A 50,501-nucleotide genomic window follows, 5' to 3' on the forward strand; every position below is an offset into this window, starting at 1 on the left:
ACATCAGGCCTTGTCCCATGTGCTTCATTGGTCGGACTGGCGACGAAAACACCAGTACCGGGCTTGGCAGTGCCACTGTCGTCAGCAGCAAGCCCGGATGGCAACGCATGAACGATCACAGCATTAGTTACGGCTGTAGTACTAGGCTGCAGGGATTCAACAAGACGCACGCGCCTCGCCGGGCATCAGCTCGAGGCGATCTGTCACCGCCACCAGCCGCCGGCTGAGCCAGGCTAGCAGCACGCCATAGAGGGGCAGGAAGAACGCCAGGCTGAGACCGAGCTTGATCAGGTAGTCTACCCAGGCAATCTCCGGCCAGTTGGCCGCCATGAAAGGGTCGGGGCTCTCGTAGAAGGCGATAGAGAAGAAGGCAAAGGTATCGGCGAGGTTGCCGAGCAACGTGGAGACGGCCGGTGCCACCCACCAGGCCTTCAGGGCGCGCAGGCGATCGAAAACCTGCACGTCCAGCAACTGCCCCAGCACATAGGCCAAGAAGCTTGCCAGCGCGATCCGGGCGACGAAGAGGTTCCATTCGCCCAGCCCGCCGAGTCCGGCGAAACCACCGCGCGGGAAGACCACCGAGACGACATAGGAGATCACCAGTGCTGGCAGCATCACTCGCAGCACGATGGCACGCGCCGGTTGCTTGCCGAAGAGTCGCACGGTGAGGTCGGTGGCCAGGAAGATGAAGGGGAAGCTGAAGGCACCCCAGGTGGTCTGCAGCCCGAACAGGGTGAAGGGCAGCTGGACGAGGTAATTGCTGGCAGCGATGACCAGGATATGGAAGGCGACCAGCAGTGCCAGACAGCGACGATACTGGGTCTTGGAAAGCACGAACATCACGGCATCCTTTTTGGGAGAGGGGTGAGGGAACCCTCATGGCACGAAAACCGCCCGCAGGCGAACAGGCCAGGCATTATACGGCCTGACCCATTGGCTGGCCATGGTGCGGCTTGGCGAAGGACGCCGCCGTCACAAGGTGGGCGGCGGCGTCCTGACGCGAGGTCGGCGGTATCGGTGTGGGGTCTCAGCACTGACGGGCCTCGTGGGCGGCCCCCACCGAGCGCTCCTTCATGGCCTCATGGACGTCTTTCAGGCTTGCCGGATCGTCGATGGTCGAGGGCACACCGAACTCCTTGCCATCAGCGATGTTGCGCAGCAGCTTGCGCAGGATCTTCCCGGAACGGGTCTTGGGCAGGCGGTCGACCACCAGCACCTGCTTGAAGCAGGCGATGGGACCGATCTTGTCGCGCACCAGGTCGATCAACTCCTGCTCGAGAGCCACCTCGTCGCCATCGAAGCCGTCCTTGGGAATCACCAGCCCCACCGGCAGTTGCCCCTTGAGAGCATCGTGAACGCCGATCACCGCGCATTCCGCGACGGCGGGATGGTCGCCGACAACCTCCTCCATCTCGCCGGTGGAGAAGCGATGGCCGGCAATGTTGATGACATCGTCGATGCGCCCCATGATGAACAGGTAGCCATCCTCGTCGAAGTAGCCACCGTCACCGGTTAGGTAGTAGCCGGGGAAGGCTGCCATGTAGGCGCTGTGGAAACGCTGCGGATCCCGCCACACACCGGCCAGACAGCCAGGCGGCATGGGTTGCTTGATCACCACGCTGCCCTGTTCCATGGGGCCGAGCGGTTCACCCTCGCGATCCAGCACCTGGACGTTGAAGCCGGGTACCGGCACCGTCGCGCTCCCCGCCTTGGTAGGCATCGGCTCCAACCCCTGAAGGTTGGCAGCGATCGGCCAACCGGTCTCGGTCTGCCACCAGTGATCGATCACCGGCACATCCATCAGGTCATCGAGCCAGTAGAAGGTGGGCGGATCTAATCGCTCGCCGGCCAGGAACAACGCCTTGAGGCAGGAGAGGTCATACTGAGCCATCAGCTTGGCGTCCGGGTCTTCCTTCTTTATAGCGCGGAAGGCGGTGGGCGCAGTAAAGAAACTCTTGACCCGGTACTCGCTGATCAGCCGCCAGAAGGCCCCGGCATCGGGGGTCTTCACCGGCTTGCCCTCATAAACCACGGTGGTGCAGCCGCGCAGCAGGGGGGCATAGACGATATAGGAATGACCGACCGCCCAGCCCACGTCGGCGGCCGAAAAGAAGACGTCTCCAGGGTCGACATCGTAGATGGTATCCATGGAGTAGCTCAGTGCCACGGCATAGCCGCCGGTATCCCGCACCACCCCCTTAGGCTTGCCGGTGGTGCCGGAGGTATAGAGGATATACAGCGGATCGCTGCCCTTGACCGGCACGCAGTCGGCCGGCTCGGCCTGCTCGGCCAGGGCCGCCCAGTCATGGTCGATTGCTCCCAGCTCAGCGCGGTGCTGGTCACGCTGGAACACCACGCAGGCATCGGGCTTATGGGCACTCTGCTCGATGGCCTCGTCGATGATCGGTTTGTAGGGCAGCACCCGGTCGACTTCGACACCGCAGGAGGCGGCCACCACTACCTTGGGTTCGGCGTCCTCGATGCGCACAGCCAGCTCATGGGGAGCAAAGCCACCGAACACCACCGAGTGTACGGCCCCCAGGCGCGCGCAGGCGTACATGGCGATCAGTGCCTCGGGCACCATGGGCATGTAGATCACCACCCGGTCGCCCTTTTCCACGCCCAGCTCGCGCAGCGCGCCGGCGAAACGCGCCACCTGGTCGCGCATCTCGGTGAAGGTCAGGGTCCGCTTGCTGTCAGTAACCGGGGAATCCCAAAAAATAGCTGGCTGATCGCCGCGCCCCTGCTCGATATGATGATCGAGAGCGGCATAGCAGATGTTGAGCTCGCCATCCACGAACCAGCGCGCATGATCTTTCTCGTCGTATTCGAGAATGGTGGTAGGCGGAGTGAACCAGGGAATGCGCCTGGCCTGCTCGGCCCAGAACGCCTCAGGGTGATCAATAGAACGGCGAAATTCGTCTTGGTACATGCTCATCTGCATCCTGTCAGCAATCGAAGGGAGCTTGATTGTTGACACTCTAGAGCAATCTTTCCGCTACAACCTCATACTATTGGCTAATCATCGACAAAAGTGTAAGACTTTCGCCTGCTGTTGTCGACAATAGTCGCAGATTGATGCTACTGAAGGTTGGTATTGCGAACGCCATGCCCCTGAGCAGATTCGGCGACTGACGCCAAGCTGAGCTATAGTTGAGGATACGCTGAATCAGGATGTGCATGAACAACAGATGCCATCTGCGAGCGATGGTCGCATGTCAATGCATTCAATAGCGCAGGCCAGCGGCACCCGCTTGCCGGGCCTGCTCTGCAGGAGAGATATCATGGTCAATACCCGCGATGCTTCAGCGCGTCTCCTGGCTGGCGGTGCAGCCGTCATCGACGAGGCCAGCGCCCTACTCAAGGCGATGGCCAATGACAACCGGTTGCGCATACTCTGCCTGCTCGACGGCAACGAACTCTCGGTGACCGAGCTCAACCAGCGCCTCTCGCTCAGTCAGTCGGCATTATCCCAGCACCTGGCCATCCTGCGTCGCGAGAACCTGGTAAGCACCCGGCGGGAGTCCCAGACCATCTACTACTCGCTGCATGGTGAGCGAGCGCGAACCCTCATCGAGGCTCTCGGCAGCCTGGAGCTGGAAGGCAGGCCCTGACAGCTCCGGTCAGCGCTTCTGCCAGCGTCCAGCATCGAGCATCTCGAGCCCGCGCTCGATGCCCCTCTCCACACCCCGCGACACCGTCATGCCGAGACGCTCGCCGAGCGTGTGCTTCTGCTCCAGCTTGAGGCTGATTACTCGCGCCTGCTGCATGCGCTCGACCAGATAGGCCTCGCTGGTCCCCACGGCATCCACCAGGCCCTTGTCTAGGGCATCGCTGCCATACCAGATCTCTCCGGTGGCCACCGCCTCGATGTCGAGCCCCGGCCGCCGCTCGGCCACATGGCGTTTGAAGAGCTCGTGGGTGGTCTCTAGGTCCTCACGAAACTTCTCGCGGCCCTCTTCGGTGTTCTCGCCGAAGACAGTAAGCGTTCGCTTGTAGCGCCCCGCCGTGAGCAGCTCCACGTCGATGTCATGACGCTTGAGCAGACGATGCAGGTTGGGCAGCTGGGCAACCACGCCAATGGAGCCGATCACCGCAAAGGGCGCGGCGCGCAGCTGATCGGCGGCGCAAGCCATCAGGTAACCGCCGCTGGCCGCGACCTTGTCGACACACACCGTGGTGGCGAGACCCGCCGCGCGCAAGCGATCCAGCTCGGCGGCCGCCAGGCCGTAGCCATGCACCAGGCCGCCAGCCGACTCCAGGCGTAGCATCACCTCGTCCCCCTCGCCGGCTACCGCCAGCACGGCCGAGACTTCCTCGGCGAGCTGCCCGGTGCCACTGGCCTTGATGTCGCCATGGAAATCGAGCACCCAGACTGTCGACAACGCCTCGCCTTCACCCTTGCGGCCGCAACGGCCCTGCTCCTTGTCATCGCGACGGAAGGCCTTGACCAGGCGCTTGCGAGCCCCAGGCTGGCTGGCGGCCAGCTGCATGCGTCGGCGACGATGGCGACGTATGCCGTTGAGCTCCTCGAGCCGCAGGCGGCTGCGCTCTCCCGTCTCACCTCGAAGGCGCCGTATCATCGCCACTGCCAGGACGAGAACCACCACAAAGGTCAACAACTGCGCTACGAACATGCCGAATTCCGTCAGCCACTCGTTCACTGCCTTCTCCTTGATGTCACTGGTTATCGCCAGGCTAGCCCCAGGTTGGACCTGCCGACCCCGGGTGCTTGAAGCACGCTCCTGATTCCCCTACGCTGCGACGCTGGATGTCCGGCTCACCCAAGGATTCCCATGTCAGATGCCCTCATCGACAAGCTTCGACGCCGTTTCGACCCTCTTGCCGCCAGCGGCATGTATGAAGTCTTCCAGTTCCACTTCACCGATGCCGACGACCATTACCTAGTCGTGGACGACGGCCGGCTGGAGATCCACGAGGGTGAGCACGACAAACCATCGGTCAGCCTGAATATGAGCAGCGCGACCCTTAAGGGGGTGTTGAGCGGCGAAATCAACGGCATGAATGCCTTCATGACCGGCCGGCTCAAGGCCACCGGCAATGTGATGCTGGCCACGCGGCTGACTCGCCTGTTTGCAGACTACAAAGATTCCGAACGCTGAGGCCGTGCCCTCGCGTGGGACCCCGACGGCGCACTTGCTAGCCGCGAGGATCGACCTCCCTGAGGTGGGTCTCGATCAGCGCCCGGGAGATCGAATACAGCGGCGGCAGCTGGGGCAGACGCCTGGGGCTGAACCAGGCGGCATCGGCAATCTCGACGCCGTCGATGTGAATCCGACGGCTGGCCGCCTCAGCGAAAAAGCCCAGCATCAACGAGTGAGGGAAGGGCCAGGCCTGGCTCTTATAGTAGCTGATGCGCCCCACGCTGAGCCCTACCTCTTCGAAGATCTCCCGTCGCACGGCCTCCTCGGCCGACTCGCCGGGTTCGATGAATCCGGCCAGGGTCGAATAGCGCCCGGCGGGGAAACGCGGGCTACGGGCCAGCAGCAGCGCCTCGCCATGGGTCACCAAGGTAATGATACAGGGCGAGATGCGCGGATAGTTGCGGTGGCCGCAGCGCTCGCAATGCATGGCAAACTCGCTGTCGAGTCGCTTCGCCGGTGCCCCGCAGCGCCCACAAAAGCGATGGTTGTCGAGCCAGGCCGCCACCTCCAGCGCGGTGGAGAGCAGCGGGAACCAGGATTCCGGCAGGCAAGCCAGCCAAGTCCGAGCATCGAGCCAGTCCTCTCCCGGCGTCTGCTCCACCGAGAGCGCCACCGGCTCGTCATACCACCAGCACAGCGGCTGCATCCATTCATGCCAGGGCTGGAAGGGCTGCAGCGGGCTTTCGTCAATGCCGGGGGCAATGCGTCCCTCCGCCAGGCGAATGACCCGTCCGGCCGTCTCCTCGCTGGGCAGTTCCCGTCGCAGCATCAAAAAGCCCCCTCTCCACTCGGAAGGTCGGGATGTGCATCCCAGCGACACTCACCAGCGGCATCGCGGATGCGCGCCAGTTTGGCCCGGTGGGCCGTCAGTTCGGCTTCGTCAGGGAGTACCACCCGCAACTGCCCCGGCGAGAGGCTGAGCCGTCGAATGGCTAGCCCCTGCGGCTCACCATCACGCGCTTGCGAGGTCGCCGAGGGATCCAGGGAGAGCAGGGTCTGGCCTCCGGTCATCGCCAGGTAGACGTCGGCGAGGATCTCGGCGTCGAGCAGCGCGCCGTGCAGCACGCGATGACCATTGTCGATCTCGTAGCGCTTGCATAGCGCGTCCAGGCTGTTGCGCTGACCGGGATGCTTATTGCGGGCCAGAGCCAAGGTATCGAGAATCCGGCAATGTTCGGCCACCGGACCGAGGCGAGGCTCGCCGCGCCGGGCATTGAGCATGCCAAACTCATGGTCGATGAAGCCCACATCGAAGGGGGCGTTGTGAATCACCAGTTCGGCTCCCTTGATGAAGGCCCAAAAGGCATCGGCGATCTCGGCGAAGCGCGGCTCCTCGGCGACACGCTCATTGGTGATGCCATGCATGCTCACTGCCCCGGCCTCGATCTCCCGCTCGGGGTTGATGTACTGATGATAGCGGTTGCCGGTGAGGCGGCGGTTGATCATCTCCACTGCCCCGATCTCGATCAGGCGGTGGCCATCACGCGGATCGATGCCGGTGGTCTCGGTATCCAGGATGATCTGACGCATGCGTCTCTCTCGTCGGCTCTCAGGAAGGTGGGTGGTCAGGCACGGGCGCGGTGCGCGTCGATGGCGTCGTTGGCCAGCGCATCGGCCCGCTCGTTGCCGGCATGGCCACTGTGCCCCTTGATCCAGTGCCATTCGATCTGGTGGCGCTGGGTCTCCTCGTGAAGCTCGCGCCACAGCTCGGCGTTCTTGACCGGCTGGCGGGCGGCGGTCTTCCAGCCACGCTTGATCCAGTTGTGGATCCACTCGGTGATCCCCTTGCGCAGGTACTCGGAATCGGTCCACAGCTCGACCCGACAAGGGCGTTTGAGCTCGCGCAGCGACATGATCGCCGCCATCAGCTCCATGCGGTTGTTGGTGGTCACCGCCTCGAAGCCCTTGAGCGCCTTCTCGTGGCGGCCGCTGACCAGCAGAGCGCCCCATCCGCCGGGGCCGGGATTACCACGGCAGGCCCCGTCGGTATAGATGGTCACTGTCGGGAGGGGCTCAACGCGGCGTCTGTCAGTCACCCTTGCGGTTCCTTTCCGGTTGTGGCCCGACGCGCCTCGCACTGCCCATTGCCGGCCCGGCCAGGGGGCGAGCCGGCGCGAAGCGCGAAGGCTGAGACTGGGCCAGTTGCGCCCGGCGGCGGGCGTGGATCATGTAGCTGTCACCCAGCGGCAGGTTGTGGCGCCGCCCCAGGGTCTCCAGCACACTATTGCGCGGCAGACGGCAGGGCAGATGAAAACCGCAATAGTCTACCCGCTCGATCTCGAAATCGACAAACGCTAGCCAGTCGCCGAGCCGTGCGGGCGAGCGCCAGTGGCCTCGCCAAGGCATGCGGCGTCGTCTGCCCGGCCAGAGGCGCGACAGGCCGCCGGCGCTCAGCGGGTTCCAGCCGAAGATGATCAAGCGGCCGGTGTCGGCGGTAACACGCGCCGCCTCCTGCAGCATGTGGTGAGGTTCGGCGATCACCTCCAGCAGGTGGTGGACCACCACCAGGCTCAGGCTATCATCTGGAAGAGGCAGGGCATCCGGCGGGCACACCAGGGTCGAGTCGTGATCCGCCATCTCGCGATTCGGCGACCACGCCAGGGCATGGCGAATCGAGCAGATATCGCTGAGCACCGGGGCCATGCCCAGCTCCAGGCTGTGTCGGCCGACAAGGCGCTCGCAGACCGGCCCCAGGCAGGCGCGCTCGGCCCGCCACAGCGACTGGCCAGCCGGTGACGCCCAGTAATGGCGCCCCGCGCCGACCAGCCGAGCCAGGGCATAGGGGTCCCGCGAATTTGACATGGTGCCGTTTCCTCTCCACTGTCACTAGTTTTGTAACCCATATCGCAACGAATCGCGGCAACGTCTGGCAATGTCTATGTACAAGGATGCTGAGCCCATGTTGAGCGTGACCCCAATACCCGCCTTTAGCGACAACTATATCTGGCTGCTGCGCCAGGATACGAGCCAGGCAGTCTGCGTGGTGGACCCCGGCGATGCAACGCCGGTGATCGACTGGCTAGAGCGCGAGAGACTGGAACTCGACACGGTATTGATCACACACCACCACCACGACCATACCGGTGGGCTGGCGGAGCTGATCAAGCGCTATTCGCCGCGAGTGATCGGCCCGGACAATCCCGAGATCCATGGCATCGACGAGCGGGTCGGCGATGGCGACAAGGTCAGGGTGATGGGCAGACTCTTCGAGGTACTCGCCCTACCCGGCCACACTCTGGACCATATCGGCTTCTTTACGCCAGGCATTCCTCCTTTGCTGTTCAGCGGCGATGTGCTGTTCAGTGCCGGCTGCGGCCGGCTCTTCGAAGGCACGCCGGAGCAGATGCATGAATCACTCGGACGTCTCGACGCCCTGCCGGCGGATACCCTGGTATTCGCCGCCCACGAGTACACCCTGGCCAACCTGGCGTTCGCCCGCGCCGCCGACCCGGATAATCCCGATATCGCAGAGGCCGAGGCAGAGTGCCAGCGCGCCCGCGAGCTCGACCGCCCCACCCTGCCTACCACGCTGGACCGCGAACGTCGCATCAATCCTTTCCTGCGCTGTGCCTCGGACGGCGTGCGTCAGACCGCCTCGGCGCATGGTGACACTGGCAGCGAACTGGCGACCTTCACCACGCTGCGCGCCTGGAAGGATGATTTCTGAACTCGCCATTGACCGATGACACCAGGCCTGCCCGAGACGGCAGGCTCACGCCTGAGCAGGAGATCACTTCACGATGATCTACCACATGACACGCCAACAGATCCTGGGCTTCACCAGCTGTCTCGCACTGATGGGGTCATTGATGGCCACCGGCGACAGCCACGCCTCACCGCCCCCCCAGCACGGCCTCCAGGACGATTCGGCCAGTCATGCGTCCTCACTCCCCGCGAGTCGGACCTTCTGGAATGCCCTAGCTCTCGAGCCGGCAGACGCCTGGTCGCAGCTTGCCGAGGCCTTCCAGTGGCAATCGGATGCCGATCGTCCGCGCGTCCAGGCGTGGATCGATCACTATCGCCAGAGCCCGCACAACATCGTCGAGATCACCGAGCGCGCCAGGCCCTGGCTGGCCTGGATCACCGAGCGGGTAGAGGAGCGCGGCCTGCCTGGCGAGGTCGCCCTGATCCCCTTCATCGAGAGCTCCTTTGATCCCTCCGCCCGCAGCCATCGCGGGGCAGCCGGCCTTTGGCAGTTCATGCCCGGCACCGCGTATGCTCTGGGGCTTCACCGCGGCGGTGGCTACGATGGTCGTCTGGACGTGGCACGCTCCACGCGTGCCGCCCTGGATTATATCGAGATGCAGGCCGAGCAGTGGTACGAGGGCGACATCGAACTCTCCCTGGCGGCCTACAATGCCGGTGCCGGCACCGTGAACCATGCCCGAAGCGCGGTGCTCGCTGAGGGCGGGTCTGGTCATTACTGGGATCTCACCTTGCCGGGTCAGGCCATGGACTATGTTCCCAAGCTGATCGCCATCTCGGCAATCATCGCCGAGCCACAGCGCTACGATGTCGACCTGCCGGACATCGAGGCCACGCCAGCCGTTGCCGCCATCCCGGTGATCCGCCCCATCAACCTCGACGAGGCGGCCCGCCTGGCGGGGGTCTCGCCCGCGGCCCTGGCCGACCTCAATCCTGGCCTGCTGGGCAACCGGGCCGATCCCCGCCACGTCAGACGGCTGCTGGTCCCCGCCGACAGCGCCGAACGCCTGATGGCTCGAATGACCAGCGAAGGGCCGAACCAGCCACCGGCCGGTAGCGACGAGATCTATGTGGTCCAGCGGGGAGACAACCTCTCGGCGATTGCCTCACGCCATGCCGTGGCGATGCGTGACCTGGCACGCTGGAACGACATCGAGCGACTCGATGCTTTACAACCGGGACAACAGCTGACACTTTCCGGTAGATGATGACCGCGGCCTGCGGCCCCACCGGCGGCTATCTCAGCTATCTGTTTATAAGGAACCTGATTGATGCGACACGCTGCCCTTGGCCTGCTGCTGGGAACTCTGCTCGGTGGGCCGGCGCTTGCCGCCGACGTGGCCACCGTGCATGGCCTGTCCCTCTATGGCGAGCCGGCCCTGCCGGCGGATTTCACGCACTTCCCGTATGCCAATCCCGACGCTCCGGTGGGCGGCAGCCTGGTGCGCTCGGCCATCGGCAGCTTCGACTCCACCAACCCCTTCATCGTCCGCGGGACACCGGCCACCGGCCTGACCGAGATCTACGATACCCTGCTAGCCCAGAATCCCGACGAACCCTTCTCGATGTATGGCCTGCTTGCTGAAGGCGTGCGGCTGGATCCGGATCGGCAGTGGATTGAGTTTGACCTTGATCCCGACGCCCGCTTCCACGATGGCCAGCCGGTCACCGCCGAGGACGTGGTGTTCAGCTTCGCGACCCTGACGGAGCAGGGTCAGCCCTTCTATAGTGCCTACTATGCGGACGTCGCGGGAGTTCGCGCCGTGGACGAGGATACCGTGCGCTTCGACCTCGCCGACAGCGAATCGCGAGAGTTGCCGCTGATCATCGGTCAATTGCCGATCCTGCCCGCCCACTTCTGGCAGGATCGGGACTTCGAAGCCACCACCCGCGATGCGCTGCTCGGCTCCGGCCCCTACCGCATCGCCCTGGTCGAGCCTGGACGCCGTATCGTCTACGAGCGGGTCGAGGACTACTGGGGGCAGGATCTGCCGGTCAACCGCGGCCGCCACAACATCCAGCGTCTTGTCTACGACTACTACCGCGACCAAACGGTCGCCCTCGAGGCCTTCAAGGCCGGCAATCTCGACATGCGCATCGAGACCAGTGCCCGCAACTGGGCGACCGCCTACGACTTCCCGGCACTGGAAGCAGGGTTCGTCAAGCGCCTCGAGGTCCCCGACGGCCAGCCCGCCGGCATGCAGGCCTATGTGATGAACCTGCGCCGCGACAAGTTTCAGGACGTACGGGTTCGCGAGGCCCTCAACCTGGCCTTCGACTTCGAATGGCTCAACCGCAACCTCTTCTATGGTGCCTACCAGCGCACCCGGAGCTACTTCGCCAACTCCGAGATGGCCGCCGAGGGCTTGCCGAGTGAGGCCGAACTGGCCCTCCTCGAGCCCCACCGCGAGGCCTTGCCCGAACGGGTCTTTAAGCAACCCCTGCCGATCACGCAACCCGAGGCGATGCGCCCTCGGCTTGCCAAGGCGTTGGCGCTGCTCAACGAGGCCGGATACGTGGTGCGCGATGGCGTCATGACCCATCTCGATTCCGGGGCGCCACTGAGAATCGAGGTACTGCTCTTCGACACCCAGTTCGAACGGGTCGTGCAACCGCTGCTCCAGAACCTGGCCAAGCTCGGGATCGAGGGCGATATTCGTATCGTCGACATCAACCAGTATCTCAACCGGCTGCGCAGCTTTGACTTCGACATCATCGTCGGCAGCTTCCCCCAGTCGGTCAATCCTGGCAACGAGCAGCGCGACTTCTGGACCAGCGAGTACGCCGAGGTGCCGCAGAGCCGCAACCTGATCGGGCTCAGCGACCCGGCGATCGATGATCTCGTCGATGCCCTGATCGCCGCCGACTCGCGAGAGGCGCTGGACACGGCCGCCAGAGCGCTGGATCGGGTGCTGCGCTGGGGCTTCTATGTCATTCCTCAGTGGCACCTCGGGAAGACACGCATCGCCCTGTGGGACAAGTTCGGCTGGCAGGAGCCCTTCCCCGCGTACAACCTGGATCTGAGCGCCTGGTGGGTGGACCCCGAGCGTGGCGCCGAGATCGAGGCTCGCCAACGCAATCGCTAAGGAGCATGATCGGGACCCTATCCGCCGGGTTGCCTTCATCCGTGGAGTAAGGATACGCCGTGGCCCGCTATGTACTGCGCCGCCTGCTACTGATGATTCCCACCCTGCTGGGGATCATGCTGCTCAATTTCATCATCGTCCAGGCGGCTCCCGGCGGCCCGATCGACCAGGTGCTGGCACGCTTCCAGGGCCTCTCCAGCCAGGCGAGTACCCGCATGGAGGGAGGTGGCGGAGACGTCGCCTCGGGCAGCGGCGAGTCGCGCGGCGCCCGTGGCATCCCGCCCGCCTTCATCGCCAAGCTGGAGACGCAGTTTGGCTTCGACCAGCCCGCTTATGAGCGCTTCATAGGGATGATTGCCGACTACGCCACCTTCGATTTTGGCGAAAGCTTCTTCCGCGGCGAGAAGGTCACCACACTGATGCTCGAGCGACTGCCTGTGTCGATCTCGCTGGGGCTGTGGACCACCCTGGTGGTCTATCTGGTGTCGATCCCGCTGGGCATTCGCAAGGCGCTGAGCCACGGCTCGCGCTTTGACGTCTGGAGTTCGGGCCTGGTGATCGTCGGCTATGCCATTCCCGGCTTCCTGTTCGCTATCCTACTCATCGTGCTGTTCGCCGGTGGCAGCTACTGGGATCTGTTCCCGCTGCGCGGCCTCACCTCGTCGGATTACAGTGAGCTTTCGGCCTGGGGCAAGGTCAAGGACTATCTCTGGCATATCACCCTGCCGGTGATCGCCTCGTCGATCGGCAGCTTCGCGACCCTGACCATGCTGACCAAGAACAGTTTTCTCGACGAAGTGCATAAGCAGTACGTGCTCACCGCGCGCGCCAAGGGCGCCAGCGACCGTCGGGTGCTCTACGGCCACGTTTTTCGCAACGCCATGCTGATCATCATCGCCGGCCTGCCGGCCGCGCTGGTCGGCATTTTCTTCACCGGCTCGCTGCTGATCGAGGTGATCTTCTCGCTCAACGGGCTGGGCCTGCTCGGCTTCGAGGCAGTGATGCAGCGCGACTATCCGGTGATCTTCGGCACCCTCTACCTGTATACCCTGATCGGGCTAATCCTGAAGCTGATCTCAGACCTGACCTATGTGTGGGTGGACCCGCGCATCGACTTCGAGACACGGGAGTCCTGAGCCGATGTCACTGCTCTCGCGCAAGCTCTCTCCCATCACGCGCCGCCGCCTGGCGGTGTTCCGCGACAACCGCCGGGCCCGACTCTCGCTGTGGCTGTTTGCGATCCTCTTCGTGCTCAGCCTGGGAGCCGAGCTGATCGCCAACGACCGCCCCCTGATCATGCAGTACCAGGGAGAGTGGTACGTCCCGGTGCTGGTGGACTACCCCGACACCGAATTCGGGGGCTTTCTGCCCAGCCCCGCCGACTACCATGACCCTTTCGTACGCGACGAGATCCTGGCCAACGGCTGGATGCTCTGGCCACCGATCCCCTTCTCCTACCAGACCCTGGACAAGAACCTGATGCATCCAGCCCCCTCACCACCCTCGCTGCGGCACTGGCTGGGCACCGACGACCAGGGCCGCGACGTCCTGGCGCGGGTGATCTACGGCTTCCGGCTCTCGGTGATCTTCGCGCTGGTGCTCACCACCGGGTCCCTGGTACTGGGGGTGCTGGCCGGCGGCATCCAGGGTTATTTCGGAGGCAAGGTCGATCTGATCGGCCAGCGCTTCACCGAGATCTGGTCGGGGCTGCCGATGCTGTTCCTGCTGATCATCCTGGCCAGCCTGGTGGAACCCAACCTCTGGTGGCTGATGGGCATCATGCTGCTTTTCTCCTGGCTGGGGCTGGTTGATGTGGTGCGTGCCGAGTTCCTGCGCGCCCGCAACCTCGAGTACGTGCGCGCCGCCCGGGCCATGGGGCTGCCCTCGCACCTCATCATGTGGCGCCACGTGCTGCCCAATGCCATGGTGGCGACCCTGACCTTCATCCCCTTCCTGTTCACCGGGGCCATCACCACCCTGACCGCCCTGGACTTCCTGGGCTTCGGCCTGCCCCCGGGCTCGCCCTCGCTGGGCGAGCTGGTCGCCCAGGGCAAGAACAACCTGCAGGCGCCCTGGCTTGGCATCACCGCCTTCGTCACCCTGTCGCTGATGCTCTCGCTGCTGGTGTTCATCGGCGAGGGTCTGCGCGATGCCTTCGACCCCCGCCATATCCAGCATGCCACCGCCGCTGCTCCCCTGGCAGCCGACCCATCGCCGAGGAGCGGCCCCGATGCCTGAGCCAATAACCGCCCCTCTGTTGCAGCTGAGCGAGCTGACCATCGCCTTCGACGATGTCACCGTGGTCCAGCGTCTATCACTCACCGTCCAGCGTGGCGAGACCCTGGCCCTGGTCGGCGAATCGGGTTCCGGCAAGTCGGTCTCGGCACTGGGTACTATGAACCTGCTGCCCCCCAATGCCCGGCTCGAAGGCGGACGCCGGCTGGGCGAGACCGACCTCGCCCGCCTTTCCGAGCGCGGCTGGCGGGGGCTGCGCGGCAGCCGGGTGGGTTTCGTCTTTCAGGAGCCCATGACCTCACTGAACCCGCTGCACCCTATCGGCAAGCAGATCGGCGAGACCCTGCGCCTGCACCAGGGGTTGACCGGGAAAGCCGCCCGGGCGCGCACCCGAGAGCTGCTGGAACAGGTCAGGCTGCCCCGTGCGGACGAACTGCTGGATGCCTGGCCGCACCAGATCTCCGGTGGCCAGCGTCAGCGGGTGATGATCGCCATGGCCATTGCCAACGGCCCCGAGCTGCTGATCGCCGACGAACCCACCACCGCGCTGGATGTCACCGTGCAGCAGGAAATCCTCGCCCTGCTCGCCGAACTGCGCGATGCCCAGGGCATGGGCATGCTGTTCATTACCCACGACCTCAACCTGGTGCGCCGCCACGCCGATCGCATCTGCGTGATGCACGGTGGATGTGAGCAGGAGAGCGGCCCGGTGGCCGAGGTATTCAGCCACCCCCGCAGCGACTACACCCGGCAGTTGCTCGCGGCCGAACCCACGGGACGCCCGGTTCCCATCGGCCGGCTCGCCCCGCTGCTCAGCGCCCGCGGCGTCGGGGTCAGCTTCCCGCGTCCGACACGCCTGTTCGCCCGACGCCCGCCGCCGTTCGAGGCGGTCAAGCCGCTGGACCTGCATGTCGCCCCCGGCGAGACCCTGGGTATCGTCGGCGAGTCAGGTTCGGGCAAGACCACCCTCGCCCTCGCCCTGCTGCGACTGGGTCAGGGCAGCGGCGAGATCGACTTCGATGGTACCCGCCTCGACCAGCTGACCGGCAATGCCCTGCGACGCCAACGGCACAGCCTGCAGGTGGTGTTTCAGGACCCCTATGGCTCGCTCTCGCCGCGCCTGCCGGTCTTCGATATCGTCAGCGAGGGGCTGCGCTTCCATCAACCGGAACTCACCACCGCCGAGGTCGACCGCCGCGTGCGGGCCACCCTGCGCGAGGTGGGCCTGCCCGAGGAGTGCGCCTCCCGCTACCCCCACGAGTTCTCCGGCGGCCAGCGCCAGCGCATCGCCGTGGCCCGGGCGATCATCCTCGAACCACGCCTGGTGGTCCTCGACGAGCCCACCTCGGCGCTCGACCGCAGCGTCCAGAAGCAGCTTGTCGAGCTGCTGCGCGACCTCCAGGCGCGGCGCCACCTCAGCTACCTGTTCATCAGCCATGACCTGGCGGTGGTGCGGGCCATGGCCCACCGGGTGCTGGTGCTCAAGGACGGCGAGGTCATGGAACAGGGCGACTGTCTTCAGGTTCTTGAGAATCCCGCCAGCGACTATACCCGAGCCCTAGTGGAAGCCGCGGGGCTTGCCCCGCGCGAGTGAGTCGATCACCGAACCCACCTCCTGCCTCTTGGTAATGTCAATTTTCTTTCGGATGTTTGGTTTTGTGTGGGTTTTGTGATTATGGCAAAAAAAGATAACGGTATAAAAGTGTACGAACCAAGCATTCCATGCGCTCGGTATCGGCCGAGTCAGCATCAAGACCTACGCCTGGCCTTCTAGGTAGCGGTTGATCACGGCCTGTCAGAACAGTGCCACCTCAGCCTTGGTGAGTTCACGCCACTCGCCAGGCGCAAGCCCGTCGAGCCCGAGCGGGCCAACCGCCTCGCGGTGCAGGGCCACCACATGGTGGCCGATGGCCGCGAACATCCGCTTGACCTGATGGTACTTGCCCTCGTGAAGGGTCAGTTCGGCCACCCGCGGTGAGCGCATAGCCAGCTCCGCGGGACGCGTCGGCTTGTCTTCACCGTCGAGCCATAGTCCCTCGGCGAAACGCGCTTCGGCCTCATCGCGTGCCGCTCCATCCAGCGGCTCGGCGAGCGTGACCGCGTAGACCTTGCCGTAACGCCGCTTCGGCGAGGTGACTCGATGGGACCACTGGCCATCGTCGGTAAGCAGCACCAGGCCGGTAGTGTCGACATCCAGCCGGCCCACTGTCTGCAGACGTTCAACCTGAGGCAGGTCGACCAGCTCGCGGACCAGCGGATAGAGGCCACGACGGGCACTGCATTCGACGCCAGCGGGCTTGTGAAGCATCACGTAGCGCAGGCCGACCAGCGACAGTCGCTCGCCGTTCCAGGCAACCTGGCTGTGCTCATCGACTTGGGTGGCGGGATTCTTGACCACATCACCATCCACCTCGACCTCTTCGCGGTGCAGGGCCTTCTTGGCCAGGCTGCGCGTCAGGTCGGTGGTCGCGCAGAGGAAGCGGTCCAGGCGCATCAGTACCCCACTCCATCGGCGAGGTCGAAATGGTCGGCATCACGCCAGGCGGGGAACTTCTCACGGAAGCGATGCAGCTCCTCGAGCGAGAGGCTGCCGGTCTTCAGGAAGGGGGTATCACGCGGCTCATCGATCAGCGTCTCGCCCTTGGCATCGATCAGCATAGAATCGCCGGCATAGGCGAGCCCCTTGGCATCCTCACCGACCCGGTTGACGCCGATCACCGGACACAGGTTCTCGATGGCCCGTGCCTGCAACAGCACCCGCCAGGGGTGGCGGCGTGGCGCCGGCCAGTTGGCCACGCAGAGCAGGGCGTCATACTCGAAGTGCTCGTCGGGACCTGGCTGCTGGCGCAGCCAGACGGGGAAACGCAGGTCATAGCAGACGCTGAGCAGGATCCGGAACCCCTTGAGCTCGACGATCACCCGCTCGTGACCCATGGCGTAGCGCTCATGCTCCCCGGCCATACGGAACAGGTGGCGCTTGTCGTAGTGGACCAGGCTGCCGTCCGGGCGCGCCCAGATCAGCCGATTGAAGTAGTCGCCGTCCTCCACCACGGCGACGCTGCCGGTGACCATACAACCACGGCGAACCGCCTGCGCCTTCAGCCAGGCCACGGTCCGGCTCTCGGCCATGGGCTCGGCCATCTCGCGAGAATTCATGGTGAAGCCGGTGGCAAACATCTCCGGCAACACAATCAGGTCGGTATCATCGCTTCCCAGACCGCCCAGCGTCTCCTCGAGCATCCGGCAGTTGGCATCGGGGTCTTCCCAGCGCAGGTCGCACTGCACCAGGGTGGTTCTCAGGTCGCTCATGCAGGGAACTCCGCTCCAGGTGGATAAGGTATGGCGTCAGCGTAACTCAGCCCAGGCGTGACGTCAGCCGCCATGGCCAGCAGCTCAATAGGCTGCTAAATTACTGCTTTTGTTTCATCGAGGCCGACATGACCACCATCGCTACCGCTCAGGAAACCGGCAGGGGCGTCGCCTTCGGCCTGACCGCCTATGTCATGTGGGGCTGCTTCCCGCTGTTCTTCGCCCTCTTCCAGGGCGTGCCCGCCTTCGAGATCCTGCTTCACCGGGTGATCTGGTCATGCCTCTTTCTGGTCGGGCTGGTCACCCTGCTCGGTCGCTGGTCTCCCATCCGCCGGGCCCTTGCCGAACCCAGGCGCCTCGGCCGGGTACTAGGCTGCGCCCTGCTGATCGCCTTGAACTGGGGGCTCTACATCTACTCGGTGGAGACCCGGCATGTGCTGCAGGCGAGCCTGGGCTACTTCATGACCCCGCTGGTCAACGTGGGACTGGGCATGCTCGTGCTGCGCGAGCGCATGGCGCGGCTGCAGGGGGTGGCGGTGGCACTCGCGGTCCTGGCCATCGCGATCCAGCTGGTGATGCTGGGCGAACTGCCCTGGATCAGCCTGGTCCTGGCCTTCTCCTTCGGCACCTACGGCCTGCTGCGCAAGCAGGTGCCACTGGACGGCCTCTCGGGACTCTTCGTCGAGACCCTGCTATTGCTGCCCCTGGCCCTGATGGCGCTGGGCTGGCTCGCCCAGGCCGAGCTCTCCCACTTCCTCGACGATGGCAGAACCACCAGCCTGCTGGTGGCCAGCGGCGTAATCACCGCCCTGCCCCTGCTGGCCTTCGCCGGGGCCGCCCGGCGGCTGCGACTGGCCACGCTCGGCTTTTTGATGTACCTCAATCCGACCATTCAGTTCGTCATCGCCCTGCTGGTCTTCCACGAGCCCCTGGCAGTGCCACAGCTGGTCACCTTCGTGTTGATCTGGATCGGGCTGGCCCTCTACTCCTGGTCGGCCTGGCAGTCACGCCCCAGGGAGGCGCGCGTCTCCACGGCTTCATCGCGCTGAGCGACGCTCGGCGCCCCTGTCACCTGAACCGCACCTTTCGGCGCGATGACCCTTACCAGCGCGGCCACGCGCTGCTCGAGCACCGCACAGGTGAGGTTCATGATCCATGAGAAGATGTTGCCCTCGACTTTAAGGTCGAAGAGGTCCGCGGCATGCTGGGCGCTATGCCTGAACCCGGCGATCAATATCGTTTAGTCTGGTCGCCATACCCCGGGACCGCTCCCCTCGCCCCTGCTAACGATTTGGCGAAAACGGATGCTCAAGCGCTACCTGCCGATCCTCACCTGGCTGCCCCACTACAATCGTCGACTGATTGGGGCCGACCTGTTGGCCGGGGTGATCGTCACCGTGATGGTGATTCCCCAGTCGCTGGCCTATGCCCTGCTCGCCGGCCTGCCGGCCGTGGTCGGCCTCTATGCCAGCATCCTGCCGGCCATCGTCTACGCCCTGCTCGGCACCAGCCGTACCCTGGCCGTGGGGCCGGTAGCGATCATTGCGCTGATGAGCGGCGCGGCGCTCTCGGGAGTCGCCGACCCCGGCAGCCCGGCCTATTGGCAGGCGGCGCTGGTGCTCTCGCTGCTCTGCGGGCTGATGCTCACCGCCATGGGCCTGTTGCGGCTGGGCTTCTTCGCCAACTTCCTGAGTCATCCGGTGATCGCCGGGTTCCTCTCCGCCTCGGCGGTGCTAATCGCCGCCAGTCAGACAGCTCACCTGCTGGGCATCCAGGCCAGCGGATTCACGGCGCTGGAGCTGGCCGTCAGCCTTGCCGATGCACTGGGACAAACCCACGGGCCGACTCTGCTGCTGGGCCTGGGATGCCTGGTGTTCCTGATCGGATTGCGCGTGGTTGGAAAACCTGTGCTGAGGGCGCTGAAGCTGCCAAAGGGGCTCGCCTCCCTGCTGACCCGGGCCGGCCCGGTGATCGCGGTGATCGTCACGACCCTGCTGAGCTGGCGGCTGGGCCTCGCCGAGCGCGGCGTGGCCGTGGTCGGCGCCATTCCCGGCGGACTGCCGCCGTTGAGCCTGCCACCGCTGGATCTGCCGCTGTGGCACTCGCTGCTGGTCCCGGCCCTGCTGATCAGCGTGGTGGGCTTTGTCGAATCGATCTCCATGGCCCAGATGCTAGCCGCCAAGCGTCGTGAGCGGATCTCGCCCAACCAGGAGCTGGTAGGCCTGGGCGGTGCCAACCTCGCCGCGGCCTTCTCGGGCGGCATGCCGGTCACCGGCGGGCTGTCGCGCACGGTGATCAACTTCGAGTCCGGGGCGCGCACGCCCATGGCCGGACTCTTCGCGGCGCTGGGCATCGGCGCGGCGACCCTGGCGCTGACCCCGCTGCTGCAGCACCTGCCCATCGCCACCCTGGCGGCCACCATTACCGTCTCGATCCTGACCCTGGTGGATATTCCCCTGATGCGCCAGACCTGGCGCTACTCGCGCAGCGACTTCTCGGCCATGGCGGTGACTATCGTGCTGACCCTGCTGGAGGGCGTCGAGACCGGTATCATCGCAGGCATTTCGCTCTCCATCGCGCTCTTCCTATACCGTACCAGCCGCCCGCACAGCGTGCTGGTGGGACGCATCGAGGGCACCGAGCACTTCCGCAGCATCCAGCGCCACGCCACCGAGAGCGTCAGCCACCTGGCCATGCTGCGTATCGACGAGAGCCTCTACTTCGCCAATGCGCGCTATCTCGAGGATACCGTCTATGCCCTGGTGGCAAGCCGCCCAGAGCTCGAGCACGTGGTGCTGATCTGCTCGGCGGTCAACCTGATCGATGCCTCCGCGCTGGAGAGTCTCGATGCCATCAATGCGCGCCTCGAGGATGCCGGCGTCACCCTGCATCTGGCCGAGGTCAAGGGGCCGGTGATGGACCGCCTGAAGCGTAGCGACTTCCTCGACGACCTCACCGGACGCGTCTTCCTCAGCACCTACGCTGCCTGGCAGGCACTCAAGCGGCCGCCGGAATCGACCTGAGGCACACTCCTCAGCCAACCTCCAGCCGCTGCTTCAGTTTGTCAACGACTCCGCTGAATATCCATGATCCCGGCTTGTTTTCATTTTTCGACATATCACACATCGATTCACCAGAGTAGCGATGATTGGGTATCATGGCAGCGACTTTCTCAGCGACTGAGCGCCATGGATACTCCTGCGAAACAGAACCTGGGCATCAGCGCCTACCACTGGCTGAAACGCGACATCATCCACGGCGTCCTCACGCCAGGCGAGAAATTGCTGATGAGCGGTCTCAAGGCGCGCTACGGGCTGGGCATCGGTCCCCTGCGTGAGGCACTATCGCAGCTGGTCGCCGAGCGCCTGGTGGTCGCCATCAGCCAGCGGGGCTATCGGGTGGCGCCGATGTCGCTGTCGGAACTCGCCGACCTCTACGACGCCAGGGCCCAGCTTGAGGGTCTAGTCCTAGAGCTCGCCATCCAGCGCGGCGGGGACGACTGGGAAGCCGACATCCTGGCCAAGGCTCATACGCTGGCCAAGGTGACCGAGGTCAATAGCGCCGAGGAGCTACTCGACGTCTGGGACACTCGCCACAAGGCCTTCCATAGCGCCATCGCCGCCGGCTGCAACTCCCCCCCTCTGCTCAAGGTTCGCGAGAGCCTGTTCGACCAGGTGCAGCGCTACCGTCACCTCTGGCTGCGCGAGACGGTCTTCTCTACCGAGGCCCTGGAGCGCAAGCGCCGCGAACATGCCGCTCTGGTGGAGCTCATCCTCTCCCGCCATGCAGCTCTCGCCGCCGAGAAGATGCGCGAACATCTAATGACGCCAGTACCCATCATCACCGAGGTTATGCGTCAGCGCGGGCTAGCCTAAAAGCTCACCAACCCATTCGATGGTGCATCTCGAGAGTGCATCGCCATGGCGGAGTTCAGCGCCGTCATGCCGACGTCATCACCAGGCATGAAAATTCTCGATAGACATCGCGGATGAGGTGGCGATGTTACACTCGGGATACCTTCTACGCGGCCGGAAAGCCGGCGCCAGCCCAGGAGAGAGACCATGCCCCATCTAGTGAGATTCCCCCGCGACCTGGAAGCCCGCCTCGAGCGTGCCAGCCAGCACACCGGCATCGCCAAGGCCGAGTTGATCGAGCGCCTGGTGCAGGACAGCCTGACCCAGCTGGAGACCCAGCTGCTGCTCGAGGAGTGCGCCTCGCCCCGCGTCGAGCGCAACATCGACCAGCTGTTGCGCGAAAGTGGCCTGGGCGCCTGACCAGAGAGGCCAGCCTGCTTGACTCATGAGGTGCTGGACTCATGCTGAACTCATGAAGTACGGGCAAGCTCATTGAACGCGGCACGGATCGCCTTGATGGCGGCAATCGACTCTGGGTTGTCACCATGCACGCAGAGGGTGTCAGCGGCCAGCACCAGCTCGCTGCCGTCATTGGCGATCAGCGCATCGCCCAGCGCGATGCGCTGCGCCTGGCCGACGATCACCTCGGGATCGTGGTGTACAGCCCCCCATTCTCGTCGTGAGACCAGTCGTCCCTCGCCATCGTAGGCGCGATCGGCAAAAGCCTCAAACCACAGCGTCACACCATGCCGCGCTGCAAGCTCACGCTGCGCCGAGGGATCCCGGGTGGCCATCACCATCAGTGGCAAGCGGGCATCGAAAGCCACCAGCGCCCGCATCACCGCATCGAGGATCTCGGTGTCACGCATCATGTCGTTGTAGAGCGCGCCATGGGGCTTGACGTAACCGACCTCCAGGCCCTCGGCCCGGCAGACCCCCGCCAGAGCACCAATCTGGTAGAGCACCAGGTTCTCGACTTCCTCGGCAGAGCAGGCCATCGAACGCCGACCGAAGCCGACCATGTCCGGATAGGCGGGATGGGCGCCCACGGTGACACCATGGCGCTTGGCCAGTCGTACCGTCATGCGGATCACATCGGGGTCAGAGGCGTGGAAACCGCAGGCCACGTTGGCCAAATCCACGTAAGGCATCACCTCATGATCCAGCCCCATGACCCAGGGGCCGAAGCTCTCGCCCATATCGGCGTTGAGCAGTAGGGTTTTCATGTTCCCCTTCCTCCAAGCGGTGTTTCGTTCAGCAGCTGTCAATGTACTCCTTGCCGGATACCCTGTTTAGTTAAGGCGCTTATCGCCGCCGATCAACGCTTGTTTCGACAGGCTGGCCAAGAGCGTTGATTGGCGAGGTATCACACGCCGGACCTTCTTGGTCCACACTCGCTAGACTCTAGCTGGACGGCCCGCTCACTGAGCTTTCGCGTCGCCTTGCGCCGTCTGGCGTCACAACACGAGCTGACTCAAGGAGCCACAACATGACAGCCCGCTTCTCCCTTCTGCCGCTGACCGCGGCCATCACCATCGGTCTTGCTACCCTGGGCAGCACCGCACAGGCGGCGACCGAGTGGGACATGCCCACGCCCTACGGCGACATGACCTTTCACACCATCAACATTCGCGAATTCGCCGACGAGGTTCGCAACGCCACCGATGGCGAACTGGACATCACCGTGCATGCCAACGGCTCGCTGATCGGACACGCCGAGATCAAGAACGCGGTACGCCGCGGCATCGTGCCCATCGGTGAGCTGATCATGTCCCGCCTGGCCAACGAGAACGCGATCTTCGAGGTCGACTCGGTGCCCTACCTGGCCTCCAGCTACGCGGATGCCCAGACCCTGTGGGAGGCCTCCCGCGAGGTCATCGCCGAGGAGCTTGCCGAACAGCAGCTGCGTCTGCTTTTCGCTGTCCCCTGGCCGCCCCAGGGGATCTACACCAACCAGGCCATCGAGTCCGGCGACGACCTCAAGAACCTCAGCATGCGCGCCTACAACACCGCCAGCGAGCGGATCGCCCAGCTGGTCGGCGCCGTGCCGACCCAGGTCGAGGTACCGGACATCCCCACCGCCTTCAGCACCGGTCGCGTCGATGCCATGATCACCTCGCCGGCCACCGGCGCCGACACCAAGGCCTGGGACTACCTGAGCCACTTCAACCACGCCCAGCTTTGGCTGCCCAAGAACATGGTGATCGTCAGCGAGAAGGCCTTCTCGCGCCTCGATGAGGCCACCCGCCAGGCGGTCCTGGACGCCGCCGCCGAGGCCGAGACGCGCGGCTGGGAGATGAGCCGTCAGGAGACCGACGAGGCCCTCGCGGTGCTCAAGGAGAACGGCATCGAGGTCAGCGAGCCGACCCCCGAACTCGCCGAACTGCTCCAGGAGGTCGGCGAGACCATGACCGAGGAGTGGGCCGGCCGCGCCGGCGACCAGGGGGCCGCCATCCTCGAGGCCTACCAGGCCGCCCGCGACTGAACCCGCCACCCGCCGAGGTCTCGCCCCGGCCCTGCTTCCGGTTTCCCGCCATGACCTATCGTCTGCGACCGCTCTACAACCTGGGCGGCTACCTCGCCGCCCTCTGCCTCTGCCTGATCTGCGCGCTGATCACCGCCCAGATCCTCGGGCGCATCGTCGATCGCATCGCGACCGGGATCGGCGGCGACCGCATCGGCCTGGCGATTCCCGGCCTCTCGGAAATCTCCGGCTTCCTGCTGGTGGGCGCCAGCTTCCTGGGGCTCGCCTATACCTTCGTGCATGGGGGCCATATCCGCGTGACGCTGCTGATCGGCCGGCTCCCCGCCGCGCCTCGCGCCTTCGTCGAGCTCTTCTGCCTGAGCATTGCCCTGGTGCTCAGCCTCTATCTCGGCTGGTACCTCTACTGGCTGCTGGACGACAGCATCGCCTTCAACGAGACCTCCTACGGCCTGCTGAGCATCCCGCTGTGGATTCCCCAGTCGGCCATGCTCACCGGGGTCTTGCTCTTCTGCCTGGCACTGGCCGAGGCCTGGCTGGCCACCCTGGTGACCGCCGTGACCCGGCCCTCCAGCTTCACCATCGACGACAGCGGCCAGGAATGAGCCCGGGAGACATACCATGCTCGTGATGATGACGGTACTGTTCGCCACCCTGCTGCTGCTGCTCGGCAGCGGCGTCTGGGTGGCCTTCTCGCTGCTGGGGCTGGGCTGGCTCGGCCTCTCGCAGTTCACCTCGGTGCCCACCGGCGACGTACTCGCCTCCAACGTCTGGGGCGAGAGCTACAGCTGGGAGCTCACCGCCCTGCCGATGTTTATCTGGATGGGCGAGATCCTCTTCCGCTCACGGCTCGCCGACGACATGTTCACCGGCCTCTCGCCCTGGATGCAGCGCATCCCGGGCCGCCTGCTGCACACCAACGTGGTGGGCTGCGGGCTGTTCGCCGCCGTCTCCGGCTCCTCGGCGGCCACCTGCGCCACCATGGGCAGGATGACCATTCCCGAACTCACCCGCCGCGGCTATGACGAACAGCTGGTCATCGGTACGCTGGCCGGCTCGGCGACCCTCGGCCTGCTGATCCCGCCCTCGATCATCCTGATCGTCTACGGCGTGGCCACCGACCAGTCCATCGCGCGCCTCTTCATGGCCGGCATCTTCCCGGGCCTGCTGCTGATCTCGCTGTTTGCCGGCTACCTGATGCTCTGGGCCTGGCGCTTCCCGGACAAGATACCGCCCGCCGAGACCGGCCTGCCGCTGGGCGAGAAGCTGCGTCGGGCACGTCGCCTGATTCCCCTGCTGGCCCTGATCGTGGGGGTTATCGGCTCGATCTATGCCGGCCTGGCCTCCCCCACCGAGGCGGCGGCCGTAGGGGTGGTGCTCTCGCTGCTGCTGGCCAGTACCCAGGGCAGCATGGACGGCACGGTGTTCCGCGACGCCCTGCTCGGGGCGGTGCGCACCTCGACCATGATCGCCTTTATCCTGGCAGGCGCCGCCTTCCTCACTGCCGCCATGGGCTTCACCGGCCTGCCCCGGGAGCTCGCCGCCTGGATCGGCACCCTGGGGCTGTCACCCGTCATGCTGCTCGCGGCGCTGACGGTCCTGTTCATCCTGCTGGGCTGTTTCCTGGACGGCATCTCGGTGGTGGTGCTGACCACCTCCATCATGCTGCCCATGGTCGAGGCCGCCGGCATCGACCTGATCTGGTTCGGCATCTTCCTGGTGATCGTGGTGGAGATGTCGCAGATCACCCCGCCGGTCGGCTTCAACCTCTTCGTGCTGCAGGGCATGACGGGGCGCAATATCCTGTCGATCGCCTGGGCGGCCATGCCGTTCTTCTTCCTGATGATGTTCGGGGTGGTGCTGATCAGCCTCTTCCCCGGCATCGTCACCTGGCTGCCGCAGGCCATGGGCAATTGATCATGGAAAGGCGCGGCGCCGTGCCCGAGAAAGCAAGAGAATGATCTCTGCGCCGCGCTGATCGCGCTACTCGGCGGCCTGCCGAGGATTGCGCGGATAGAAGCGCTCCGGCTGGCGCTCGATATGAGCAAAGAAGCGGGTGTCCTTGTAGGGCATCTTCATGAAGCCTGACACCCCGAGCCCCTCGATCAGCCCCACCGCCTCGAGGATATCATCCAGGCGGCGCCGAAACTCCGCCTCCCGGGAGGGGTCGAGCAGCCGGTAATGGCTGTGAATCTTGAGGTGCTGGGCCAGCGCCTCGAAGATGATCATGCCGGTATGGTGGATCTCGTTGAGTGCCTCCAGCGAGACGATGATCGCCTCGGGCAGCACCAGGAACTCCTCCGGGTCGGGACCATCCTCGAAGTAGCTGTGCAGGCGCGAGCGGTCCTCCAGCTCCGGCACGGCATTGACCTCATAGTGCAGGCGCATGCCCGGCAGGGGCACGAAGGGCTCCTCGACGCTCTGCCGATCCAGGTGCAGGGTGTCGCGGGCATTGAACAGGCAGCTCTTGAAGATACCGCGACGGTGGATCGCCCGGGCCAGCGTGACCATGTTGTTGACCGCAGTGATGAAGGCGGTGCGGCGCTGGGGATCGTGCAGGTTGAGCGAGGTGTCGATGTAGACGCCTTCGGCCTCCCAGCGCACCGCCAGCCCACCCACCACCGGGTACTTGCCCAGCCGGCTCACCGCCGCCAGGAAGGCCTTCTCGGTCTCGCCCATGTTCTGCATGAAGTTCTTGTAGTAGCGATCGAGCTGGACGTCGTTGACGTCGTTGAGGGTCTCGCGCCCGCCCTCCTCGCGCAGGAAGGACTTGCGCGAGCTGTAGACCACGGTGTCGATCTCGCGCCCGGCCGGCCGGCTCCAGACCGGCACCAGGGGGGCCTCCTGGGGCGTGGGCAGGTCGAGCATCACCAGGCGGGCGAGCCTTGGCATCTCGCGGATGAAGTGGTCGCCGGCGCGCATGCGGGTGCGCGGGTCGGGGTCGAGCATGCCATCGAGCATGCGCGCAAACTCCATGGGCAGCCCCAGCGAAGTGGCGGGAATGGCCCGCTGGCCGAAGCGACAGGATTGCGCCGAGGCCAGGGCGTAGAGGGTGGCCGCCGCGCCCTGCTCGTCGAAACGCGGCGAGGAGAGCGCCCCGTTGAGCTGCTCCTCGCCGATGAAGTAGACATCGCCCAGCCGCGCGTTGGTCTGCTGCAGGTTGTCCGACATCAGCTCCATGACGTTGGTCGCCACGAACTGCAGGCTGGCGTCAAGCTGGGCGAACACCGAGGAGCCCCAGTCGATCAGCGCGATGGTCTCCTGGGCATCGTCGAAGACCAGGTTGGAGGGCTTGATGTCGCCATGCACCACCGGCCTGCCGGCCGGCCCGCTCTCGCGGCGCAGGGTGCGCAGGATATCGGCCAGCTGGTCGGCGATGCGCACCAACAGCCGCGGAGACAACCGTCCCTCGCGCAGCGAGACCTCCTCCATGTTGAAGCCCGGGGCGCGCTGCATCACTAGGATCGACTGGCTGCGCACCCGCTGGAAGACGATCAGCTTGGGCACCCGAGGGTGGTCGACCTGCTCCAGCATGAAGGCCTCCTCCTCCAGGCGGTCCTGGAGGTGCTGGGGCAGGTTGACGCGGGTGAACTTGAAGACGTACTCCTCGCGGGGGCTGGAAACACCCGCGGTCAGCCCAGCGAAGACGAAGCCGTAGGCGCCCTTGCCGATCAGTTCGATATCCCGGTAGCCCAGCTGCTCCAGCTGGGCCTGACACAGCGCCACCCACGCCTTGAGCTTACGAGCATCGTCGTGGCTGAGCAGGTAGATCGACTGCTCTTCCGGAATGTAGAACTGCTGCAGGGACGCCTGGGTCATGATGGCGCACTCATGGCTTATCCAAGGTGAAGAAGCATGGTCTCCGGCGCTTCGAGATAACCCTTCCAGGCGTTGCAGAAGCGTGAGATGGTGCCGCCATCGATCAGGCGGTGATCCCCCGCCCAGGTGACGGTCATGATCGCCCGCTTCACCACCGCATCGTTGCTGTCGAAGCGCGGCAGCCACTGGCTCTTGCCGATGGCGACGATGGCCACCTCCGGGGCATTGATGATCGGCGCCGCATAGGTGCCGCCCAGTGCGCCGATGTTGGAGATGCTGATGGTGCCGCCCTTCAGGTCGGCGGCCGCCACCCTGCCCTCGCGGGCCTCATGGGTCAGCCGCTGGATCTCGCCGGCGATCTCCAGCAGGGTCAAACTCTCCACCCCCTTGACGTTGGGCACCATCAGCCCCGCCTTGCCATCCACCGCCATGCCGATGTTGCAGGACGGCAGGTAGTGGATCTCGTCACCTGCCTCGTTGAGGCGACTGTTGAGGATCGGGAAGTCGCGGATCGCCAGCGCCATGGCCTTCATGAAAAACGGCATCAGGGTAAGCTTCGTACCTTGCGCCTCGGCCACCGGCTTGAGACGCTCGCGCAGCGCCAGCAACTCGGTGACATCGAGCTCCTCGCCGTACTGGAAATGCGGAATCGTCGACGCCGAGGCCACCATCTGGCGGGCCATGGCCGCGCGCACGCCGCGCAGGGGCTCGACGCGAACCTCCGCCTCGCCGGTCGAGGACGCCGTTTCGCTGGCAGGCGCCGACTCCGCGGCGGCAGTGCCGCCGCGCTCCAGGAAGGCCTGGATATCCTCCTTCAGCACCCGCCCCTGCTTGCCGGAGCCCGGCACCTGCTCGAGACGCAAGCCATGCTCGCGCAGCAGGCGCCGCACCGCCGGGCTCGCCGGAATGCGCCCATGGGGGCCGAGTCCAACGGCCGGCGGGGTCTCGGACGTCGAGGCCGCAGCCGGGCGCGGGGCAGGTTCGGCGGGCGCGGGGGCTGTCCCGGCGGACTCGCCCTTAGACGCCTCCGGTGTCTGCGGCGCGGCCGTTGACTCGCCTTCGGTCTCTGTCTCTATTTGAGCCTCAGCCTCATAGGCGAACAGCGGGGCGTGAACGCGGGCGATCTCGCCCTTAGGCACGTATAGCCGGGTGACCCGTCCCGCCTCCGGCGCGGTGATCTCGACCAGCGCCTTGTCGGTCATCACCTCGACGACCGGCTGATCCTCCTCGATGACGTCACCCTCCTTGATGCGCCACTCCACTACCTCGCACTCCACGATACCTTCGCCGATATCGGGCAGCTTGAACTCTGTCATCTCGTCTCTCCTGTCCTGAACCCGGTCGTCAGAAATTCACACTGGCGCGGATGGCCTCGACGATCTTCAGGTGATCCGGCAGATACTCCTTCTCCAGCGTCAGCGGGAAGGGCGTATCCAGGCCGGTCACCCGAGCAATGGGCGATTCCAGGTACAGGAAGCAGCGTTCCTGGATGGCCGCGGCGATCTCGCCGGCAAAACCCCCGGTGCGCGGCGCCTCGTGGGTGACCACCAGCCGGCCGGTCTTGAACACCGACTCGGCGACGCTATCCTGATCCCAGGGCAGCAGGGTGCGCAGGTCGATCACCTCGCAGGAGATGCCGTCCTTCTCCGCCAGTTCCACGGCACGCTCGATCACCTCCATCTGGGCCCCCCAGCCGACCAGGGTCACATCGGTTCCCTCCTTGGTCACCTCGGCCTCACCGATGGGCAGCTGGTAGTCCTCCTCCGGCACCTCGCCGACCGCGGCGCGGTAGAGACGCTTGGGCTCGAAGAAGATCACCGGGTCGGGGTCGCGGATGGAGGCCAGCAACAGGCCCTTGGCCTGGTAGGGGTCGCGGGGCACCACGATCTTGAGACCGGGCGTGTGCGTGAAGTAGGCCTCCGGCGACTGGGAGTGGTAGTGGCCGCCGGAGATGCCGCCGCCGTAGGGCGCGCGGATGGTCAGCCCTCCAACATTGAAGAGATCGCCGGAGCGGTAGCGGAACTTGGCGGTCTCGTTGACGATCTGGTCGAAGGCCGGAAAGATGTAGTCAGCGAACTGGATCTCCGCCACCGGCACCGAGCCCTGGGCGGCCAGGCCGTTGGCGAAGCCGATGATGCCCTGCTCCACTAGCGGCGTATTGAAGCAGCGTGCGCGGCCGTACTTCTCCTGCAGGTGGCTGGTGGCACGGAAGACTCCGCCGAAGCTGCCCACGTCCTCGCCGAAGCAGAGCACCTTGTCGTCCTCGCCCATGGCGATGTCCAGGGCGTTATTGATGGCTTGCAACAGGTTCATGGTGGGCATCTCACTCCCCTCCCTTGGCCGCGACATCGTCACCGGCCTGCACGTCCGGATCCAGGGAACGCGCTCCCTTGGGGTAGGCCTCAGGGTAGTGGCGAATATGCGTTTTCAAGGCGTCGAGCTGGCGCTGCAGCTCCGGGGGAACGTCGGCATAGACATCGGTCACCAGGCTGTCCAGCGGCGGTGGCGGACGCTTCTCGGCTCGCTTCATGGTCTCCAGCACCTCGCGGCGCAGGCTCTCCTGAAGGGCTTTCTCCTCGTCCTCGCTCCACCAGCCCAGGTCGATTAACCAACGCTGCATGCGCAGGATGGGATCCTTCTCGCGCCACGCCTCCTCCTCCTTCTTTGAACGGTAGCCGGAAGGGTCGTCCGAGGAGGAGTGGGCGGCCAGGCGATAGCTCATGGCCTCGATGAGCACCGGCTGGTTGTGCTCCACGGCAAGGCGGCGCGCTTCCCGGGCGGCCGAGTAGACCGCCAGGATGTCGTTGCCATCGACACGGATCACGTGCATGCGATAGCCGAAGGCCCGCGGTGCAACGCCGTCGGCGGCAAACTGCTCGATGGAGGGGGTGGAGATCGCATAGCCATTGTTGCGACAGAAGAAGATCACCGGCACCTCGTGGACCGCCGCCATGTTCAGGGCGGCATGGAAGTCGCCCTCCGAGGCGGCGCCCTCGCCGAAGAACACCGTGGTGCAATGGCCCTCGCCGGCGAGCTTCTGGCCATAGGCGTAACCGGTGGCCTGGGGGATCTGGGTGGCCAGCGGCGAGGAGATGGTCATGTAGTGCAGCTTGCGCGACCCATAATGGATCGGCATCTGGCGCCCCTTGCCGTAGTCCAGTTCGTTGCCGAACAGCTGGTTCATGAACTCGTCGAAGGTGAAGCCGCGATAGACCAGGGCACCCTGCTCACGATACTGGGCCATGATCATGTCGGCATCGTCCAGCGCCGCCGTGGCCCCGATCACCGCCGCCTCCTCGCCGGTGCACTGCATGTAGAAGGAGAGGCGTCCCTGGCGCTGGGCGGCCAGCATGCGCTCGTCGAGCACGCGGGTGGCCACCATGGCGCGATAGATGGCCAAGGCCTTGTCGTGTTCGAGGTCGGGTGCCTTGGCGCCCTCGTGGAGGGTGCCGTCCTGCTTGAGCAGCCGGAAGGTGGGAATGCTGAACTCGTCACCGGCCAGGAAGGTCGGCTCGTGGATATCCTGTGTTGTTGTCATCGTCGTGATCCTGTGCCCCTTTTGGGGGCAGTGTTGTCCTTAATAGGCCGCTCCGCCAGGGGATCGCCCCGGGAACGGTCAACGCAACAGGTTTGACGTTAACGTAAGCTGAAGCTGTTGGGTAGTCCCCGAAACGTCACAGAAAAGATCCACTCGCCACCACCGCTCAGTGAGCGCTGGCCAACGGCAGCCGAGCAAAGAAGCTGTCCACGCTGATCGCCAGCAAGCCGATCAGCAAGGCCCCCTGGACCACATAGGCGGTGTTGCCGTTGACGATCCCCGAGATGATCGGATCGCCCAGGTTGCTGGCCCCCACCGTGGCGCCGATGGCCGCCGTGGCGATGTTGATGGTCACCGAGGTACGCACCCCAGCCAGTATCACCGGCGCGGCTAGCGGCAGCTCCACCTGGCGCAGGATCTGGCTGGGGCTCATGCCCATACCACGCGCCGCCTCCATCACCCCGGGGTCGATGCCCTCGAGCCCGGCCAGGGTGTTGCGCACGATCGGCAGCAGGCCGTAAAGCAGTAGCGCGACGATGATCGGCAGGGTACCGAAGCCCAGCACCGGCACCGCCAGCGCCAGCACCGCCACCGGCGGAAAGGTCTGGCCGATGGAGGCCAGCTGGCTGACCAGCGGCAGGAAGTCGCGTCCCCAGCGGCGAGTGGCGGCGATGGCCCCCCCCACCCCCACCAGGATGGCCAGCACGGCGGCCACGCTCACCACCAGCAGATGGCGCCCCAGCAGGGTCAGGAAGTCGGCCCGGGCATAGATCACCTGGCGGCTGTCCGACTCGATCCAGCGAAACACCCCCTCCAGCTGCCCCATGCCCAGCGTGGCCGCCAGCAACAACGCCAGCCAGCCCAGCGGCACCCGCCAGCGACGCCACTCAACCATCGCTGCGTGCTCCCACCAGGCGACGCAGGGAGAGTTCGCCCACCGGCAGATCGTCATCGTCGACCACGGTAAGCCGCTCGGCATGGCGCCACAGCATCAGCGAGAGCGCCTCGCGCAGGCTGGCCTGCTGGCCGATCCGTTCACGCGCCAGCAGCCGCGGCCCCAGCGGCAGCATCCGCTGGCTAACTGGCAGCAGCGCCGCCTCCTTGAGGCCGCGGTCCTCACCGCCCAGCAGCGACTCAACGAAGCCGTCCGCCGGCTCGCGCAGCAGCTCCAAGGGCCGCCCCTGCTGCACGATCCGCCCCTGGTGCATCACCACCAGGCGGTCCGCCAAGCGCAGCGCTTCGTCCATGTCGTGGGTGACAAAGACGATGGTCTTGTGCAGCCGGGCCTGCAGCGTGCGCAACTCATCCTGCAGGCTCTCCCGGGTGATCGGGTCCAGGGCGCCGAAGGGCTCATCCATCAGCAGGATGTCGGGATCGGCGGCCAGCGCCCGTGCGACCCCGACCCGTTGCGCCTGCCCCCCGGAGAGCTGGTGAGGGTACTTGCCGGCAAACGCCTCCATGGAGAGCCCCAGCAACGCCATCAATTCCTCAACCCGCGCCTGGACACGCGCCGCCGGCCACTTGAGCAGGCGCGGCACCAGGCCGATATTGCGGGCCACCGTCCAGTGGGGAAAGAGCCCGGTGCTCTGGATGGCATAGCCCATTCGCCTGCGCAGGGTCTGCTCGCGGAAGCGGCGGATCTGCTGGCCATCGATATGGATCTCACCTTCGCTGTGCTCGATCAGGCGGTTGATCATGCGCAGCGTGGTCGACTTGCCGCAGCCGGAGGTCCCCACCAGCACGCAGAGCTCACCCTGCGCCACGCTGAGCGAGATGTCGTCCACCGCGGTAGCGGCGCCGAAGCGCTTGGTGACATGGATCAGGTCGATCATTCGGCCACTCCCGGGCGCAGGATGTCGGTCAGGGCGCCCAGCAGGGCATCCACCAGCAGCGCCAGCACCAGGATGGGCAGCGCCCCCAGCAGCACCAGATCCATGGCGGCCTGGCCCAGCCCCTGGAAGATGAAGGTACCGAGGCCGCCGGCACCGATCAGCGCGGCCACCGCGGTCAGCCCGATGGCCTGGACGGTGGTGATGCGGATGCCCTCGAGGATCACCGGCAGCGCCAGCGGCAGGCGCACCTGGCGAAACACCTGGCTGCGGCTCATGCCCATGCCGCGCGCGGCATCGATCACCCCAGGGTCGACCGCCTCTAGGGCGACGAAGGTGTTACGCACCATGGGCAGCAGACTGTAGCCCACCAGCGCCAGCAGCGCCGGTGCCCAGCCGATGCCGCTGACCCCCAGCGCCGCCAGCCAGCCAACCTGGGCCGACAGCCAGGCGAGCGGTGCCAGCAGCAAGCCGAAGAGTGCGATGCTGGGGATCGTCTGCAGAAAGTTGAGCACGCCGAAGCCGACCCTCTGAAGACCGGGCCAGCGGCGCATGGCCAGCGCCAGGCCTACGCCAAGCACCAGGCTCGCCCCCACCGCCGCCCCCACCAGCAGCAGATGCTCACCAAGGGCCCCCAGGAACTGGTCGCTGCGACTGCGATACTCCTGCCACAGCGCCAGCGCAGACAGCCAGCGCGCGACGCCAAGCCCCACGATCGCCACGGGCGGCAACAGCAACGCCCAGCCAACCAGCCGCGACAGGGCCAGGCGGGTGCGCAGCTCAATCATCGCCAGCAGCAGTAGGAAGAACACCACCCAGAGGCCGGCAGCGATGCCCAGCCGAGCCTGGCCACCCTCGACCAGCATAGCGGCCGACAGCGCCAGCCAGGCGGGCAGCGCCGAGAGCATCAATACCACGATCACCAGGGCCACGATGAAACGCGTGCGCGAGGGCCGCCAGGCAAGCCCGGCGAGGGCCAGCCAGGGCAGCGTGGTGACCAGCAAAGCGCCGCCTCCGATGACCTCGACGACCCGATAGCCGGTCCCGGGCACGATGCGGTTGGCCGCCACGCTAACCGACTCCAGCCCCAGCCAGGCCGTCAGACCGACCAGCGCCAGGATGAGCAGGACCACGTTGGGGGCGGGTCGCGGGGTGCGCAAGATGGCCTCAGTCGCCCAGGGTGTCGAGGAAGTCGGCGGCCACCGCGGCAGGTGCGCGGCCATTCACTGCCACGTCGCCGTTGAGTCGCTGCAGGGTTTCCAGGTCCAGGGCCCGGAACACCGGCTCGAGCAGCGTCTCGATCTCGGGATAGGTTTCGAGCACCTCCTTGCGCACCACCGGAGTGGGCTGATAGACCGGCTGCACGCTAAGGGTATCCTCCATGACCACCAGATCCAGGGCCTGCAGGCCACCGTCGGTGGCGTAGGTCATGGCGGCATTGACGCCATTGGTCTGCTGGGCGGCGGCGCGCATGGTGGCCGCCGTATTGCCCCCGGAGAGCACCAGCAGCTGGTCATCGGAAAGCTCGAAGTCATAAGCCTCCTGGAAGGCCGGCAGAGCCTGGGGCGATTCAACGAACTCGGCGCTGGCGGCCAGCTTGAACTCGCCGCCCTCCTCGAGATAGGCCGCCAAGTCCTCGAGGCTTGCCAGGTCATGCTCGCGGGCGAGCTCACCGCGCACGCTGATCGCCCAGGTGTTATTGGCCTGGGCCGGGGTCAGCCAGACCAGGCTATGCTGGGCGAGATCCTTCTCTTTCACGGTCTGGTAGGCCTGCTCGGCATCGTTCCACACCGGGCTGTCGGCCATGTCGAAGAAGAAGGCGCCGTTGCCGGTGTACTCGGGGTAGAGGTCGATCTCGCCGGCGATCAGCGCCTCGCGCACGATGCTGGTGGCCCCCAGCTGAAGACGATCCTCGACCTCGATACCGCCCTGTTCGAGGCGCTGCAGGATGAGCTGGCCGAGCACCGAGCCCTCGGTATCGATCTTGGAGGAGACCACCACGGGCGCCTGCGCCTGGACCGAGAAGGCCATCAACGTACCTGCGGCCAACGCTGCACAACGAGACAGGAGAGGAATCATCATGTTCACCCGCTTGCTTGAGAATGTATCCCGAGTATAAGGCCTGTACAGATTACCTGTCAGATGGTCCATCAACGCCGAAACGGCGCATGGCTCCTTCTGCCCGCGAATGGTTCACGCAGTGCCACCCCCTGATGGTTGGCGATCCAGCCTGGCTGCTTTACCCAAGACGAAGATCGCCGAGCAGGATGTCGATCAGTTGCTCCTCATGAACCGCCCTGCCCCGCGCCTCCAGGGCAGATCGCAGCTTGGGATCCCAGCGCGCCTCGCGCGGGCGTCCCGCCAAAAGCCTGCCACCGAGATCCGCATACTCCAGAAGATCCCCGACTCCCATCCGCCAGGGCCGCATGGCGAAGCGCTCAAGCAGAGCGTTGGCGATCCTGATGCCCGCCCAGTCGAAATCGCCATGATAGTGAAGCACGGCGCCGGCGGCCTCCAGCTGCTCCAGCAGGGTGAGTACGGCGGCACCCGGCTGGCCCCAGGTGACCACCAGTGGCGCACCTGCGGCTCCCAGCCGCTCGGCGGCCTCGGCCAGCACGGCGGGATTCTCGCAGACGAAGACATCCCGCCCCGCACACGCCCACGCCGGGGGATGGCGCAGCAGTTGGCGCAGGGTCAGCCAGCTCGGCTCCGCCTGTTGGCAGTAACAGGACAGGGCCCTATCCAGAGACTGCCCGGGGCGCACGGGAAGCCGCCAGGTCAACACCGCGCTGGTGATATCACCGCCCATCAGTACGCCGGCATGGGCCCAGAGGCTGCGCTCGTCGGAATCCACCCGGGCGACCCCGCCCCGCCAGTGACGCGCCAAGGCCCGACGCACCAGGGCGGCTACCGGCCTGCCGGCATCCAGGCCATGGGCATCGCCCAGACACTCGGCCGCCAGGGCGCTCAGGCTCAGGCCCTGAACCGGCAGGCGCTCCAGCACGCCGAGTGCTTGTTCGAGAAGCCTCTGGCCCTGGGATTCATTGCCCCTCGCCAGCCGCTTGAGCAGCCCGTTGGCCTGCAGTGCCTCCAGCCAATCGGCCACCCCGAGAAGCTCGGCCCTCCGGCGATAGCCGTCCAGCATTTCCTTCCAGCGCCGCCGTTCGGCCTCGCGCTCGGCACGCGCATCGATCAGAGGGCCATCGAGCGCTTCCAGGGCAACGCGAAGGTCGGCCGCCACGCCGGCTCTGGCCAGCGCCCGGGACAAGGCCTCCAGCTCCACGCTCAGCGACTTGCCCTGGCGGGGAGAGCGCCCGATCAGGCGCTCCACGGCGGCCCGTTCGGCGTCGCTGACCCGGCTCAGGGAGAGCCGCCCGCCACCATCACGCAACAGCTTGCGCGCCAGCTTGTGGCGCAGGCGTGCGAGTTCGTTTCCGCCCAGTAGACGCTGCAGGCGTTCAGGCTCCATCAGAACAGGCTGTCCATGCCGCCACCTGCTATTTCATCAGCCGCCAGGGGAGCAGACTCGCGTGCCTGGGATACCGGCTCCTCGTCGCGCACCCGGCGGCGTCCATCCCACTGCCAGCGGGTGACGTGGACCGCCTCGACCCCCTCGCGACGCACCAGCTGGGCGATGGCCAGGCCCGGCACGTCCGGGTAACAGCCCCACTCGCGTTCCGAGGTCATGATGGCGTCCAGGTCGAACTGGGCCAGCAGCCCCATGCTCTTCGCCCGGGCATCGTCATCGATGCCGGCGAAGACCTCGTCGAGCATCACCATTCGCGGGGCAAGATAATGCGCGCTGCTGTAGTGGCTGGCCGCGGCGGCGAACAGCGGCAGGGTGATCACCAGCGCCCGCTCGCCGCCGGAGGCAGGTCCATAGGCCGGACGCCACTGGCCGTTCTGATGGCGGTCGACCACGAAGCGGTGCCAGAAGCGGTAGTCCAGGGCACGCTCGAGGATCTCCTGCAGGGCACCGCCCTCATCGCTGGCCCGGGCCTCCTCGATGCGCCGGCGCAGGAAGTCACCCACCACCTCGCGATCCTCGGGGGACCAGGCGTCCAGAGCCTGGCGGCGCAGCCGCTGGCAGACATCGGCCAGCCCCGCGGGGGCCGTCAGTCCGCCGGCGCTCTGGCCTTCACTCAGCGGCTCCCAGCGGATGCGCAGGCGCATGCCGGTGCTGGTGGGGCGACTCTCCAACTCGCGGTTCATTCTCATGACATCGCGCTCGGTAGCGGTGATGCGCTCCTGAATATGGCTGGCCACCTCGTCGATCAGGTAGTTCTCCAGCAGCTCGCGCTCCCGGGCATTGAGCAGTGCCTGACGCTGGGTGATCTCCTCGCTCAGCTGACGCCCCAGGGCATCGGGGTCCTGGCGCCGCCCCTGGAAGATGATGCGCACCAGCAGCAGGTCGTCACGCGCCTCGGCCAGGCAATCGTGGCCGCCACGCGACAGGACGTCGGTGAGCAGCTTGATATGCTCGTGCAGCCTGCCCTGGTGGGCATGCCAGCTGTCATCGTCGGCATTCAGGTGGTGTGTGGCCTGGGCGGCGGCCCGGGCCAGACGCACGGCGGGATCCGGCGCCCAGGAGGCGGGCGGCTCGCGCTCGGCGAAGGCCTCGGGGGCGGCGACGCGCAGCAGCCCCTCGTCCACCAGGGCGCGGAAGGCGTCGATGGCCTCGAGGCGTCGCCCGTCCCACTCGGCCAGGCGTTGCTCGTCGTTGTCGACCTTCTCCTCGAAGCGCGCCACCTTGCCGAGCAGCTCGCTGTGGCGCTGCTCGAGCTCACGCTGTTCGTGGACCAGCCGCTCACGCTCCAGGCGAATCGCCTCCAGCTGGTGCTCCAGGGCCTGCACCTCGGCCCCCATGGACTCGCGCAGGGTATCCCGACGCACCGCGGCTTCCCTGGCCTGCTCGGTGGCCTCGGCGTGCTCCCACGTCGCCTGTTGTAGTGCTTCCCGGGCGGCCTCGGTCTCCTCGCTTCGCTCGCCATGGCGTCGCCGGGCCTCGTCGCTCGCCCTGACGGCCTGGAACAGCTCACCAATGGCCAGCCGATAGTCGCCCAAGGCAGACTCGACCCGCCCCAGTGCCTCACGCTCGGCGGGCAGGCACAGATCCTCGGCGGCCTGATAGAGCTCGCCGCGCAGCGCCTCCAGCGCCTCGCGGGCACTATCCAGCGCCTCCCGGGCCCGCTCCAGGCGTTCGGCCTGCAGATCCCGGGCACGGCGCGCCGCTGCCTCAGTGGCATGGGCGTCGCGCAGCAACTGGGCGGTGGGCCGCTGCCGCCACTCCTGCTCGGCTGCCGCCAGGCGCGCTGCCAGGGCCTCCAGCTCGGCGGCGATCTCGGCCCGCTGGCGGGCCAGCGCGGAGAGCTCCTCCTCGATGGCCGCCAGGCGCCGCTGTCGGGCGGCCTCCCGCGCCGCATGGCCGATATGCACCGCCGCCGGCTTGCCCCACTGGCCACGCAGCGGCCCCAGCCGCCAGTGGCCAGTCTCGCTGACCCAGGCGAAGGCCACGGAGTCGCCTATCCCGATGCTCGCCAACAGGCGCTCGACCACCTCACGGGCCACCGGCGGCTCGCCATGAAGGTCGGGACAGAGCGCGTCCGCCAGGCTGGTGCCCGGCGCCTCGGCCTCGGGCACCAGCAGGCTGTCCCAGGTCTCGGCCGCGAGCAATTGGCCGTCGGGCATCAGCCAGGCGTCCAGCAGGCCGGCGGCCTCCAGGGCCGCCTCCAGGCCGGCACGCGGCGCGTCGGCCAGCTCGGGCTTGAAGTCCACCAGTTGCCACAGCGGCGCGCCCGGCCGCCCCTCGCGCGCCGCCTCGCCCCGGGTGTAGGGCGCGGGCGGTGCGGACTCGCCACCGGCCTCCAGGCGAGCACGCTCCTCCTCGAGTTCGTGGCGCACCGCCTCGATCTCCTCGCCTGACTGCTGCAGGGTGAGACGCTGTCGGCCCAGGCGTTCGCGCAGCGTATCCCGCGCCTTGGAGAGCCCCGCCTCGGCGGGATCAGCGTCGCCCAGGTGAGCGCACCAGCCCTCGAGCTCGGCCAGCAGCGCCTCCGTGTCCTCCGGTGCCAGCTCGGTCAGCCGTTCCAGGTGACGGCGCCAGGCCGACTGCAGCGACTCGGCCACCCCGGCCCGGGCCTCGGCGGCCTCCTGCAGATCGTCCTCGCGGTTGGCCAGGGTCTCCTCTTCGCGACGCGCCTCATGCTCGGCCTGGTGAAAGCGCCGCTCGGCCTGTTCCACCTCCGCGAGACGCCCCTGCAGGTGCTGGACGCCTGCCAGACGACGACGCTGCAGCTCACGCAGCGCCTGCTGCAGCGCCTCGCTATCGACAGCAGTGTGCGCCTCGAGCTCGCCGGCATGCCGCTGGTGCTCGGCGGCAAGCCCGGCGGCCCCGGCCACCTCGGCACTCTCAGCACACCGCTGGCGCAGGGTCTCGGCGGATTCTTGCTGCGCCTGCTCGGCCTCCTGCAGACGAGCCTCGGCCCGCTCGCGGTCGCGGCGCGCCCTTTCCCACAGCGTCGCCTGCTTCTCGGCGTGCTGGGCGCGCTGACGGGCCTGCTCGTCGGCATTGGCAAGCGCCTCGGCGGAGCGCATGGCCTCGCTGGCCTCCAGGGTCCGCTGCCGTGCCGCGAGGTCCCGCAGCGTGCCCTCCTGGGCCTGCCGGGCCTCGGCCAGGGTATCGCGTTCGGCCTCGGCGGCGTGAAGTTCCTGGCGATCCTTGCCCAGCTGCACGCGATTGCGCTCATGCTCGGCGTGGGCGCCGGTCAGGGTATCGGCGCGGCGACGCACGGCGATGCCGGCATAGTGGCGATAGTGCCCCAGGAAGGCCTCCACGGCGCGGGCGGTCTCCTTCAGGCCCTGAATCTCCTCGCGATAGGCGTCCAGGCTGCGGTAGGCCTCGGCGACCTCGCCGATCAGGCCGCGACCCAGCGGCGGCAGGGCATCGCTGAGCGCCAGGGAGAGGCGGTTGGGATCGGGCTTCTTGGCCAGCTGCGGTTGGCGCAGCTGCAGCAGCAGGTCGAGCAGGGCACCGTAGCGCTGCTCACCCAGGTGGAACAGCGCCTCGTCGATGGCACGCCGATAGTCGGCGGCGCGATCGAAGAGCTGTCCCTCGCTGTCCAGCGCCTGGATCAGCCGGTCGCGGCTGAGGCTACGTCCATTCTCGATCAGGAAGAGGTCACGCCCGACGCGCTGCGGGGTGGTGAAGAACCAGGAACGCACGGGGCGCCCTGCCACCGCCTTGAGGCCGCAGCCCACCGTGAAGGTCTCGGACCCCGCCTCGCCCTGGCGGCCGAACTCCAGCCAGGTGTAGCCCAGCCGCTCCTGGTACTCGCCCACCAGCAGGTTCCACTCCATGCGCTTGGCGCTGTCGCCGTCGGGTTCCACCCGGGAGGGGATCAGCTGGCCATCGAGCAGGAACGGCAGGGTCAGTGCCATCACCTTGGACTTGCCGGTGCCGTTGTTACCGCGCAGCAGCAGGCGGCCATCGTGGAAATGGAAGGTCTCCTCGTCGTAGTAGAAGATCTCCACCAGGCCACAGCGCAGGGGCTGCCAGCGCTGGCTGCGCGGTTCGGGAAGCTCACTCATCGCTCAAGGGGTCCGCCAGGTCGGGTTGTCGGGTCGGGTTGTCGCATCGTTTGCCCGGAAAGTTGCTCGCCATCGTCGTCGGGCCTGGCCGCCGGCTGGACGCGGAAGCGCCCCAGGGCCGGCAGGGGCAGGATACGCTCCCCTTGGCGTGTCACCAGGCGCAGCGACGCCAGGCGCACCAGGGTCTGTCGGCATAGGCCATGCGCGGCGCCCGGCTCGCAGGCCGACTTGCGCCAGTAGCGGCGATAGTCCTGCTGCCAGCCCCGAATCCAGGCTTCCGCCTCGTCCAGGCTGACGCCATCGGGACCTACCGCGGCCAGCCGTTCGGCCATCAGCAGCGCCAGGTGCCCCTCGGTGCCTTCCGCCGGGATCTTCTCGTCGGTCAGCTCGCCGTCGGGATCGACCAGTGCCACCCCTTCGGCCCGCGCCTCGGGCACCAGGCCGGTGGCCTGTTGGAGGCGTCGCAGCATGACGCCGCGCTGGTTGGTCAGATAGGCCGCCTCGTCCTCGTCGAGCTCCTGCCAGTAGACCACGGGGTCATCCAGCAGGCGGCGCGCCAGTCGGTGGCGCAGCTCACGATTGCGACCCTCCGGGGTGTCGGGCACGAAGGTCTCGGCCAGGGCGTGCAGTCGCGCCTCCAGGTCGAGCTCGCCATCGGCGCCGTTCAGGGCCACCAGCGAAGGCCCCCGCGCGGTGACCAGCAGGGCCGACAGCACGCGCCGGTCGACGTCATAGAGGACGTCGCCCTCCAGGCCGCGGCGCAGGAACTGCTCTTCATCGCCGGCCACCCGCACCAGCACGCCCAGTTCCATCAGCAGACGCACCACGACCACGAGATCGCGGCGCGCCTCCTGATGATCCAGGGTGAAGGCCAGGCCGCGTTCGGCGAGTGCCGGGTCGCTCACCGCCTGGCCCAACCCCTCCCCCAACCGGCCCAGGGTGATCTGGGCATCACCACGCTCGAGGTCGGCCAGCAGCAGGCAGAACAGCGCATAGCGGCGGCGGTTGAAGGTCTTGCGCTGGGTGCCGCGACCGACCCGGGCCGGACGGGTGGCATCGCGCCTGTCGGCGGGACGCTTGTGCAGGCGCACGAAGTCGCGCTCGCTCTGCAGGTGCCAGCCGGTCTCGCGGGCCAGCCAGTCGCGCAGCGCTGCAGCATGGCGGCGCACCAGGGGGAAGGCCGCGTCGTCGGCACGAATCAGCGGCCTGGCCAGCAGCGCCCGCAGGGCACGGCGCTGCTCCTCCAGGCGCTGGCGCTCCAGGGTATCGCTCAGCTCGATCATGCGCTCTCCTCAAGGTCCAGGATCTCGAGGCGATAGTCACGGCCACTCAGGGCGCCGGCGGTGGTACGGATGGTGGCCGAGGTCTCCGACCCCAGCGGGCTCAAGGTGATGCGCAGGCCGCCATCCGCGGTCGTGGTGGTGACCGGGGCGTCATCGCCCTGGCTGGCCGCCAGGGCATCTCCCAGCAGGTTGAGCAGCAGGCGAAAGGCGCCATCATCCAGCTCGCCTCGCTCACACAGCTCGGAGAGCCGCTTAGCGCCTCGCTCCACCAGCTGCCGCCGCGCGGATCGGGCGGAACTGGCCTCCTCGGCCAGCTGGCGGGCGAGCAGTTCGCGCTCCCGCGCCCGACTACGTAACTTGGGCGGGGGGCCGGCTTTCTGATAGCTGCCGGTGGCGCGCAGGCGGGGCTGCACCTGCATGCCGGGTGCCTCGGCCCAGGGGGTGCTGGCCGGCACCGGCTCCTGCTGCCATCGCTCGCTGGTCTCGGCATCGATGACCAGATGACGCGCCGGGGTCAAGCCGAAGGCGGTGCGCCACAGGCGGTGGGCCTCGCCGTCATCCTCACACTCGAGAAACCAGCGCGCCAAAGTGCGAAAATCCGCCGAGCGATCGCTGCGCGCCATGCGCCGCTCGTTAAGTCGAGCGACCATCTCCAGCAGCTGGGTCACGGCACGCCGGGCACTGCTGCGCAGCAGCCTAGCCTGAGCCTGGCGCCCGGGTTGATCGAGGAACCAGGCGCGCAGCCCCTCCCAGTGGCCGTGCCAGCGCCGCCAGGCCTCGGCAAAGTCACGCTCGCGCTGCTCGCCGTCATCCAGCGATTCGCCGGGCGCCAGATCGGCCAGTTCCCGTTCGGCCGCCTGGCGCAGCAGCCGGTCCACCGGCGCCTCGCGGCGCTCTCGGTCGCCATCACCGTCGCCGCTCAGGGTGCGGATCAGCTCGGCGATCTCGCCGGACGCGGTGGTCAAATCGCCAAGGAAGCGCTCGATATAGCCGATCACTCGCTCCTTGTAAAGCAGGAAGGCATCGGCATCGCTGTCCTGGCTCTCCAGGGAGCGGTTCAGGCCGGTCATGAAGGCGCGAGCATTCTCGGCCAGATCGGTAAAGACACCGGCCAGGTCGCGCAGCAGCAGCTGGCTCTGGGTGGCATCCGGCGCCTCGCTCTGGGCTAGCGTCAGCAGCGCCCGCAGCCGGGCACGGATATCCTCTAGCGCCACCCTCTGCAGGGCGCCGCGCCGGCCCAGCTCCTGATCATAGGTGGCAAGCGCCGCCTCCACCGCCTCGCCGTGGCGGGTGATCTGGTAGACATAGAGGGCGCGGTAGTAGTCCTCGACACTGGTGACCCGGGCGTTGTCGCGCTCGGCATCCAGGTTGCCCCAGATGACCAGCTGCGTCAGCGCCGCCTGTACCGTCGCCAATTCCGGCTCGTTGATCTGCTGCTGGACATCCTCCGGACGCAGATGCACCAGGAAGTGTGACTTGGCCTCGACGAAGGTGTGCATCACCTCACGATAGAGGTCGGCCTTCTCGGCAGTGACGTAACTGAAGGGGGTGTAGTCCAAGATGTCTCCCGGTTACTCGGTTGGCGAAACGCCCGACACACCTGCTTGGTGAGTCGGGCGTCTTCCAACGTCAAACTTATGACTCACCGCTCATGTTCGGGCTTTTCGAACACCCAACTCGTGCCCTCGCGGGAATCCTTGAGGAGGATGCCCTGCGCGGCGAGCTCATCACGGATGGCGTCGGCGGTGGCAAAGTCCCGGGCCTGCTTGGCCGCAGCGCGCGCGTCGATCCTGGCCTGAATCTCGCCTTCCGGGAGCGGCAGGTCGTCGGCCCCGCCCTTGAGAAAAGTGGCAGGGTCCTGTCCCAGCAGCCCCAGGATGCCGCCCAGACGTCGCAGTTCACGGGCCAGCGCCGGCGCCTCGCCGGGGGCTTCCTGCTTGGCTCGGTTCAGTTCACGAGCCAGCTCGAAGAGTACCGACAGCGCTTCAGGGGTATTGAAATCGTCGTCCATGGCCGCCGTGAAACGCGCAGCGAAGCGGGAATCCAGCCCCATGACGGTGCTATCGACCGCTTCGTCGAGGCCCCATCCTTCCAGGGCCGTGTAGAAGCGTTCCAGCGCCTTGCGGGCATCAAGCAGCGACGCCGGTGCATAGTTGATCGGGCTGCGGTAGTGGCTGGCCACCAGCAAATAGCGCACCACCTCCGGATCGTGGTGTGCCAATACCTCGCGAATGGTGAAGAAATTGCCCAGCGACTTGGACATCTTCTCATGATTCACCCGCACCGCCCCGGCGTGCATCCAGGTATTGACGTAGGCCTGGCCGGTGGCCGCCTCGCTCTGGGCGATCTCGTTCTCGTGGTGGGGGAACATCAGGTCCGGCCCGCCGCCATGGATATCGAAGGTCTCGCCCAGGCAACAGGTGGACATCGCCGAGCACTCGATGTGCCAGCCGGGCCGCCCCTCGCCCCACGGCGAGGGCCAGCTGGCCTCGCCGGGCTTGACCGCCTTCCACAGCACGAAGTCCAGCGGGTCCTCCTTGTGCTCGTCCACATCGATGCGGGCGCCGGCGCGCATCTCGTCGGGGTCGCGGTTGCTGAGCTTGCCGTAGCCAGCGAAGCGGCGCACCCGGTAGTAGACGTCGCCGTTGTCGGCGGCGTAGGCGTAGCCCTTGGTGATCAGCGTCTCGATCATGGCGAGGATCTCGTCGATATGTCGAGTCGCGCGCGGCTCGTGATCCGGGGGTAGCACCCCCAGACGCGCCTCGTCCTCGTGCATGGCCGCGATCATGCGCTCGGTGAGGGCAGCGATCGACTCGCCGTTCTCCTCGGCGCGCCGGAGGATTTTGTCGTCGATGTCGGTGATGTTGCGCACGTAGGTGACGTTATAACCCTGGGCCCGCAGGTAGCGGGTGATGACGTCGAAGGCCACCATCACCCGGGCGTGGCCCAGGTGGCAGAAGTCGTAGACGGTCATGCCGCAGACGTACATGCGCACGCGGCCCGGCTCGATGGGGGTAAAGGGCTCCTTACGACGGGTCAAGGTGTTGTAGATCTGCATGTCGGTGCTCACCTTCACCCCTTCTTGGTATCTTGTGCTTTCTTCTGGACTTCCTGCTTCTGAACCTTGGCCCAGCTGTCCTTGAGCCCCACGGTGCGGTTGAACACCAACCGACCTTCACGGCTGGCATGGCGATCGGCGCAGAAGTAACCGACCCGCTCAAACTGGAAGCGACTCTCCGCCTCGGCCGCCGCCAGGCTCGGCTCACCGATGGCCTGCACGGTGACCAGCGACTCGGGATTGAGGTGCTCGAGGAAGTCGGCATCCCTGTTCTTATCGGGCTGCTCCTCGAGAAAGAGATTGTCGTAGAGGCGCACCTCAAGGGGCACGCCATGCTCGGCGCTGACCCAGTGGATCACCCCCTTCACCTTGCGCCCCTCAGGGTTCTTGCCCAGGGTGTCGAAGTCCACCGAGCAGCGCAGCTCGCTGATCTCGCCGGCGGCGTCCTTGATCACCTCGTCGCAGCGGATCACGTAGCTGTTGCGCAGGCGTACTTCCTTGCCCGGTGCCAGGCGGAAGAACTTCTTGGGCGGCTCCTCCATAAAGTCATCGTGATCAATGTAAATTTCACGAGTCAACGGCACCTTGCGCACCGCCATATCCTCGCGGGCGGGGTGGCCGGGCACCTCGTAGCGTTCTTCATGGCCCTCGGGCACGTTGGTCAACACCACCTTCAACGGCCTGAGCACGGCCATCGCGCGTGGGGCGTTATCCTCGAGGTCCGCACGGATGGCATGGTAGAGCATGGCGATATCCACCAGGCCGCCATCGGCACGGGTCACGCCAATCATCTCGCAGAACTTGCGGATCGAGGCCGGCGTGTAGCCGCGACGCCGCATGCCGGAGATGGTCGGCAGGCGCGGGTCATCCCAGCCGTCGACGATACCCTCGTCCACCAGCAGCTTGAGCTTGCGCTTGGAGGTTAGGGTGTAATTGAGGTTGAGTCGCGCAAACTCGATCTGGCGAGGCTTCGTCGGTACCGGCAGGTTATCGAGGAACCACTCGTAGAGCGGGCGATGATCCTCGAACTCCAAGGTGCAGATCGAGTGGGTCACCCCTTCGATGGCATCCGACTGGCCATGGGTGAAGTCGTAGGAGGGGTAGATCTTCCACTTGTCGCCGGTCTGGTGGTGGCTGGCGTGGCGGATGCGGTAGAGGATCGGGTCGCGCAGATTGATGTTCGGCGCGGCCATGTCGATCTTCGCCCGCAACACCTTCTCGCCCTCGGCGAACTCCCCGGTGCGCATGCGCTCGAGCAGGTCGAGGTTCTCGTCCGCGCTGCGCTCGCGATAGGGGCTCGGCTTGCCCGCCTCGGTCAAGGTGCCGCGGTACTCGCGGATCTCGTCCGGCGAGAGGTCATCGACATAGGCCTTGCCCTCGCGTACCAGCAGCTGTGCCCAGGCGTAGAGCTGGTCGAAGTAGTCCGAGGCGAAGCGCACCGGCCCCGCCCACTCGAAGCCCAGCCAGTGAACGTCCGCCTTGATGGCGTCGATGTAGGCCTGCTCCTCCTTGGCCGGATTGGTGTCGTCGAAGCGCAGATGACAGTCGCCACCGAAGTGCTCGGCGAGCCCGAAATTCAGGCAGATCGACTTGGCGTGGCCGATATGCAGGAAGCCGTTGGGCTCGGGCGGGAAGCGGGTCACGATCTTCCCGCGACGACCGGCCTCGATCTCCTCGCGGATCTGGTGGCGGATGAAATTCGGCGCGCTGGTGGTATCGGTGGACATGTCGGAAAAAACGACCTCTGGTTTGGGAGGGGCGGATCGGTGCTGCAAGAAAAGCCTGCACCGCTCGTGGCTGATCCGGCGACAAGCCCCGGGGTGCCGGACCATCGAGGAGGCGCTGTGAACCCATCCCTGGGCGCTACCGACGCCATCCCTGGCGTAGGACCTCCTCTTCGGCTTATCCCCAGCGCCCCTCGCCGCAGGCCTCCAGGAACACTTCCGGTTCGAGTGGACTCGCTTCGCGCATGGAAGCAAAACCGCTATTATAGCGCCACAGCCATGGGCAACGCCAAGGCAACGCCCCCTTACCGCACAGGAACGTATCGATGATCGTACTGCAGACCAACTTCGGCGATATCACCATCAAGCTCGACCACGAGAAGGCGCCCAAGACCGCCGCCAACTTCGAGCAGTACGTCCGCGATGGCTTCTACGATGGCACCCTCTTTCATCGCGTGATCCCGGGCTTCATGGTGCAGGGCGGCGGTTTCGACACCGACTTCAACCAGAAGCCGACCCGTGACCCGATCGACAACGAGGCCGACAACGGCCTGAAGAACACCACTGGCACCCTGGCCATGGCGCGCACCCAGGACCCGCACTCCGCCACCGCCCAGTTCTTCATCAACGTCGCCGACAACGACTTCCTCAATCACAGCAGCAAGACCATCCAGGGATGGGGCTACTGCGTGTTCGGCGAGGTGGTTGAGGGCATGGACGTGGTCGAGAAGATCAAGCAAGTGCCCACCACCCGTCGCGGCATGCATGCCGACGTGCCCAGCGAGGACGTGGTGATCCAGAAGGCCTACGTCAAGGACGAGGCGGAGGCCTGATCCTCGCTCGCCCTGCCCCATGCCCGCCTCGATCGGAAATGTTAGGCGGGCGTGGGGCGTTGCATCGCCTGACGTGTTTCCTCCTCCAACAGGGCCGCCCATGACCACCCTGCTGATTTCCGACCTACACCTGCATCCCGGCTCCCCCCGGGTCACCGAGGGCTTTCTTCACTGGCTGGAGGCGCGCGCCCGGGTCGGTGATGCCCTGTATATCCTCGGCGACTTGTTCGAGGCATGGATCGGCGATGACCTGCTCGATCTGGCTGAGCAGGATTCCACCGGTAACGCTGCGCTGGCGGCAGGCATTGCCGCCGCCCTCAGGCGCCTAGCCGAGGGTGGCACGGCCATCTACCTCATGCACGGCAACCGCGACTTCCTGGTGGGCAGCCGATTCGCCGCGGAGGCCGGCGCCTCCCTACTGCCAGACCCCACGGTGCTCGAACTCGGCGGCAAGCGTGTCCTGCTGATGCATGGCGACAGCCTATGCACCCGGGACGAGGCCTACATGGCCTTCCGGCAACAGGCCCGGGACCCGCAGTGGCAGGCGCAGGTGCTCGCGATGCCGATCCAAGAGCGCATCGCCCTGGCGGGGCAACTGCGCAAGCAGTCCGGTGAAGCCAACTCCAACAAGGCCGAGGACATCATGGATGTGACCCCGGGCGAGGTGGTGAACGTCATGGCCGAGCACGGCGTCACCACGCTGATCCATGGCCATACCCACCGGCCGGCCGTTCACGAGATCGAGGTCGACAGTCGGCCGGCCAGGCGCTATGTGCTGGGCGACTGGCAGCCCGCTAAGGGCTGGGAGATCGCCATCGAGGACAGCAGTGAGCCGCAGCTGCAGGCGTTCCCGCTTCCCTGACATGGCGCCCTGGATGGCGCTTGTTGCTGCCTTGAAAAGCAAACCCCGAGGCCAAGACCCCGGGATTTGCTTTTAGCTCGGCGCTGGGCGGCTCCTACAGCCGCTTGATCTCCGCCTCCTCGCGCAGCTTATCGATCAGCCCCTGGAAGATTACCTGGGCCCGCAACCGTTCGACCATGCTGGCCACGAAGGACTCGATCTGCGCGTTGGGTTCGCCGGGCTGCACTTCGTCCAGGGCGATCATCACCACGCGCTGACCATCCACCGCATGGCCATAGACCGGGGCGTTACTCTGGGGATGCGGCAGACGAAAGACCGCCTGGATCAGGGCATTGGACAGGTTGTTGTTGCTCTGGCGGCTGATGGACTCGACCTGCTGCCACTCGATCTGCTGCGACTCACCGGCACGCAGGCGCTCGACACGCTCGGCGGCCAGTTCGACTAGCGCTTCGCGGGTCTTCTCGCGGCGCACCGCGGCCTTGACCTCATCGCGGACCTCGTCCAGCGGCAGAATGGTCGCCTCGCGATGTTCGGTCACGCGCAGCACCAGGCGGCGATCCTCGTCGAGCTCGATCACCTCGCTGTTGTAGCCCTCTGCCAGCACATCGTTGCTGAAGGCCTGTTCCATCACGCCAGGCTCGGAGAGCACACCCTCCTCGGCGCCATCGCGCCCCACCCAGTCGCTATGCTGCAGCTCCAGGCCCAGATCCTCGGCCACGCTAGCCAGGTTCTCGGCGGCGAAGCTGTCATCGATCAGCCGCTGCACCTTCTCGTTGAAGGCATCGGTGACCTGCTCGCGAGCCAGCTGCCGGCGCAGCTGGTCACGGCTCTCCTCGAAACTGGGACGATCGATATCGGTGACCTTGATCAGGTGCAAGCCGTTGTCGGTCTCGACGATCCCCGACACTTCGCCCTCGCCCAGCGAGAAGGCCGCTTGTTCGAAGGCATCACCGAAGAAACCGCGCGAGATCACCCCCAGGTCGCCACCGTCATCGCTGGTCGAGGTATCCTCGGAGACCTCGGCGGCCAGCTCGGCGAAGGCCTCGCCCTCGGCGAGGCGCTGCTGGACCCGTTCGAGAATAGCCTCGGCCTCCGCGCGGCTTCGCGCGTCACCATACGTCACCATAATGTGCGAGACCCGGCGGTCGGCTTCGGCGGCGCCGTCCTGCCAGGCCGCGCGAAGTGCCTCCTCGCTGACCTCGGCATGCTCAGCCATCTGCTGACGATCCAGTACCACATAGTTGAGCTTGACCTGCTCCGGACGCCGGTAATCCTCGCGGTGAGCTTGGTAATAGGCGTTGATTGCCTGCTCATCGACCTCGGGCGGCGATGCAAGGTCCGACGGCCCCAGGACATGGTAGCGAAAGCTGCGGGTCTGACGTTGCAGTGCAGCAAGGCGCTCACGCTCCTCCTCCAGGCTAAAAACGCTGGTCGCCAGGCCCTGCTGAAGCTGCTGGCGCTTAACGTCGACACGCAGCTGCTGGCGGAACGACAGGGGCGTAAAACCGGCACTGGCCAGGCGATTGCGGAACAGCTGCCGATCGAAGCGGCCGTTAGCGTCCTGGAATTCCGGCAGGTTAACGATCAGCTGATCAAGCTGCTGTTCGGAGACGTAGAGACCACCCCGTTCGGCATACTGGGTGAGCAGGCGATCAATAATCAGCGTGTCGAGCATCTCGGCGCGCAGCGCCCGCTCCTGTTCGGGCGGCACCTGCCCGCTGCGAATCGCGCGCTGGACCTCCATTTCCAGTTGCTGGCGGGTGATGGGCTCGCCATTGACATCGGCGACCTCGTCGCCACTGTTGCCAAGCAGCCCGACCAGTGACTCCACACCGAACAGCGCCATGGTCACGACGATGGCACCGATGATGATCTTCGCGCCCCAGCTCCTGGAGCGGTCACGAATACGTTGCAGCATGCAGGCCTCTGCGGATCAAATGAGTCGGGTCGCGGCACATTATACGCATCAGCGCGTCTCACGCGACGCCGGTGGCGGTAAAGGTTGCCAAAGAAACCTCAACGAAAAAAACGACCGATATCGAGTAGGAGGGGGAGTCGCCTCCCCCGTCCTCTCACACCACCGGGCATACGGTTCCGTACCACGGCGGTTCACGAAGAACGATTAAGCCCTC

General features: G+C 66.2%; 42 protein-coding genes and 1 pseudogene. 17 read left to right on the forward strand and 26 right to left on the reverse strand.

The annotated features are described in order from the left end of the window. Positions 1–156 precede the first annotated feature (156 nt). Positions 157–840, reverse strand: coding sequence for a 7-cyano-7-deazaguanine/7-aminomethyl-7-deazaguanine transporter (locus DFO68_RS12120; protein ID WP_133483901.1), 684 nt, complete (start codon positions 838–840; stop codon positions 157–159). 187 nt (positions 841–1,027) lie between these two features. After that, positions 1,028–2,938, reverse strand: a complete 1,911-nt coding sequence (locus tag DFO68_RS12125) for a propionyl-CoA synthetase (protein WP_133483902.1) — start codon at positions 2,936–2,938, stop codon at positions 1,028–1,030. A gap of 346 nt (positions 2,939–3,284) precedes the next feature. Here DFO68_RS12125 and DFO68_RS12130 point away from each other — a divergent pair, with 346 nt between their 5' ends. Next, positions 3,285–3,614, forward strand: a complete 330-nt coding sequence (locus tag DFO68_RS12130; protein ID WP_133483903.1) for an ArsR/SmtB family transcription factor — start codon at positions 3,285–3,287, stop codon at positions 3,612–3,614. Positions 3,615–3,623: 9 nt separating this feature from the next. On the opposite strand, the gene sohB is transcribed toward DFO68_RS12130, so the two are convergent. Then, positions 3,624–4,664, reverse strand: coding sequence for a protease SohB (sohB, locus tag DFO68_RS12135; protein WP_133483904.1), 1,041 nt, complete (start codon positions 4,662–4,664; stop codon positions 3,624–3,626). 132 nt (positions 4,665–4,796) lie between these two features. On the opposite strand from sohB, the gene DFO68_RS12140 reads away from it, so the two are divergent. Beyond that, positions 4,797–5,123 (forward strand): SCP2 sterol-binding domain-containing protein, encoded by a 327-nt coding sequence (locus tag DFO68_RS12140; protein WP_133483905.1) that lies wholly within the window; start codon positions 4,797–4,799, stop codon positions 5,121–5,123. Positions 5,124–5,160: 37 nt separating this feature from the next. On the opposite strand, the gene nudC is transcribed toward DFO68_RS12140, so the two are convergent. The 4 genes from nudC to DFO68_RS12160 are packed head-to-tail and all read right to left on the reverse strand — an operon-like array spanning position 5,161 to position 7,967. Next, entirely contained in the window at positions 5,161–5,934 is a 774-nt protein-coding gene (nudC, locus tag DFO68_RS12145; protein ID WP_133483906.1) for an NAD(+) diphosphatase, read from the reverse strand. Further along, the gene (gene dnaQ / locus DFO68_RS12150; RefSeq protein WP_133483907.1) at positions 5,934–6,695 is read right to left on the reverse strand and encodes a DNA polymerase III subunit epsilon; all 762 of its coding nucleotides are present in this window, start codon (positions 6,693–6,695) and stop codon (positions 5,934–5,936) included. The genes nudC and dnaQ overlap by 1 nt, the downstream gene beginning before the upstream one ends. Before the next feature lie 35 nt (positions 6,696–6,730). Beyond that, the gene (rnhA, locus tag DFO68_RS12155; protein ID WP_133483908.1) at positions 6,731–7,201 is read right to left on the reverse strand and encodes a ribonuclease HI; all 471 of its coding nucleotides are present in this window, start codon (positions 7,199–7,201) and stop codon (positions 6,731–6,733) included. Further along, positions 7,194–7,967 (reverse strand): class I SAM-dependent methyltransferase, encoded by a 774-nt coding sequence (locus tag DFO68_RS12160; RefSeq protein WP_133483909.1) that lies wholly within the window; start codon positions 7,965–7,967, stop codon positions 7,194–7,196. The genes rnhA and DFO68_RS12160 overlap by 8 nt, the downstream gene beginning before the upstream one ends. A gap of 97 nt (positions 7,968–8,064) precedes the next feature. Here DFO68_RS12160 and gloB point away from each other — a divergent pair, with 97 nt between their 5' ends. From gloB to DFO68_RS12190, 6 genes are all read left to right on the forward strand, one after another. Further along, positions 8,065–8,832: a hydroxyacylglutathione hydrolase gene (gloB, locus tag DFO68_RS12165; protein WP_133483910.1), complete on the forward strand. Its 768-nt coding sequence runs from the start codon at positions 8,065–8,067 to the stop codon at positions 8,830–8,832. Between the two features lie 85 nt (positions 8,833–8,917). Continuing rightward, positions 8,918–10,078 carry a transglycosylase SLT domain-containing protein gene (locus DFO68_RS12170; RefSeq protein ID WP_347813128.1) on the forward strand — a complete coding sequence of 387 codons (1,161 nt, stop codon included), beginning with the start codon at positions 8,918–8,920 and terminating at the stop codon, positions 10,076–10,078. Positions 10,079–10,141: 63 nt separating this feature from the next. Continuing rightward, complete coding sequence (locus tag DFO68_RS12175) at positions 10,142–11,956, forward strand: extracellular solute-binding protein (protein WP_133483912.1); 1,815 nt, start codon at positions 10,142–10,144, stop codon at positions 11,954–11,956. Positions 11,957–12,015: 59 nt separating this feature from the next. Then, entirely contained in the window at positions 12,016–13,092 is a 1,077-nt protein-coding gene (locus DFO68_RS12180) for a microcin C ABC transporter permease YejB (RefSeq protein ID WP_133483913.1), read from the forward strand. 4 nt (positions 13,093–13,096) lie between these two features. Continuing rightward, positions 13,097–14,194 (forward strand): ABC transporter permease, encoded by a 1,098-nt coding sequence (locus tag DFO68_RS12185; RefSeq protein WP_133483914.1) that lies wholly within the window; start codon positions 13,097–13,099, stop codon positions 14,192–14,194. Then, entirely contained in the window at positions 14,187–15,785 is a 1,599-nt protein-coding gene (locus DFO68_RS12190) for an ABC transporter ATP-binding protein (RefSeq protein ID WP_133483915.1), read from the forward strand. Before DFO68_RS12185 ends, DFO68_RS12190 begins: the two co-directional genes overlap by 8 nt. Positions 15,786–15,986: 201 nt before the next feature. Here the strand turns inward: DFO68_RS12190 and DFO68_RS12195 are convergent, their stop codons facing one another. Both DFO68_RS12195 and DFO68_RS12200 read right to left on the reverse strand, forming a co-directional pair. Then, positions 15,987–16,685, reverse strand: a complete 699-nt coding sequence (locus DFO68_RS12195; protein WP_133483916.1) for a pseudouridine synthase — start codon at positions 16,683–16,685, stop codon at positions 15,987–15,989. Next, positions 16,685–17,500: an amidohydrolase gene (locus DFO68_RS12200; protein ID WP_133483917.1), complete on the reverse strand. Its 816-nt coding sequence runs from the start codon at positions 17,498–17,500 to the stop codon at positions 16,685–16,687. Before DFO68_RS12200 ends, DFO68_RS12195 begins: the two co-directional genes overlap by 1 nt. 128 nt (positions 17,501–17,628) lie before the next feature. On the opposite strand from DFO68_RS12200, the gene rarD reads away from it, so the two are divergent. Beyond that, the gene (gene rarD, locus DFO68_RS12205) at positions 17,629–18,549 is read left to right on the forward strand and encodes an EamA family transporter RarD (protein WP_133483918.1); all 921 of its coding nucleotides are present in this window, start codon (positions 17,629–17,631) and stop codon (positions 18,547–18,549) included. Here the strand turns inward: rarD and DFO68_RS16075 are convergent. Next, positions 18,510–18,713: pseudogene (locus DFO68_RS16075) on the reverse strand (bifunctional O-acetylhomoserine aminocarboxypropyltransferase/cysteine synthase); the annotation flags it as partial. The gene rarD and the pseudogene DFO68_RS16075 sit on opposite strands and share 40 nt — an antisense overlap. Before the next feature lie 91 nt (positions 18,714–18,804). On the opposite strand from DFO68_RS16075, the gene DFO68_RS12215 reads away from it, so the two are divergent. The 3 genes from DFO68_RS12215 (at position 18,805) to DFO68_RS12225 (ending at position 21,774) form a co-directional block, all read left to right on the forward strand. After that, complete coding sequence (locus DFO68_RS12215; protein ID WP_133483920.1) at positions 18,805–20,523, forward strand: SulP family inorganic anion transporter; 1,719 nt, start codon at positions 18,805–18,807, stop codon at positions 20,521–20,523. A 165-nt stretch (positions 20,524–20,688) separates the two neighbouring features. Then, positions 20,689–21,375, forward strand: a complete 687-nt coding sequence (gene csiR / locus DFO68_RS12220) for a DNA-binding transcriptional regulator CsiR (protein WP_133483921.1) — start codon at positions 20,689–20,691, stop codon at positions 21,373–21,375. A gap of 186 nt (positions 21,376–21,561) precedes the next feature. Continuing rightward, entirely contained in the window at positions 21,562–21,774 is a 213-nt protein-coding gene (locus DFO68_RS12225) for a hypothetical protein (RefSeq protein ID WP_133483922.1), read from the forward strand. 50 nt (positions 21,775–21,824) lie between these two features. On the opposite strand, the gene DFO68_RS12230 is transcribed toward DFO68_RS12225, so the two are convergent. Further along, on the reverse strand, positions 21,825–22,580 hold the full coding sequence (locus DFO68_RS12230) for a 5-oxoprolinase subunit PxpA (protein ID WP_133483923.1): 756 nt from the start codon (positions 22,578–22,580) through the stop codon (positions 21,825–21,827). Between the two features lie 263 nt (positions 22,581–22,843). Between DFO68_RS12230 and DFO68_RS12235 the strand changes: the two genes are divergently transcribed. Genes DFO68_RS12235 through DFO68_RS12245 form a run of 3 tightly spaced genes read left to right on the forward strand, consistent with a single transcriptional unit; the run spans position 22,844 to position 25,753 of the window. After that, positions 22,844–23,839 carry a TRAP transporter substrate-binding protein gene (locus DFO68_RS12235; RefSeq protein WP_133483924.1) on the forward strand — a complete coding sequence of 332 codons (996 nt, stop codon included), beginning with the start codon at positions 22,844–22,846 and terminating at the stop codon, positions 23,837–23,839. A 50-nt stretch (positions 23,840–23,889) separates the two neighbouring features. Beyond that, positions 23,890–24,441: a TRAP transporter small permease gene (locus DFO68_RS12240; RefSeq protein ID WP_133483925.1), complete on the forward strand. Its 552-nt coding sequence runs from the start codon at positions 23,890–23,892 to the stop codon at positions 24,439–24,441. 16 nt (positions 24,442–24,457) lie between these two features. Beyond that, a complete protein-coding gene (locus DFO68_RS12245) occupies positions 24,458–25,753 on the forward strand; it encodes a TRAP transporter large permease (RefSeq protein WP_133483926.1) in 1,296 nt (431 codons plus the stop codon). A gap of 66 nt (positions 25,754–25,819) precedes the next feature. Here DFO68_RS12245 and DFO68_RS12250 read toward each other — a convergent pair whose 3' ends face one another. The 14 genes from DFO68_RS12250 to DFO68_RS12315 all read right to left on the reverse strand — a co-directional run bounded on the left by DFO68_RS12250 (position 25,820) and on the right by DFO68_RS12315 (position 46,677). After that, positions 25,820–27,655 carry a protein kinase domain-containing protein gene (locus DFO68_RS12250; protein WP_133483927.1) on the reverse strand — a complete coding sequence of 612 codons (1,836 nt, stop codon included), beginning with the start codon at positions 27,653–27,655 and terminating at the stop codon, positions 25,820–25,822. 17 nt (positions 27,656–27,672) lie between these two features. Continuing rightward, the gene (locus tag DFO68_RS12255; RefSeq protein ID WP_133483928.1) at positions 27,673–28,971 is read right to left on the reverse strand and encodes a 2-oxo acid dehydrogenase subunit E2; all 1,299 of its coding nucleotides are present in this window, start codon (positions 28,969–28,971) and stop codon (positions 27,673–27,675) included. 28 nt (positions 28,972–28,999) lie between these two features. Continuing rightward, positions 29,000–29,977 carry an alpha-ketoacid dehydrogenase subunit beta gene (locus DFO68_RS12260; protein WP_133483929.1) on the reverse strand — a complete coding sequence of 326 codons (978 nt, stop codon included), beginning with the start codon at positions 29,975–29,977 and terminating at the stop codon, positions 29,000–29,002. 1 nt (position 29,978) lies between these two features. Beyond that, complete coding sequence (locus tag DFO68_RS12265) at positions 29,979–31,193, reverse strand: thiamine pyrophosphate-dependent dehydrogenase E1 component subunit alpha (protein ID WP_133483930.1); 1,215 nt, start codon at positions 31,191–31,193, stop codon at positions 29,979–29,981. Positions 31,194–31,359: 166 nt separating this feature from the next. Beyond that, a complete protein-coding gene (locus DFO68_RS12270) occupies positions 31,360–32,088 on the reverse strand; it encodes an ABC transporter permease (protein ID WP_133483931.1) in 729 nt (242 codons plus the stop codon). After that, a complete protein-coding gene (locus tag DFO68_RS12275) occupies positions 32,081–33,025 on the reverse strand; it encodes an ABC transporter ATP-binding protein (protein ID WP_133483932.1) in 945 nt (314 codons plus the stop codon). The genes DFO68_RS12270 and DFO68_RS12275 overlap by 8 nt, the downstream gene beginning before the upstream one ends. Next, positions 33,022–34,182, reverse strand: a complete 1,161-nt coding sequence (locus DFO68_RS12280; protein ID WP_243726509.1) for an ABC transporter permease — start codon at positions 34,180–34,182, stop codon at positions 33,022–33,024. The genes DFO68_RS12275 and DFO68_RS12280 overlap by 4 nt, the downstream gene beginning before the upstream one ends. A gap of 7 nt (positions 34,183–34,189) precedes the next feature. After that, on the reverse strand, positions 34,190–35,053 hold the full coding sequence (osmF, locus tag DFO68_RS12285) for a glycine betaine ABC transporter substrate-binding protein OsmF (RefSeq protein WP_243726510.1): 864 nt from the start codon (positions 35,051–35,053) through the stop codon (positions 34,190–34,192). Positions 35,054–35,261: 208 nt separating this feature from the next. Beyond that, positions 35,262–36,491, reverse strand: coding sequence for a TIGR02679 family protein (locus tag DFO68_RS12290; protein ID WP_133483934.1), 1,230 nt, complete (start codon positions 36,489–36,491; stop codon positions 35,262–35,264). Then, positions 36,491–40,609, reverse strand: coding sequence for a TIGR02680 family protein (locus DFO68_RS12295; RefSeq protein ID WP_133483935.1), 4,119 nt, complete (start codon positions 40,607–40,609; stop codon positions 36,491–36,493). The genes DFO68_RS12290 and DFO68_RS12295 overlap by 1 nt, the downstream gene beginning before the upstream one ends. Continuing rightward, on the reverse strand, positions 40,606–41,892 hold the full coding sequence (locus DFO68_RS12300) for a TIGR02678 family protein (protein ID WP_133483936.1): 1,287 nt from the start codon (positions 41,890–41,892) through the stop codon (positions 40,606–40,608). Before DFO68_RS12300 ends, DFO68_RS12295 begins: the two co-directional genes overlap by 4 nt. Continuing rightward, a complete protein-coding gene (locus DFO68_RS12305) occupies positions 41,889–43,451 on the reverse strand; it encodes a TIGR02677 family protein (protein ID WP_133483937.1) in 1,563 nt (520 codons plus the stop codon). Before DFO68_RS12305 ends, DFO68_RS12300 begins: the two co-directional genes overlap by 4 nt. An 83-nt stretch (positions 43,452–43,534) precedes the next feature. Next, positions 43,535–44,950, reverse strand: a complete 1,416-nt coding sequence (cysS, locus tag DFO68_RS12310) for a cysteine--tRNA ligase (RefSeq protein ID WP_208107423.1) — start codon at positions 44,948–44,950, stop codon at positions 43,535–43,537. 14 nt (positions 44,951–44,964) lie between these two features. Then, positions 44,965–46,677 (reverse strand): glutamine--tRNA ligase/YqeY domain fusion protein, encoded by a 1,713-nt coding sequence (locus DFO68_RS12315; RefSeq protein WP_133483939.1) that lies wholly within the window; start codon positions 46,675–46,677, stop codon positions 44,965–44,967. A 323-nt stretch (positions 46,678–47,000) separates the two neighbouring features. Here DFO68_RS12315 and DFO68_RS12320 point away from each other — a divergent pair, with 323 nt between their 5' ends. Beyond that, a complete protein-coding gene (locus tag DFO68_RS12320; protein WP_133483940.1) occupies positions 47,001–47,507 on the forward strand; it encodes a peptidylprolyl isomerase in 507 nt (168 codons plus the stop codon). Positions 47,508–47,607: 100 nt separating this feature from the next. After that, the gene (locus DFO68_RS12325) at positions 47,608–48,369 is read left to right on the forward strand and encodes a UDP-2,3-diacylglucosamine diphosphatase (RefSeq protein ID WP_133483941.1); all 762 of its coding nucleotides are present in this window, start codon (positions 47,608–47,610) and stop codon (positions 48,367–48,369) included. 94 nt (positions 48,370–48,463) lie between these two features. On the opposite strand, the gene DFO68_RS12330 is transcribed toward DFO68_RS12325, so the two are convergent. Then, positions 48,464–50,287, reverse strand: a complete 1,824-nt coding sequence (locus DFO68_RS12330; protein ID WP_133483942.1) for a SurA N-terminal domain-containing protein — start codon at positions 50,285–50,287, stop codon at positions 48,464–48,466. Positions 50,288–50,501 lie beyond the last annotated feature (214 nt).

The organism is Halomonas ventosae, assembly GCF_004361885.1.
Classification (GTDB): Bacteria; Pseudomonadota; Gammaproteobacteria; order Pseudomonadales; family Halomonadaceae; genus Halomonas; species Halomonas ventosae_C.

Coding starts and splice junctions, on each gene's coding strand:
- DFO68_RS12120 (WP_133483901.1), bottom strand. CDS start 840: ATGTTCGTGCTTTCCAAGACCCAGTATCGTCGCTGTCTGGCACTGCTG.
- DFO68_RS12125 (WP_133483902.1), bottom strand. CDS start 2,938: ATGAGCATGTACCAAGACGAATTTCGCCGTTCTATTGATCACCCTGAG.
- DFO68_RS12130 (WP_133483903.1), top strand. CDS start 3,285: ATGGTCAATACCCGCGATGCTTCAGCGCGTCTCCTGGCTGGCGGTGCA.
- DFO68_RS12140 (WP_133483905.1), top strand. CDS start 4,797: ATGTCAGATGCCCTCATCGACAAGCTTCGACGCCGTTTCGACCCTCTT.
- nudC (WP_133483906.1), bottom strand. CDS start 5,934: ATGCTGCGACGGGAACTGCCCAGCGAGGAGACGGCCGGACGGGTCATT.
- dnaQ (WP_133483907.1), bottom strand. CDS start 6,695: ATGCGTCAGATCATCCTGGATACCGAGACCACCGGCATCGATCCGCGT.
- DFO68_RS12160 (WP_133483909.1), bottom strand. CDS start 7,967: ATGTCAAATTCGCGGGACCCCTATGCCCTGGCTCGGCTGGTCGGCGCG.
- gloB (WP_133483910.1), top strand. CDS start 8,065: ATGTTGAGCGTGACCCCAATACCCGCCTTTAGCGACAACTATATCTGG.
- DFO68_RS12170 (WP_347813128.1), top strand. CDS start 8,918: ATGACACGCCAACAGATCCTGGGCTTCACCAGCTGTCTCGCACTGATG.
- DFO68_RS12175 (WP_133483912.1), top strand. CDS start 10,142: ATGCGACACGCTGCCCTTGGCCTGCTGCTGGGAACTCTGCTCGGTGGG.
- DFO68_RS12185 (WP_133483914.1), top strand. CDS start 13,097: ATGTCACTGCTCTCGCGCAAGCTCTCTCCCATCACGCGCCGCCGCCTG.
- DFO68_RS12190 (WP_133483915.1), top strand. CDS start 14,187: ATGCCTGAGCCAATAACCGCCCCTCTGTTGCAGCTGAGCGAGCTGACC.
- DFO68_RS12195 (WP_133483916.1), bottom strand. CDS start 16,685: ATGCGCCTGGACCGCTTCCTCTGCGCGACCACCGACCTGACGCGCAGC.
- DFO68_RS12200 (WP_133483917.1), bottom strand. CDS start 17,500: ATGAGCGACCTGAGAACCACCCTGGTGCAGTGCGACCTGCGCTGGGAA.
- rarD (WP_133483918.1), top strand. CDS start 17,629: ATGACCACCATCGCTACCGCTCAGGAAACCGGCAGGGGCGTCGCCTTC.
- DFO68_RS12215 (WP_133483920.1), top strand. CDS start 18,805: ATGCTCAAGCGCTACCTGCCGATCCTCACCTGGCTGCCCCACTACAAT.
- csiR (WP_133483921.1), top strand. CDS start 20,689: ATGGATACTCCTGCGAAACAGAACCTGGGCATCAGCGCCTACCACTGG.
- DFO68_RS12225 (WP_133483922.1), top strand. CDS start 21,562: ATGCCCCATCTAGTGAGATTCCCCCGCGACCTGGAAGCCCGCCTCGAG.
- DFO68_RS12230 (WP_133483923.1), bottom strand. CDS start 22,580: ATGAAAACCCTACTGCTCAACGCCGATATGGGCGAGAGCTTCGGCCCC.
- DFO68_RS12235 (WP_133483924.1), top strand. CDS start 22,844: ATGACAGCCCGCTTCTCCCTTCTGCCGCTGACCGCGGCCATCACCATC.
- DFO68_RS12240 (WP_133483925.1), top strand. CDS start 23,890: ATGACCTATCGTCTGCGACCGCTCTACAACCTGGGCGGCTACCTCGCC.
- DFO68_RS12245 (WP_133483926.1), top strand. CDS start 24,458: ATGCTCGTGATGATGACGGTACTGTTCGCCACCCTGCTGCTGCTGCTC.
- DFO68_RS12250 (WP_133483927.1), bottom strand. CDS start 27,655: ATGACCCAGGCGTCCCTGCAGCAGTTCTACATTCCGGAAGAGCAGTCG.
- DFO68_RS12255 (WP_133483928.1), bottom strand. CDS start 28,971: ATGACAGAGTTCAAGCTGCCCGATATCGGCGAAGGTATCGTGGAGTGC.
- DFO68_RS12260 (WP_133483929.1), bottom strand. CDS start 29,977: ATGCCCACCATGAACCTGTTGCAAGCCATCAATAACGCCCTGGACATC.
- DFO68_RS12265 (WP_133483930.1), bottom strand. CDS start 31,193: ATGACAACAACACAGGATATCCACGAGCCGACCTTCCTGGCCGGTGAC.
- DFO68_RS12270 (WP_133483931.1), bottom strand. CDS start 32,088: ATGGTTGAGTGGCGTCGCTGGCGGGTGCCGCTGGGCTGGCTGGCGTTG.
- DFO68_RS12275 (WP_133483932.1), bottom strand. CDS start 33,025: ATGATCGACCTGATCCATGTCACCAAGCGCTTCGGCGCCGCTACCGCG.
- osmF (WP_243726510.1), bottom strand. CDS start 35,053: ATGGCCTTCTCGGTCCAGGCGCAGGCGCCCGTGGTGGTCTCCTCCAAG.
- DFO68_RS12290 (WP_133483934.1), bottom strand. CDS start 36,491: ATGGAGCCTGAACGCCTGCAGCGTCTACTGGGCGGAAACGAACTCGCA.
- DFO68_RS12295 (WP_133483935.1), bottom strand. CDS start 40,609: ATGAGTGAGCTTCCCGAACCGCGCAGCCAGCGCTGGCAGCCCCTGCGC.
- DFO68_RS12300 (WP_133483936.1), bottom strand. CDS start 41,892: ATGATCGAGCTGAGCGATACCCTGGAGCGCCAGCGCCTGGAGGAGCAG.
- cysS (WP_208107423.1), bottom strand. CDS start 44,950: ATGCAGATCTACAACACCTTGACCCGTCGTAAGGAGCCCTTTACCCCC.
- DFO68_RS12315 (WP_133483939.1), bottom strand. CDS start 46,677: ATGTCCACCGATACCACCAGCGCGCCGAATTTCATCCGCCACCAGATC.
- DFO68_RS12320 (WP_133483940.1), top strand. CDS start 47,001: ATGATCGTACTGCAGACCAACTTCGGCGATATCACCATCAAGCTCGAC.
- DFO68_RS12325 (WP_133483941.1), top strand. CDS start 47,608: ATGACCACCCTGCTGATTTCCGACCTACACCTGCATCCCGGCTCCCCC.
- DFO68_RS12330 (WP_133483942.1), bottom strand. CDS start 50,287: ATGCTGCAACGTATTCGTGACCGCTCCAGGAGCTGGGGCGCGAAGATC.